This is a genomic window from Bradyrhizobium sp. Leaf396 (genome assembly GCF_001424605.1).
Classification (GTDB): domain Bacteria; phylum Pseudomonadota; class Alphaproteobacteria; order Rhizobiales; family Xanthobacteraceae; genus Bradyrhizobium; species Bradyrhizobium japonicum_C.
Genome location: NZ_LMQJ01000012.1, coordinates 223795 through 280800 on the forward strand (window position 1 = coordinate 223795; position 57006 = coordinate 280800).

At 65.6% G+C, this 57006-nt stretch carries 48 protein-coding genes and 1 other RNA gene (2 of these 49 cut by a window edge); 33 read left to right on the top strand and 16 right to left on the bottom strand.

From position 1 onward, the window contains the following. The 3 genes from ASG57_RS14140 to ASG57_RS14150 all read left to right on the top strand — a co-directional run. On the top strand, window positions 1-946 hold the 3' portion of the coding sequence (locus ASG57_RS14140; protein ID WP_024339525.1) for an HlyD family secretion protein. The gene continues 365 nt to the left of window position 1, outside the view; only the last 946 of its 1311 coding nucleotides appear in the window; its start codon lies off the left edge, out of view; its stop codon occupies window positions 944-946. Between the two features lie 26 nt (window positions 947-972). Further along, window positions 973-2559 (top strand): DHA2 family efflux MFS transporter permease subunit, encoded by a 1587-nt coding sequence (locus ASG57_RS14145; protein WP_024339526.1) that lies wholly within the window; start codon window positions 973-975, stop codon window positions 2557-2559. Between the two features lie 379 nt (window positions 2560-2938). Then, on the top strand, window positions 2939-4738 hold the full coding sequence (locus tag ASG57_RS14150; protein WP_057196567.1) for an ABC transporter ATP-binding protein: 1800 nt from the start codon (window positions 2939-2941) through the stop codon (window positions 4736-4738). An 88-nt stretch (window positions 4739-4826) separates the two neighbouring features. Here ASG57_RS14150 and ASG57_RS14155 read toward each other — a convergent pair whose 3' ends face one another. Further along, a complete protein-coding gene (locus tag ASG57_RS14155) occupies window positions 4827-5570 on the bottom strand; it encodes a sulfite exporter TauE/SafE family protein (RefSeq protein ID WP_024339528.1) in 744 nt (247 codons plus the stop codon). Window positions 5571-5796: 226 nt separating this feature from the next. Here ASG57_RS14155 and ASG57_RS14160 point away from each other — a divergent pair, with 226 nt between their 5' ends. Further along, on the top strand, window positions 5797-6060 hold the full coding sequence (locus tag ASG57_RS14160) for a hypothetical protein (RefSeq protein WP_024339529.1): 264 nt from the start codon (window positions 5797-5799) through the stop codon (window positions 6058-6060). A gap of 1 nt (window position 6061) precedes the next feature. Here ASG57_RS14160 and ASG57_RS14165 read toward each other — a convergent pair whose 3' ends face one another. Then, window positions 6062-7432, bottom strand: coding sequence for an aminotransferase-like domain-containing protein (locus ASG57_RS14165; RefSeq protein WP_057196673.1), 1371 nt, complete (start codon window positions 7430-7432; stop codon window positions 6062-6064). A gap of 79 nt (window positions 7433-7511) precedes the next feature. Here ASG57_RS14165 and ASG57_RS14170 point away from each other — a divergent pair, with 79 nt between their 5' ends. Then, window positions 7512-7940, top strand: a complete 429-nt coding sequence (locus ASG57_RS14170) for a DUF983 domain-containing protein (protein WP_024339531.1) — start codon at window positions 7512-7514, stop codon at window positions 7938-7940. Between the two features lie 57 nt (window positions 7941-7997). Beyond that, window positions 7998-8711 (top strand): alpha/beta fold hydrolase, encoded by a 714-nt coding sequence (locus ASG57_RS14175; protein WP_057196674.1) that lies wholly within the window; start codon window positions 7998-8000, stop codon window positions 8709-8711. 171 nt (window positions 8712-8882) lie between these two features. Here the strand turns inward: ASG57_RS14175 and rnpB are convergent. Then, an RNA gene (gene rnpB / locus ASG57_RS15055) (RNase P RNA component class A) lies at window positions 8883-9299 on the bottom strand. A gap of 102 nt (window positions 9300-9401) precedes the next feature. Then, window positions 9402-10265, bottom strand: a complete 864-nt coding sequence (locus ASG57_RS14180; RefSeq protein WP_024339533.1) for an N-acetylmuramoyl-L-alanine amidase — start codon at window positions 10263-10265, stop codon at window positions 9402-9404. Between the two features lie 437 nt (window positions 10266-10702). Between ASG57_RS14180 and rsmH the strand changes: the two genes are divergently transcribed. From rsmH to recN, 19 genes are all read left to right on the top strand, one after another. Further along, a complete protein-coding gene (rsmH, locus tag ASG57_RS14185) occupies window positions 10703-11692 on the top strand; it encodes a 16S rRNA (cytosine(1402)-N(4))-methyltransferase RsmH (RefSeq protein ID WP_057196568.1) in 990 nt (329 codons plus the stop codon). A gap of 3 nt (window positions 11693-11695) precedes the next feature. Next, entirely contained in the window at window positions 11696-12088 is a 393-nt protein-coding gene (gene ftsL, locus ASG57_RS14190) for a cell division protein FtsL (RefSeq protein WP_024339535.1), read from the top strand. Continuing rightward, window positions 12085-13839, top strand: coding sequence for a peptidoglycan D,D-transpeptidase FtsI family protein (locus tag ASG57_RS14195; protein ID WP_024339536.1), 1755 nt, complete (start codon window positions 12085-12087; stop codon window positions 13837-13839). Before ftsL ends, ASG57_RS14195 begins: the two co-directional genes overlap by 4 nt. Before the next feature lie 83 nt (window positions 13840-13922). After that, window positions 13923-15395: a UDP-N-acetylmuramoyl-L-alanyl-D-glutamate--2,6-diaminopimelate ligase gene (locus ASG57_RS14200; protein ID WP_057196569.1), complete on the top strand. Its 1473-nt coding sequence runs from the start codon at window positions 13923-13925 to the stop codon at window positions 15393-15395. Continuing rightward, entirely contained in the window at window positions 15392-16774 is a 1383-nt protein-coding gene (locus ASG57_RS14205) for a UDP-N-acetylmuramoyl-tripeptide--D-alanyl-D-alanine ligase (RefSeq protein WP_057196570.1), read from the top strand. The genes ASG57_RS14200 and ASG57_RS14205 overlap by 4 nt, the downstream gene beginning before the upstream one ends. A gap of 164 nt (window positions 16775-16938) precedes the next feature. Beyond that, window positions 16939-18042: a phospho-N-acetylmuramoyl-pentapeptide-transferase gene (gene mraY / locus ASG57_RS14210; RefSeq protein WP_024339539.1), complete on the top strand. Its 1104-nt coding sequence runs from the start codon at window positions 16939-16941 to the stop codon at window positions 18040-18042. 112 nt (window positions 18043-18154) lie between these two features. Next, window positions 18155-19555 carry a UDP-N-acetylmuramoyl-L-alanine--D-glutamate ligase gene (gene murD / locus ASG57_RS14215; protein WP_057196571.1) on the top strand — a complete coding sequence of 467 codons (1401 nt, stop codon included), beginning with the start codon at window positions 18155-18157 and terminating at the stop codon, window positions 19553-19555. 119 nt (window positions 19556-19674) lie between these two features. Then, window positions 19675-20826: a putative lipid II flippase FtsW gene (gene ftsW, locus ASG57_RS14220; RefSeq protein WP_024339541.1), complete on the top strand. Its 1152-nt coding sequence runs from the start codon at window positions 19675-19677 to the stop codon at window positions 20824-20826. Between the two features lie 115 nt (window positions 20827-20941). Then, window positions 20942-22042 carry an undecaprenyldiphospho-muramoylpentapeptide beta-N-acetylglucosaminyltransferase gene (murG, locus tag ASG57_RS14225; protein ID WP_024339542.1) on the top strand — a complete coding sequence of 367 codons (1101 nt, stop codon included), beginning with the start codon at window positions 20942-20944 and terminating at the stop codon, window positions 22040-22042. 49 nt (window positions 22043-22091) lie between these two features. Further along, the gene (locus ASG57_RS14230; protein WP_230646543.1) at window positions 22092-22976 is read left to right on the top strand and encodes a class I SAM-dependent methyltransferase; all 885 of its coding nucleotides are present in this window, start codon (window positions 22092-22094) and stop codon (window positions 22974-22976) included. A 216-nt stretch (window positions 22977-23192) separates the two neighbouring features. Beyond that, the gene (gene murC / locus ASG57_RS14235) at window positions 23193-24596 is read left to right on the top strand and encodes a UDP-N-acetylmuramate--L-alanine ligase (RefSeq protein WP_057196572.1); all 1404 of its coding nucleotides are present in this window, start codon (window positions 23193-23195) and stop codon (window positions 24594-24596) included. A gap of 207 nt (window positions 24597-24803) precedes the next feature. Next, the gene (gene murB, locus ASG57_RS14240; RefSeq protein ID WP_057196573.1) at window positions 24804-25721 is read left to right on the top strand and encodes a UDP-N-acetylmuramate dehydrogenase; all 918 of its coding nucleotides are present in this window, start codon (window positions 24804-24806) and stop codon (window positions 25719-25721) included. 143 nt (window positions 25722-25864) lie between these two features. Next, window positions 25865-26851, top strand: a complete 987-nt coding sequence (locus ASG57_RS14245) for a D-alanine--D-alanine ligase family protein (protein WP_057196675.1) — start codon at window positions 25865-25867, stop codon at window positions 26849-26851. Window positions 26852-27201: 350 nt separating this feature from the next. Then, window positions 27202-28230, top strand: coding sequence for a cell division protein FtsQ/DivIB (locus ASG57_RS14250; protein ID WP_057196574.1), 1029 nt, complete (start codon window positions 27202-27204; stop codon window positions 28228-28230). Further along, window positions 28227-29549 (top strand): cell division protein FtsA, encoded by a 1323-nt coding sequence (gene ftsA, locus ASG57_RS14255; protein WP_057196575.1) that lies wholly within the window; start codon window positions 28227-28229, stop codon window positions 29547-29549. Before ASG57_RS14250 ends, ftsA begins: the two co-directional genes overlap by 4 nt. A gap of 90 nt (window positions 29550-29639) precedes the next feature. Then, on the top strand, window positions 29640-31430 hold the full coding sequence (ftsZ, locus tag ASG57_RS14260; protein WP_024339549.1) for a cell division protein FtsZ: 1791 nt from the start codon (window positions 29640-29642) through the stop codon (window positions 31428-31430). A 361-nt stretch (window positions 31431-31791) separates the two neighbouring features. After that, complete coding sequence (gene lpxC, locus ASG57_RS14265; RefSeq protein WP_024339550.1) at window positions 31792-32754, top strand: UDP-3-O-acyl-N-acetylglucosamine deacetylase; 963 nt, start codon at window positions 31792-31794, stop codon at window positions 32752-32754. Between the two features lie 242 nt (window positions 32755-32996). Next, on the top strand, window positions 32997-33881 hold the full coding sequence (locus tag ASG57_RS14270) for an outer membrane protein assembly factor BamD (protein ID WP_057196676.1): 885 nt from the start codon (window positions 32997-32999) through the stop codon (window positions 33879-33881). Between the two features lie 13 nt (window positions 33882-33894). Then, on the top strand, window positions 33895-35568 hold the full coding sequence (recN, locus tag ASG57_RS14275) for a DNA repair protein RecN (RefSeq protein WP_057196576.1): 1674 nt from the start codon (window positions 33895-33897) through the stop codon (window positions 35566-35568). A gap of 92 nt (window positions 35569-35660) precedes the next feature. Here the strand turns inward: recN and ASG57_RS14280 are convergent, their stop codons facing one another. Then, complete coding sequence (locus ASG57_RS14280) at window positions 35661-35948, bottom strand: GIY-YIG nuclease family protein (RefSeq protein WP_057196577.1); 288 nt, start codon at window positions 35946-35948, stop codon at window positions 35661-35663. A gap of 113 nt (window positions 35949-36061) precedes the next feature. On the opposite strand from ASG57_RS14280, the gene ligA reads away from it, so the two are divergent. Further along, complete coding sequence (gene ligA / locus ASG57_RS14285) at window positions 36062-38215, top strand: NAD-dependent DNA ligase LigA (protein ID WP_057196677.1); 2154 nt, start codon at window positions 36062-36064, stop codon at window positions 38213-38215. Window positions 38216-38236: 21 nt separating this feature from the next. On the opposite strand, the gene ASG57_RS14290 is transcribed toward ligA, so the two are convergent. The 4 genes from ASG57_RS14290 to ASG57_RS14305 form a co-directional block, all read right to left on the bottom strand. Continuing rightward, window positions 38237-39595, bottom strand: a complete 1359-nt coding sequence (locus tag ASG57_RS14290) for a radical SAM/SPASM domain-containing protein (RefSeq protein WP_057196578.1) — start codon at window positions 39593-39595, stop codon at window positions 38237-38239. 25 nt (window positions 39596-39620) lie between these two features. Then, the gene (locus ASG57_RS14295; RefSeq protein WP_155248452.1) at window positions 39621-40064 is read right to left on the bottom strand and encodes a hypothetical protein; all 444 of its coding nucleotides are present in this window, start codon (window positions 40062-40064) and stop codon (window positions 39621-39623) included. A 153-nt stretch (window positions 40065-40217) separates the two neighbouring features. Beyond that, complete coding sequence (locus ASG57_RS14300) at window positions 40218-41498, bottom strand: multidrug effflux MFS transporter (protein ID WP_057196579.1); 1281 nt, start codon at window positions 41496-41498, stop codon at window positions 40218-40220. Window positions 41499-41565: 67 nt separating this feature from the next. Beyond that, on the bottom strand, window positions 41566-43392 hold the full coding sequence (locus tag ASG57_RS14305; RefSeq protein ID WP_057196580.1) for an aminopeptidase P family protein: 1827 nt from the start codon (window positions 43390-43392) through the stop codon (window positions 41566-41568). Between the two features lie 183 nt (window positions 43393-43575). Here ASG57_RS14305 and ASG57_RS14310 point away from each other — a divergent pair, with 183 nt between their 5' ends. Further along, a complete protein-coding gene (locus tag ASG57_RS14310) occupies window positions 43576-43764 on the top strand; it encodes a hypothetical protein (RefSeq protein WP_024339559.1) in 189 nt (62 codons plus the stop codon). 114 nt (window positions 43765-43878) lie between these two features. Here the strand turns inward: ASG57_RS14310 and ASG57_RS14315 are convergent, their stop codons facing one another. Further along, the gene (locus ASG57_RS14315) at window positions 43879-44766 is read right to left on the bottom strand and encodes a 50S ribosomal protein L11 methyltransferase (protein WP_057196581.1); all 888 of its coding nucleotides are present in this window, start codon (window positions 44764-44766) and stop codon (window positions 43879-43881) included. A 163-nt stretch (window positions 44767-44929) separates the two neighbouring features. Between ASG57_RS14315 and ASG57_RS14320 the strand changes: the two genes are divergently transcribed. Continuing rightward, window positions 44930-45085, top strand: a complete 156-nt coding sequence (locus ASG57_RS14320; RefSeq protein WP_155248464.1) for a Flp family type IVb pilin — start codon at window positions 44930-44932, stop codon at window positions 45083-45085. Between the two features lie 272 nt (window positions 45086-45357). Here ASG57_RS14320 and ASG57_RS14325 read toward each other — a convergent pair whose 3' ends face one another. Then, window positions 45358-46968, bottom strand: coding sequence for a phytoene desaturase family protein (locus tag ASG57_RS14325; protein WP_057196582.1), 1611 nt, complete (start codon window positions 46966-46968; stop codon window positions 45358-45360). 218 nt (window positions 46969-47186) lie between these two features. On the opposite strand from ASG57_RS14325, the gene ASG57_RS14330 reads away from it, so the two are divergent. Then, on the top strand, window positions 47187-49469 hold the full coding sequence (locus tag ASG57_RS14330; protein ID WP_057196583.1) for a fused MFS/spermidine synthase: 2283 nt from the start codon (window positions 47187-47189) through the stop codon (window positions 49467-49469). Between the two features lie 27 nt (window positions 49470-49496). On the opposite strand, the gene ASG57_RS14335 is transcribed toward ASG57_RS14330, so the two are convergent. Both ASG57_RS14335 and ASG57_RS14340 read right to left on the bottom strand, forming a co-directional pair. Beyond that, window positions 49497-50492, bottom strand: coding sequence for a glycerophosphodiester phosphodiesterase (locus ASG57_RS14335; protein WP_057196584.1), 996 nt, complete (start codon window positions 50490-50492; stop codon window positions 49497-49499). Between the two features lie 38 nt (window positions 50493-50530). Next, window positions 50531-51313, bottom strand: coding sequence for a L,D-transpeptidase (locus ASG57_RS14340; protein WP_035698174.1), 783 nt, complete (start codon window positions 51311-51313; stop codon window positions 50531-50533). Between the two features lie 319 nt (window positions 51314-51632). On the opposite strand from ASG57_RS14340, the gene ASG57_RS14345 reads away from it, so the two are divergent. Continuing rightward, on the top strand, window positions 51633-51953 hold the full coding sequence (locus ASG57_RS14345) for a hypothetical protein (RefSeq protein ID WP_024339566.1): 321 nt from the start codon (window positions 51633-51635) through the stop codon (window positions 51951-51953). A 57-nt stretch (window positions 51954-52010) separates the two neighbouring features. On the opposite strand, the gene ASG57_RS14350 is transcribed toward ASG57_RS14345, so the two are convergent. Together ASG57_RS14350 and ASG57_RS14355 are read right to left on the bottom strand one after the other, a co-directional pair. Then, window positions 52011-52772 carry an ABC transporter permease gene (locus ASG57_RS14350; RefSeq protein ID WP_024339567.1) on the bottom strand — a complete coding sequence of 254 codons (762 nt, stop codon included), beginning with the start codon at window positions 52770-52772 and terminating at the stop codon, window positions 52011-52013. Further along, window positions 52769-53692: an ABC transporter ATP-binding protein gene (locus ASG57_RS14355; RefSeq protein WP_024339568.1), complete on the bottom strand. Its 924-nt coding sequence runs from the start codon at window positions 53690-53692 to the stop codon at window positions 52769-52771. Before ASG57_RS14355 ends, ASG57_RS14350 begins: the two co-directional genes overlap by 4 nt. A 285-nt stretch (window positions 53693-53977) precedes the next feature. Between ASG57_RS14355 and ASG57_RS14360 the strand changes: the two genes are divergently transcribed. The 3 genes from ASG57_RS14360 (at window position 53978) to ASG57_RS14370 (ending at window position 56659) form a co-directional block, all read left to right on the top strand. Beyond that, window positions 53978-54706, top strand: a complete 729-nt coding sequence (locus ASG57_RS14360; RefSeq protein ID WP_057196585.1) for a hypothetical protein — start codon at window positions 53978-53980, stop codon at window positions 54704-54706. Between the two features lie 95 nt (window positions 54707-54801). Further along, window positions 54802-55746: a LysM peptidoglycan-binding domain-containing protein gene (locus ASG57_RS14365; RefSeq protein WP_057196586.1), complete on the top strand. Its 945-nt coding sequence runs from the start codon at window positions 54802-54804 to the stop codon at window positions 55744-55746. Window positions 55747-55834: 88 nt separating this feature from the next. After that, window positions 55835-56659, top strand: coding sequence for an aspartate dehydrogenase (locus ASG57_RS14370; RefSeq protein ID WP_057196587.1), 825 nt, complete (start codon window positions 55835-55837; stop codon window positions 56657-56659). 10 nt (window positions 56660-56669) lie between these two features. On the opposite strand, the gene ASG57_RS14375 is transcribed toward ASG57_RS14370, so the two are convergent. Next, window positions 56670-57006: the end of a PQQ-dependent sugar dehydrogenase gene (locus ASG57_RS14375; RefSeq protein WP_024339572.1), read on the bottom strand. Its footprint extends 968 nt past the window's final position; only the last 337 of its 1305 coding nucleotides appear in the window; the start codon falls outside the window, past its right edge — the gene reads right to left on this strand; its stop codon occupies window positions 56670-56672.

Genomic DNA, 57006 nt, shown 5'->3' on the forward strand with positions numbered 1-57006 from the left:
GCTTGGCGCGCGCGTTTCCGGCCACATTGCCTCGATCCTCCCCGGCGACAACACGTCGGTCCGCGCCGGCGACATCGTCTTCCGCATCGACGACGGCGACTACAAGATCGCGGTCGAAGCCGCCGCGAGCAAGATCGCCACTCAGCAAGCCACCATCGATCGCATCGGCCGCCAGGTCGCCGCGCTCGACAGCCAGGTTGCGCAGGCGAAGGCCCAGCTCGTCTCGGCGCAGGCAGGCCTCAAGCGCGCCGACCTCGACTACGAGCGCCAGCAAGCGCTGAGCAGCAAGGGCTTCGCCTCGCGCGCCACCTTCGAGAGCTCGGAAGCCGGACGCGATCAGGGCGCCGCCGCTGTCAAGGCCGCGCAGGCTGCCTACGACGTCGCCGTCAGCAATGTCGATGTCGCCAAGGCGCAGCAGGCCGAAGCCCAGGCTCAGCTCGCCGAGCTCAAGACCACGCTCGCCAAGGCCGAGCGCGACCTCGGCTTCACCGCGGTGCGCGCGCCGGTCAACGGCACGTTCTCCAATCGCCTCGTCAACACGGGCGATTTCGTCGCGGTCGGCCAGCGCCTCGGCAACATCGTGCCGCTCGACGACGTTTACATCGACGCCAACTTCAAGGAGACGCAGCTCAAGCGCATCCGGCCCGGTCAACCGGTGACGATCAAGGTCGATGCCTACGGCATGCGCAAGTTCTCCGGCGTCGTCGACAGCATCGCCGCGGGCGCGGGCTCGGTGTTCACGCTGCTGCCGCCCGATAACGCCACCGGCAACTTCACCAAGATAGTGCAGCGCGTGCCGGTCCGCATCCGTGTGCCGAAATCGGTGGCGAAGCAGAACCTGCTCCGCGCCGGCATGTCGGTGTATGCGATCGTCGACACCAACAAGGGCGCCGCCGACGCCGACAGTGAGGTCGATCTCGACGATCCCACGGTTCATCCGCAGTAGCCGACCCGAGCCTGCGAGATCGGACGATGGCCGACGCCGCCACCGCTTCATCTGCCGTGATAGCGCATCCCGCCTCGGACCGCATCGCGCCGAAGCGGCTGTTCGCGTTCATCATCATGGTGTTCGGGATGTTCATGTCGATCCTGGACATCCAGATCGTGTCGGCCTCCCTCAGCGAGATTCAGGCCGGATTGTCGGCGAGCTCCAGCGAGGTCTCCTGGGTTCAGACCGCCTATCTGATCGCCGAGGTGATCGCGATCCCGCTCTCGGGTTTCCTGTCGCGGGCCTTCGGCACGCGACTGCTGTTCGCGATCTCGGCGGCCGGCTTCACCGCCGCAAGCCTGCTCTGCGGCCTCGCCACGACGATCGAGGAGATGATCCTCTGGCGCGCGCTCCAGGGCTTTCTCGGCGCCGGCATGATCCCGACCGTATTCGCCTCGGCCTACACCGTGTTCCCGCGCACCAAGTTCCACATCGTCGGGCCCATCATCGGACTGGTCGCGACGCTGGCCCCGACCATCGGCCCGACGGTCGGCGGCTACATCACCGACCTGATGTCGTGGAACTGGCTGTTCTTCATCAATGTCGTGCCCGGTATCGGCATCACCATCGGCGTGCTGGCTCTGGTCGATTTCGACGAGCCGCATTTCGAACTGCTCGACCGCTTCGACTGGTGGGGGCTGTTGTTCATGGCCGGCTTCCTCGGCACGCTGGAATATGTGCTGGAGGAAGGACCGCAATATGAATGGATGCAGGATACCTCGGTCGCGATCTGCGCCTGGATCTGCGGGCTCTCCGCGGTCGCCTTCTTCTGGCGCGTGTTCACGGCGGCCGAGCCGATCGTCAATCTGCGCACCTTCTCCGATCGCAATTTCGCCGTCGGATGCACGCTGCAATTCTGCATCGGCATCGGCCTCTACGGCCTGACCTACATCTATCCGCGCTATCTCGCCGAGGTGCGGGGCTACAGCGCGCTGATGATCGGCGAGACCATGTTCGTCTCCGGCATCACCATGTTCCTGGTCGCACCGCTGGTCGGCCGCCTCATGGCGAAGGTCGACATGCGCTACATGATCGCCTTCGGCCTCATCGTGTTCGCGATCGGCTCCTACCAGATGACGTGGATGACCCGGGATTACGACTTCTACGAGCTGCTGGTGCCTCAGATCCTGCGCGGCATCGGCATGATGTTCGCGATGGTGCCGACCAACAACGTCGCGCTCGGCACGCTGCCGCCCGAGAAAGTGAAGAACGCGAGCGGCCTGTTCAACCTGATGCGCAATCTTGGCGGCGCGGTCGGCCTCGCCGTCATCAACACCGTGCTCAATGATCGTACCGACCTGCACATCGCGCGCCTCCAGGAGCGCGTGACCTGGGGCAATGCCACCGCGACCGAAACCCTGACCATGTTCATGCAGAAGTTCCAGGGGCTCGGCGATTCCGCGCTGATGGCGATGAAGCAGCTCAGCCAGATCGTGCATCGCCAGGCCGTGGTGATGAGCTTCGGCGACGCGTTCCTCATCCTGGCGGTGTTCTATCTCGGCCTCAGCCTGCTGGTCGCGCTGCTGGACAGACCGGCTTCGCCGTTCGGCGCCGGCGGCGACGCGCATTAGGGGCGCGATCCGAGCTTGAGCGTGGCGAAGGCCTGCGTACCCATCTGCAACACTCGTGCGTGATCTCGCGCGAGCCCCGTTGCCAATCGAAAACGGCACATCTATAAAGCGCACCTCATTCATTCGGACCGGGAGGGATTTGCATGATTTCGTCGCATTCGCAGATCGTACGCCCGCGCTCGATGATCGCTCGGCTCGGAATGTACGCGGCCTGCTAGAGGCCTCTTCCGCCAGCTTCGATTGGGCCGAGGTTCAGACCAGGCGTCCCGATCGCTCCGCTCCCCAAGTCAAAGTCAGTTTTGAGTGACGCCGTCCGGGCCCTCGCGGCCGGTCTGCGTCCATCGATGGAGCCGGCCCGCGCGCGCGGCCGGATGATGTCATGACCGCTCTGTCAAAAAAGCCTGCCGCCATTCGCGTGGTGCTGCCCTTCGTATTCCGGCACTGGCTGAAGCAGCCCGGGCGCGGCCTCGTGGTGGCCGGCGGCCTGTTGGGTGCGACCATTGCCGACCTGTTCATGCCGGTATTCTCCGGGCATCTGGTGGATGCGCTGACGCGAGGCCCGTCCGACCCCGATGCGCGGCACGCCGCGCTGGTCGCGTTCGGCGCCATCGTGGCGTTGGGCGCGGCCTCGATGGTGCTGCGGCTCGTCGGTCTTCAAGCCATCGTGCCGTTCACGCTGAAGATCATGTCCGATGTTGCGCAGGACGCGTTCACGCGCGTGCAGCGCTTCTCGACCGACTGGCACGCCAACTCCTTCGCCGGATCCACCGTGCGCAAAATCACCCGCGGCATGTGGGCGCTCGACCTGCTCAACGACACCATTCTGATGGCGCTGGCGCCCTCGCTGCTGGTGCTGGTCGGCTCGATGATCCTGGTCGGCATGCACTGGACCTCGCTCGGCGTCGTGATCGCGGTCGGGGCGATCGTCTACGTCGCGATCACTGTGGTGTTCTCGACCCGCTACATTGCGCCGGCCGCACGCGTCTCCAATGCCTGGGACACCAAGGTGGGTGGTACGCTTGCGGATGCGCTGACCTGCAATGCCGTGGTGAAGTCCTTCGGCGCGGAGCTGCGCGAGGACACGCGGCTCGCCCGCGTCATCAACCGCTGGCGCGTGCGCGTGCGGCGGACCTGGTATCGCTACAATTACACGGCGATGGCGCAGCTGTCCCTGCTGCTGTGCCTGCGCGCGTCCGTGATCGGCGGGTCGGTGCTGCTGTGGATGTCGGGTCACGCCTCGCCCGGCGACGTCACCTATGTGCTGACGAGCTACTACGTCATCCACGCGTACTTGCGCGACGTCGGCATGCACATCAACAACCTCCAGCGCTCGGTCAACGACATGGACGAGCTGGTGGCGATCCATGACGAGCCGATCGGAATTGCCGATGCGCCCGACGCGCGGCCGATCTCGATCGAAGGCGGCGAGATCGCGTTCGACGACGTCACGTTCCACTATGGCGGCCATCGCGCGCCGCTCTATGACGGGCTGTCGTTGACGATCCGCGCCGGCGAGCGGGTCGGGCTCGTCGGCCGCTCCGGCTCCGGCAAGACCACTTTCGTCAAGCTGGTGCAGCGGCTCTACGACGTCACCGGCGGCCGCGTGCTGATCGACGGGCAGGACATCGCGCTGGCCACGCAGCAGTCGCTGCGCAGCCAGATCGCGATCGTGCAGCAGGAGCCGATCCTGTTCCATCGTTCGCTCGCCGAGAACATCGCCTATGGCCGGCCCGGCGCCAGCCTCGAGGCGATCGAGCAGGCGGCGCGGCTAGCCAACGCGCACGACTTCATCCTGCGCCTGCCGAAGGGCTATGGCACGCTGGTCGGCGAGCGCGGCGTGAAGCTGTCGGGCGGCGAACGTCAGCGTGTCGCGCTGGCGCGCGCCTTCCTTGCGGATGCGCCGGTGCTTATCCTGGACGAGGCGACTTCAAGCCTGGATTCGGAATCGGAGGCGCTGATCCAGGAGGCGATGGAGCGGCTGATGAACGGCCGCACCTCGATCGTGATCGCCCATCGCCTGTCGACCGTGAAGAGTCTCGATCGCATCCTGGTGTTCGACCGCGGCGAGATCGTCGAGCAAGGCACGCATGCGATGCTCGCAGCCAGGCCGGGCGGCATCTATCGCGGCCTGTTCGAGCGCCAGGTGGTGGAGCTCGGACGGATCGCGGCAGCGGAATGAGGCCCCGGCGGCGGGGCGAATCTTCCGACGCGCCGCTGCCGGAGGTGGGAATGAGAAAGCGCGATGACGATCCTCATGTCATCGCGCTTTACTGCGTGCCCAGGCTGTTCCAGACGAGACCGAGCCCCGAGAGGAACAACAGGCCAAGCACGACGTCGCCGAAGTGCTTGTCGCTCAGGGCGTGATAGACGCGCGCGCCGGTCCATGTGCCGATCAGGGTGCCCGGAAAGGCGACCAGGGCGAGCCAGACCACTTTCAGTTCGACCAGGCCCGATGCCGTCTGCAGCACCAGCGCGGTGGCGAGCACCGTGAAATTGAAGAGCTGGAAGATGCCGCGTCGTTCGTGCTTGTTCCAGCCGCGGATGTTGGCCCACAGGATCGGCAACGGCCCCGACAGGCCGGCGAGTCCGCCCAGGATGCCGCCGGCAAAGCCGATCGCACCATCCGCGATCCGGCCGCCGAACTTGAAGGCGAGCGGCCGCTTGTTGAGGTACAGCGCGCTCGAAAACAGCAGGAGCAGCACACCGACGCTGAGCTTGAACACTTTCGGATCGGCCGAGGCGACCATCATGGTGCCCAGCGGTACGCCGATCAGGCCCCCGATCAGGAACGGCCAGACCAGCGAGAGATCGAAGCTCTTCCACATCGAGGGCAGCGTCGAGGTCTGCGCAATCACCGAGCAGATCAGCACCAGCGGTACCGCCAGCGAGGGCGGCAGGACGTAGAGCCAGATGCCGAGCGCCATCAGCGCGGTGCCGAACCCGGCAAGTCCCGACACGAAGCCGCCGGCGAGAGCGCCGAACAGCAGCAGGATGTAGGTGAGCGTTTCCAACAGATTAGCCTTGTCGCAAGGGACGATCCCGAGTGGTGATCGCCAGCGCTCGCATAACATGCCTGCTGCCTTGCAGGTCAATCCATGCTGCACGCAAGCGTGATCTGCGGGGTTCGGGCATTCGCGAAAGACGCGCCTACATGACGGCCGTACTTCAATCCTCGGACCACCCGATGCGATCATTCGTCCGGATCGGCCAGTCCTGTAGGCGATATGGAGAACGGCGATGACCCTTACCAGGATTGCCGCTGCAGCCGCGCTGCTCGCGGTGGCGTTGGCGCCGACCTTGGCCCTGGCTCAGTTTTCCGAGCCTGCGGCCTATCAGGCCGCTCATCCTGACCGCGATGTCCTGAATGGCGGCCAGCTCACGCCGGCGGCGCGTGCGGCTCTTGGCCAGCGGGGGATGCCTGCCGATGCGTATGCATCGCAGGCCCATCCGTCATCGATGACACCGGAGGTGCGCTCCGGCCACCGCCGTCATCGTCGATGATCTAGACGATCTGCCTCGTGTCGGCCGGCTTCTGCAGCGCGCCGATCAGGATGCGCAGCGCCTCCGTCAATTCCGATCTGTTCCGTGCCGCGCCCAGCGAGACACGTGCCGCATGCGGCGGTGCCCCGTCGACGGTGAAGGCATCGCCTGCGACGACGGCAAGACCGTTTCGCAGGAGATCTGCCGCGATGTCCAGCCGGCCCTCGGGCAGCCGCAGCCACAGATGATGTGCGGCAGGCTTGGCCAGCAATTGAAAACCCTTCAGCGTGCGTTGCGCGAGCTGCTGACGGCCGATCGCCTCGCTGCGAATGGCGCTGATGATGCGATCGGCAATCCCGCTTTCGATCCAATGCGTCACCAGCGCCACCATCAGCGGCGCAGGCATCTGCACGGTCGCCTGCAAGGACATGCGCATGTCCCGCTGCGCGCCGCTGTCGGGCGTCAGAAGGTAGGCAACGCGCAGCGCGGGCGCGATGCATTTTGATAGTGTGGTCGCAAGGTATGTCCGCTCCGGAATGAGGCTTGCGATCGGCGAGGCCGAGCGGTCGAGCAGGCCGTAGGCGTCGTCCTCGATCAGGATCGTACCGGTGTCGCGAACGATCCTTGCAATGGCACCACGGCGTTCGTCGGAAAGCGTTGCGGTGGTTGGATTGTGCAGCGTCGGAATCAGATAGACGGCCTTCGGCCGGTGCGTGCGGCACGCCTTGGCCAGCGCGTCGGGAAGGATGCCGGCTTCATCCATGGCGACGCCGACCAGCTTGATGCCGAGCCGCGCGGCGGCCGCCTTGACGCCGGGAAAGGTCAGGGCTTCGGTCAGTACGGTTTCGCCGGGCCGCGCGAGCTGGGCGAGCAGGCTGAAGAGGATCGTCTGTGCGCCGGGAAAGATCACGAGCCTGTCGGCCTGCGCGTGCGGAACGCGGGTGCGCAGCCAGCGCGCCGCGACCTCGCGTTCATGGAGGCTGCCGCCGGGCGGTTGATAATTGAGATAGGCGGTCAGGCCCGATTGTGCGCGGATGGCTTCCATGCCCGCGGTGATGCGCTCGTCGAGCTGCGCCTCGAGCGGATGCGGCGGTACGTTCATCGAGAGGTCGATCGAGACCGGATGCGGCAGGTCGACCGAGCGGCGCGCGCTGGTCTCCGAAACGAACGAGCCCTGGCCGACACGGGCTTCCATGATGCCGCGGCGCCGCGCCTCGGTGTAGGCGCGCGTCACCGTGGTGAGGTCGATGCCGAGTGCTTTTGCGAGCGCGCGCTGCGTCGGGAGCTGCTGGCCCCGTACCAGCCGGCCGGCAGCGATGTCGGCCTCCATGGCCTCGACGATGCGCTGGTAGCGCGGACCCGAGAGTTCGGAGATTGTAGGGATCCAGCCCATGCAAATCAGGCCCATATCCTTTGAATGTATGGATACAAGACATTATTGTATGGATCATCGAAAAGGAAGAGGTGTGGTCATGGCGACAGTCTCCCTGGCAAAGGCGATGTGGCGCGGATTCAGCGGCAAATGTCCCAATTGCGGGGAGGGGCACATGTTCGGCCGCTTCCTGAAAGTGGCTCACGCCTGCGATCATTGCGGCGAGGAGCTGTTTCACCAGCGCGCAGACGACTTTCCGGCCTATCTCGTGATGGTCGTGGTCGGCCATCTCGTGGTGCCGGGGATCCTCGCGGTCGAGACCGCCTACGCGCCGCCGGAATGGCTCCAGCTCGCGGTGTGGCTCCCGGTGACGCTGATCGCCTCGCTCGCACTTCTGCAGCCGACCAAGGGCGCCATCGTCGGGTTGCAATGGCAGCTCGGAATGCACGGTTTCGAGGCGGGCAAGCTGCGGCGCGAGGGCGGCGAGCTTGCACCGGTGCTGGTCAAAGCGGATACGCGCGCGGCCTGAGCGGCGTGCGCCCGGCCGCTACACTCCATCGCACAACCAAGAACGATGGAAACGCCGATGGCCGCACGCGCGAAGACCTTCCTGCTCTGTCATGGCGCGTGGTCCGGCGGATGGGCCTGGAAGAAGATGCATCCGCTGGTGGCACAAGCCGGGCACCGCCTGGTGGCGCCGACCTACACCGGGCTCGGCGAGCGCGCCCATCTCGCAAGTCCCGCGATAGACCTGGATACGCACATCCAGGACATCCTCAACGTCATCGCCTTCGAGGATTTGAGCGACATCGTTCTGCTTGGCCACAGCTATGGCGGCATGGTCGCGACCGGCGTCGCTGATCGCATGCGCGAGCGCGTGACTCAGCTGATCTATCTCGACGCCTTCGTGCCGCGCGACGGCCAGTCGCTGTTCGATCTCAACGAAAGCGGGCGCGAGCCGATGCGCAAGGCGGTTGCAGACGGCGACGGCTATCGCATTGCGCCGAACCCGCCGCCTCGGGACACACCGCAAGCCGATCTCGACTGGCTCAACGCGCGCCGTGTCCCGATGCCGATCAAGTGCTTCGAGGCGCGCTTGCGGCTCGAACACGGCGAGCCGGCGATGCCGCGCAGCTACATCTATTGCACGCGCATTCCGCCGGGCGACGTGTTCGGACAGTTTGCGAGGCGGACGAAGAACGAGCACGGCTGGCGCTATTTCGAGCTCGACGCCAGCCATGCGCCGAATGTTACCGCGCCGCAGGCGCTGATGGCGGTATTGGAGAAGATCGTCGCTTAGCCAGCGGCCGTCATTCCGGGGCTCGTGGTGCGCACGACACTGGTATTTTGCGCGCTCGGTGAAAATGGTGAGGGGTCCGATGCGGTTGGCACCGAACCCCTCGCTGCTTCGTCAGCAAGACGCGTTTTCCTCACGCGAACCGGAAGTCCACGTCGCTCGAAAACGCCTTAGAACATCAGCCGGCCTGTAAGCCGGGTTCTGTAGGGCACCGCCCGCTTGCGCGAACGATACGTGACGGCCATTCCTCTGGGACCGTGTTTGCACATGGCCTCGAGCAACCTACCCGGACGGCGGGCCTGACATCGCCCCGCGGCGTTATCGCTTGCGCGAACAGCCCGCTATGCCGTCCCTATTCGGTTTTGCTCCCGGTGGGGTTTGCCATGCCGGCCCCGTTGCCGGAACCGCGGTGCGCTCTTACCGCACCTTTTCACCCTTACTTCCTCGGAGGAGGAAGCGGTTCGTTCTCTGTGGCACTTTCCCTGGGGTCACCCCCGCCGGACGTTATCCGGCACCGCATGTCAAGGGAGCCCGGACTTTCCTCCCCGGCGGCCTTTCGGCACTTGCCGGAGCGGCCGTCCGGCCGACTGACGGAATACGCATGGGGCTTCGTGACAGTCTCGTCAAGTCGAGATCGCGACGCGCCCAGCCGTCGCAAGAGCTCCCGTCATGATGCAGCGTTCGGCGATCCCGTCACTTCGACGCGACACTTGTCGCGTCTTGCGGCAGACTTGCCAGCAGGGCCTGCAACGTCGACAGCGTTGAATGATCCGCGACGCCATCGAGCCGCGCCGGACGGAAATGGCGCTGAAAGGCGGTGACGACTTCCATCGTCGCGGCGTCGTATTTGCCGTTCAGCGGCACGCCATAGCCATATCTGGCCAGCGCCTGCTGCAGGCTCAGCACGGCGTCGCTGATGGTGCCGAGCATCAGAGTTTCGCCCCGGACGATCGGCGCTGGCGTGACCCAGTGGCCGACGCCGGAATTGGCCAGCGAATGCCACGGAAACTTTTCGCCGGGGTCCTTCTTGCGGGCGGGCGCGACGTCGGAATGGCCGAGCACCCGGTGGGCCGGCACCTTGCGGCGGAGCATGATGCCGCGGCACAGCGCGATCACGGCCGCGATCTGGCGCAGCGGAAACTCCGGATAGCCCCAATCATGTCCGCGATTGATGATCTCGACGCCGATCGAGCACGAGTTGATGTCGTCCTCGCCGGCCCAGGAGGAGACGCCTGCGTGCCAGGCGCGCTTGGCCTCGGGTACGCATTGCACGATACGGCCGTCCTCCAGCACGACGTAATGCGCCGACACTTCAGTGCCCGCCGTGCACAGCCGCGCCAGCGCGCCTTCGACATCGGGCATGCCGGTGTAATGCAGCACGATCATATCGGGCTGCCGTCCCTTGTTGCGCTCGCCGTAATTGGGCGACGGAATGATGTCCGAGACGATCGAGGAGTCGGGTTCGAACGTCCGCACGTTCGCCACGGTCTTGGGAACCGGGAGAACGCGGGGACGCTTCGAATCAGATCCAGACGGCGTGGACGAACCGGACGGCATAAACAGCTCAAGTGGATGGAGAGCGGGCAAGCGCTTCTCTTTACTATTCCTTTACCGTCCATCGCGCGCAATCGCGCGGCGCGGTTAACGGATTCATTTTGGCGATGTGTGTGGATGAAGCATCACCCTTTCTTCACCTTTCCACTTGTGACGAGTCGAGCAACGCTTTCTTAACGCTAAGGACCGTTACTGAGGGATGAAGAGCCGACCCGCGTCCGGAGGCGGCCAAAGCGTATTTGGCTCGAAATCCCATGGCTGCCCGACAAATTCTGCTGGGAACACTGGGTTTGCGGCCCGGGACGATCGGGCTCGGTAACCATGCTGGACAAGGGGTTTGTCGTGGAACCGCCGCGACGCGCAATCATTCGAGGCGTTATGGGCTTGTTCCACGCCGATCTCGCTTGGGTGTCAGGCTTGGCGATCCTCAGGTCACGCGCATGAGCTCGACTCCTCATGTTCCCGTTCTTGGCCGTGAGGCCGTCGCGTATCTCGCCCCGCGCGAGGGCGGCGTCTACGTCGACGCCACTTTTGGTGCCGGCGGCTATAGCCGTGCGATTCTGGACGTGCCGGGAACCCGACTCATCGCCATCGATCGCGACCGCACCGCGATTGCCGGTGGTGCCGAGCTGGTCAAGAGTTCCGCCGGAAGGCTGACGCTGGTCGAGGACCGTTTCTCCCACCTTGCCGACGTCTGCGCTTCGCTCGGCTTCGAGACCATCGACGGTGTCGTGATGGATGTCGGCGTGTCCTCGATGCAGCTCGACCAGGCCGGCCGCGGCTTCTCGTTCCGTCTCGACGGTCCGCTCGACATGCGGATGGGGCAGACAGGGCCGACTGCGGCGGACGTCGTCGCGCGCGCCTCCGAAAGCGATCTTGCCGACATCATCTATCTCTTCGGCGAGGAGCGGCATTCGCGCCGCATCGCCCGCGCCATCGTCGCGGACCGTCAGGAGACCCCGTTCACGACCACGCGCGCGCTTGCTGATCTCGTCGGCAGGGTCGTGCGGTCGAAGCCCGGGGACATTCACCCGGCGACGCGGACGTTCCAGGCACTGCGCATCTTCGTCAACGAGGAGCTCGAGGAACTCCAGACGGCGCTCGCCGCGGCCGAGCGCGTCCTCAAGCCCGGTGGTCGCCTCGTCGTCGTCTCGTTCCATTCGCTGGAAGACCGCATCGTCAAGAATTTCCTCGGCGAGCGTTCCAAGACGGGCGGCGGTTCGCGGCATCTGCCGGAAGTTGCCCAGATCGCGCCGAGCTTCCAGCTGCTGACGCGGCGGCCGGTCGTCGCCGGCGAGGACGAGGTGGCGCAAAATCCGCGCGCACGCTCCGCAAAGCTGCGCGCCGCCGAGCGCACTTCGGCGCCGGCGCACGCGACCGACGGGGCATCGTCCTGGCCGAAACTCTCGGACGTGATGAGGGGCGGCTAGCGCATGCGCATCATCCACCTCCTCGTCATCGGCGCGCTGATCTTCGCGGCGGCCCATGTCTACCGGATCAAGATGGACTCCACCGCGCGCACCGAAAAGGTACTGCGTCTGCGTGCGGAGATCCGCGAGGAGCGCGACGCGATCGCGGCACTGCGGGCCGAGTGGGCCAAGCTCGATGCCCCGCATCGCCTGCAGGGCCTGTCCGACCGGCATCTGCACCTCAAGCCGGTCAATGGCACGCAATACGACTCGCTGAAGAATCTGCCGGAGCGCCCGCTACGGATGTTCAGGCCGGGCGAGCCCGATCCGATCGGGGCCATGCTCAACGCCATCGAAGCCGCTAGCGACCCTGACACGGTGACCGGCTCCGTGCCTCAACCCGAGGACAGGCAATGAGCCCTGCAACGCCTGCAAGATCGACCGAGAAGTCGAATGAACCCTGGCGGCAGCGGCTGATCCGCAGCGTGCTGTACGGGCGCAATGTCGATCGCACCGCCAAGGCGCGCGCGCGCGTGGGACTTGCGATGGTCGCCTTCGCCTCGATCTACGCCTTGATCGGAGGCCGGCTCGTGATGTTCGCGATCGGCGCCGACGCCCACGGGGCGCGCCGCGCCGCGGCGCAGGAGGTGGTTGCGACCGCTCGGCCCGACATCGTCGACCGCAACGGTGCCATTCTGGCGACGGACGTCAAGGCGGCGAGCCTCTTCGGCGAGCCGCGTCGCATCATCGACAAGGATGAGGCGATCGAGCTCCTGACCGCGACCATTCCCGACCTCGACGAGGCCGAGGTGCGCGAGCGCCTGAAGACGCGCAAGGGCTTCGTCTGGCTGAAGCGCGAGGTGACGCCGGCGCAGCAGCAGGCCGTCCACAAGCTCGGCATTCCAGGCATCGGCTTCCTGCGTGAGAACAAGCGCGTCTATCCGACCGGCAACGAGGTCGCCCACCTCATCGGTCTCGTGAATATCGACAACCAGGGCATTGCCGGCCTGGAGAAGTGGCTCGACAACCAGGGATTGGCCGATCTCCACCGCGCCGGCTTTGCCACCGACCGCCTGCAGAAGCCGATCGAGCTTTCGGTCGATTTGCGCGTCGAGCACGCGCTGCGCGACGAACTGCTCAAGGCCAAGGACAAGTTCCACGCCAAGGCCGCTTCCGGCCTCGTCTCCAACGTCAAGACGGGAGAAATCGTGGCGATGGTGTCCCTGCCGGATTTCGATCCCAACAATCCGAAGGAAGCGCACGACCCGGATCGCATCAACCGCCTGACCACCGGCGTGTACGAGATGGGCTCCACCTTCAAGGCGTTCACGCTGGCGATGGGCCTCGATTCCGGGAAGATCAATCTGAACTCGATGTGGGATGCGCGCGGGAACCTGCACTACGGCAAGTTCACGATTCACGACAGTCATCCGCTCGGGCGCTTCATCAACACCAAGGAAGTGTTCACCTACTCGTCCAATATCGGCGCGGCGCGCATCGCGCTCAACCAGGGCGTCGAGGCGCACAAGGCGTTCCTCGCCAAGATGGGCCAGACGACGCGGCTGCGTACCGAATTGCCCGAGAGCGCGGCGCCGCTGCTGCCGCGACGCTGGAGCGAGCTGAACACCGTCACCGCCGCGTTCGGCCAGGGGCTCTCGGTGGCACCGCTGCAGGCCGTGATGGGCATCAACGCGCTGGTGAACGGCGGCTATTTGATTCCGCCGACATTCTTGAAGCGCAGCGAAGCCGAAGCCATGGCGATGGCCAAGCGCGTGATCAAGCCGGACACCAGCGACAAGATGCGGTTTCTGATGAGGCTCAATGCCGAAGTCGGCTCTGCGAGAAAGGCAGATGTCAAAGGTTATTACGTTGGCGGCAAGACCGGCACGTCGGAGAAGGTCGTGAACGGGCGCTATGCCAAGAAGCGCGTGCTCAATTCCTTTACCGCCGTCCTGCCCTGCGACGATCCTAAATATCACGTCCTGATCATGCTGGACGAGCCGCAGGCGCTGCCCGAAACGCATGGTTTCATCACCTCGGGCTGGAACGCGGTGCCGACCGGCGGAAAGGTGATCGAGCGGATCGCGCCGCTTCTGGGCATCGAGCCGCGGTTTGAGCTGCCTCCGGCCGAACGCCTTATTCTTGCAGCATCCAGGACAACCCAGTAATCAACCGGGATGGCCATCGCCCCTGCTGAGTCGGAATTCCTCGGGAATCGGCCTTCCGGCAGGGGCATGTCGACTGGAAGACCATGAAGCTGCGCGACCTCTTAGGCCAGGATGTTCTTGGCCATGATGCCGCCATCGAGCCCGCTGTTGCGGGGCTCGAGGTGGGCGGGCTTGCGCTCGACAGCCGCGTGGTCAAGCCGGGTGATCTGTTTTTCGCGCTTGCGGGCAGCAAGACCGACGGCGCGCGCTTCATCGACGCCGCAATTGCCGCTGGCGCGATCGCAATCGTTGGCGATCATGCGCCTGCGGCGACGAAGGTGCCGTTCATCGCGGCGGCCAATCCGCGCCGCGCGCTGGCGCTGGCTGCGGCAAGGTTCTTCCCGGCGCAGCCCGCCACGATTGCCGCGGTGACCGGAACCAGCGGCAAGACCTCGGTCGCAGCGTTCACACGTCAGATCTGGGAGCGGCTGGGGCATGCCTCCGCCAGCATCGGCACCATCGGCCTCGTCTCGTCCAAACGCACCGTCTACGGCTCGCTGACGACGCCCGATCCGATCGGGCTGCACCGGCAGATCGATGAGATCGCGCGCGAGGGCGTCACGCATCTCGCCTTCGAGGCGTCGTCGCACGGGCTCGACCAGTACCGCCTCGACGGCGTCCGCGTCTCCGCCGGCGGTTTCACCAACCTCTCGCGCGACCACATGGATTACCATCCGACCGTTGCGCATTATCTCGCGGCCAAACTCCGCTTGTTCCGCGAGTTGGTGCCGCCGGGTGGCGCCGCGGTGATTTCGGCCGATCATGATTGCTCGACCGAAGCGATCGAGGCGGCGAAGGCGCGCGGCCTGCGCGTGATGGCGGTGGGCCGCAACGGCGATGCGGCAGGCGAGGGCATCCGTCTCACCGAGGCCGTGGTCGAAGGTTTCTCGCAAGAGCTCACGCTCGAGCATCGCGGCAAGCGCTTTGCCGTCCGGCTGCCGCTGGTCGGCGAATTCCAGATCGAGAACGCGCTGGTCTCGGCCGGCCTTGCGATCGGCACCGGCAGCGATGCCGCAAACGTGTTTGCGTGCCTCGAACATCTCGAAGGCGCCAAGGGCCGGCTCGAACGCGTCGGTGAGCGCAACGGCGCGCCGATCTTCGTCGACTACGCGCACAAGCCGGATGCGCTCGCGAAGGCGCTGCAGGCGCTGCGTCCCTATGCCAAGCGCAGGCTGGTCGTCGTGTTCGGCGCCGGCGGGGACCGCGATGCCGGCAAGCGTCCGATCATGGGCGAGATCGCGGCCGAAAACGCCGACGGCGTCATCATCACCGACGACAATCCGCGCAGCGAGAAGCCGGAAGCCATCCGCGCCGCGATCCTCGCCACCGCGAAGGGCGCCCGCGAGATCGGCGACCGCACTGCTGCGATCCGCGCTGCGATCGAGGACTTGCAGGAGGGCGATGCATTGCTGATTGCCGGCAAGGGCCACGAGACCGGACAGATCGTCGGCACGGAGGTTCTGCCCTTCAGTGATCACGAGGCGGTTGCCGCCGCATTAGCGTCGAGGGTTGCATGAGCGCGCCAATATGGACGATTGCCGAAGTCGCGCGGGCGCTTGGCGCTACCGGATCGTTTCCGGACGTGCCCATTGACTTCGTCACGCAGGACAGCCGCCTGGTGAAGCCGGGCAGCCTGTTCGTCGCGCTGAGCGGGACGCCGAGCGGCGGCTTCGTCTCCGCCTTCGCCAGCGCGCGCGATGGCTGGGAGTTCGCCGACAAGGCCGAAGCCGCAGGCGCGGTCGCGATGATCGTGCCGCACGAGATCCCAGGCATCCGCGTTCCGCAGATCGTCGTGGAGGATACGCTGATCGATGGCCTGTGGCGCCTTGCACGTGCCGCACGCGCGCGCTTCAAAGGGCCGGTGATCGGCCTCACCGGCAGCGCCGGCAAGACCAGCACCAAGGAGTTCCTGGCGGCCTATCCGAACGCCTATGCCAGCCCGTCGAGCTTCAACAATTTCTGGGGCGTGCCGCTGACGCTGTGCAACGCCAGGCGAGACGCCAGCCTTTGGGTCGTCGAGATGGGCATGAATCAGCAAGGCGAGATCGCGCGGCTCAGCGAATTGACGCAGCCGACGGTCGCGCTGGTCGTCAACGTCCAGCCGGTGCATCTGGAAAAGCTCGGCTCGCTCGAGGCCATCAGGCGCGAGAAGGTGTCGATCTCGCTCGGCCTGCCCGAGAACGGTGTGCTGGTGCTGCCCGCCGGGCTCAAGGCGCCCGAGTGGAAGGGCAAGGTCGTGCGCTTCGGCGGCGAGCATGCCGAGGTGCACGAGGTCGCGCACGCGCCCCACGGCGAGAGCTGGCAGGTCGTCGCGGCGATCGGCAAGAAGGAGATCGCCTTCAGCCTCACCCCTGGCGCGCCGCACCGGGTCCACAATGCGCTGGCCGCGCTCGCCGCCGTTCATGCTGCGCATCTCGACGTTGCGACGCTGGCGATCAAGCTCGACCGCGTCGGCATCATGACCGGCCGAGGCGTCGAGCAGACCGTCGGTGATATCACCGTGATCGACGATAGCTTCAACGGCAATCCGGCCAGCGTGGCGGCTGCGCTGCAAAGTCTCCAGGCCCGCCACATGGGCGAGGGCCGCCGCGTCGCGGTTCTCGGCGACATGCTGGAGCTGGGCGAGGACGCACCAAGCTACCACACCGGCCTCGCCAAATATCTCGACGGCATCGACGCCGTCTACTGCGTCGGCGCTCTGATGCGCCACCTCTATGATGTGCTCCCGGCCGGCAAGGGCCTCGGCTGGCATGACGATCCCGCCACGCTGAAGCCCAGCGAGGTCGCGAGCCTGCTGAAGGCAGGCGACGTCGTGGTTGTCAAGGGCAGCAAGAAGATGTTCTGGGTCAACAAGTTTGTGCCGGGGCTGGTGGCCGCCTTGCAGGCAAAGGCGTAAACTGCTTGGAAGGCGCCGTTCGAATCCCACCCTTGCGGCACCAAGCCGTGCGTTATCCCCGAGATCGCGCCCGCCCGATGATGAAGACCAGCGAATGCGCGCGAGGCGCGAGGCTTACAAGAAGGCCAAGGCCGCGTGTGCAAAGGCGCCATAGGACCGTCTGAATGTTTTACTGGCTGATCGAGCTCTCCAACACATTTCCGGGCTTCGGTGCCGTTCGCACCTTCCTGAACGTCTTCCGCTACATCACCTTCCGCACCGGCGGCGCCGTCGTCACCGGCGCGCTGTTCGTATTCTTGTTCGGGCCCTGGATCATCGATCATCTGCGCATCCGCCAGGGCAAGGGCCAGCCGATCCGCACCGACGGTCCGCAATCGCATCTCGCCAAGAAGGGCACGCCCACCATGGGCGGGCTGATGATCCTGTCCGGCCTCACGGTCGGCACCGTGCTGTGGGCCAATCCGCTCAACCCCTATGTCTGGATCGTGCTGGCGGTGACGCTCGGCTTCGGCTTCGTCGGCTTCTACGACGATTACCTCAAGGTGACCAAGCAGACCACGACCGGATTCGGCAGCAAGCTCCGCCTGCTGATCGAGGCGGTGATCGCGCTGGTCGCCTGCTACGCCCTGGTGCGGCTGAACCGAGATCCCGCCTCGACAGCGCTGACGATTCCGTTCCTCAAGGACACCGTGCTGCATTTCGGCTGGTTCTTCGTGGTGTTCGGCGCCTTCGTCATCGTCGGTGCCGGCAATGCGGTGAATCTCACCGACGGTCTGGACGGCCTCGCCATCGTGCCCGTGATGATCGCGACCGCGAGCTTTGCGATGATCGCCTATCTCGCCGGCAACGCGGTGTTCGCCGATTATCTGCAGATCAAATATGTCGCCGGTACCGGCGAGCTCGCGGTGCTGTGCGGCGCGCTACTCGGCGCCGGGCTCGGCTTCCTCTGGTTCAACGCGCCGCCAGCCTCGATCTTCATGGGCGACACCGGCTCGCTCGCGCTCGGCGGCATGCTCGGCGCCATCGCGGTCGCGGTGAAGCACGAGATCGTGCTCGCGGTGATCGGCGGCCTGTTCGTGCTGGAGGCGGTCTCCGTCATCGTCCAGGTCGTGTCGTTCAAGCTCACCGGCAAACGCATCTTCCGCATGGCGCCGATCCATCACCACTTCGAGCAGCTCGGCTGGACCGAGCCGCAGATCGTGATCCGCTTCTGGATCATCTCTGTGATGCTGGCACTTGCCGGCTTGTCGACGCTGAAGCTGCGGTGAAGATAGTGGCTGCCCAGGATCGTCATTCCGGACGACGCGAAGGGGCGATCGGGAATCCCGAGGTTCCGGGTTCGCGCTGCGCGCGCCCCGGAACGACGGAGGTGAATTCATCATGATCCCCGTTACATCCTTCGCCGGCAAGACCGTCGCGGTGTTCGGCCTCGGCGGGTCCGGCATGGCGTCCTGTCATGCGCTGAAAGCGGGTGGAGCCGAGGTGATCGCCGCCGACGACAATGCGGAGAACATCGCCAAGGCCGTGCAGGCCGGTTTCATCACCGCCGATCTGCGCAGCGTCTCGTGGGCGAATTTTGCCGCGCTGGTGCTCGCACCGGGCGTGCCGCTCACCCATCCGGTGCCGCACTGGAGCGTGCTGAAGGCGCGCGAGGCGGGCTGCGAGGTGATCGGCGACATCGAGTTGTTCTGCCGCGAACGGCGGCGGCATGCACCAGACGCGCCGTTCGTCGCGATCACCGGCACCAACGGCAAGTCGACCACGACGGCGCTGATCGCGCATCTGACGAAAGTCGCCGGCTACGACACCCAGATGGGCGGCAATATCGGCACCGCGATCCTGTCGCTGGAGCCGCCGCGCATGGGCCGCGTCCACGTCATCGAGATGTCGTCGTACCAGATCGACCTCACGCCCTCGCTCGACCCCTCCGTCGGCATCCTGCTCAACGTCAGCGAAGACCATATCGACCGCCACGGCACGATTGAACATTACGCCGCGGTGAAGGAGCGCCTCGTCGCCGGTGTGAAGGCCGGCGGAACAGCCATCGTCGGCGTCGATGACGGCTTTTGCCGCGACATCGCCGACCGGCTCGACCGGGCCGGCAAGAATGTCGTGCGCATCTCCGTCAAGAACCCGCTGGCGAGCGGAATCTATGTCGAGCATGGGAATATCGTTCTAGCCTCGGGCGGGGCCAGCAGCGAGGTCGCGGCGCTCGGCGGCATCGGCTCGCTGCGCGGCCTGCACAACGCGCAGAACGCCGCCTGTGCCGCCGCCGCCGCGCTTGCCATGGGCATCAGCCTCGATGTGCTGCAGGGCGGCCTCCGCAGCTTTCCCGGCCTTGCGCACCGCATGGAGCAGGTCGGCCGCCGCGGCAACGTGCTGTTCGTCAACGATTCCAAGGGCACCAACGCAGACGCCACCGCGCATGCGCTGTCGTCCTTCGCCGACATCTTCTGGATCGCCGGCGGCAAGCCCAAGGCGGGCGGCATCACCACTCTGACGGGCTTCTTCCCGCGCATCCGCAAGGCCTATCTGATCGGCGAGGCCGCGCAGGAGTTTTCGGGCACGCTGGGCAGCGAGGTGCCGCACGAGATCAGCCAGACCCTCGATGTCGCGGTCGAGCATGCCGCGCGCGATGCGGAGGCCGCGGGTCTCACAGACGCGGTCGTGCTGCTGTCCCCCGCCTGCGCCTCCTTCGACCAGTACCGCAACTTCGAGATCCGCGGCACCAAGTTCCGCGAGCTGGTGCAGGCGCTGCCGGGTGTTAAGCCGGTGGTGTAGGGCTGCATTGTCCCACCAGTTCGCTCTCCCTTCCATCTCCAAACATCCGCACTTCCTTAACCCTCCGGTAACCAACCTCGGCGACCAATGGACGGACCTCTGTCCGAAAGCGGCCGCCCATGCTCTCCCGTGAAGAACGCACCCCCTTTTCCGAGTGGTGGTGGACCGTCGACAAGCCGCTGATGGGCGCTATCCTGGGGCTGATGCTGACCGGGGTGATCCTGTCGCTGGCGGCGAGCCCGCCGGTTGCGACCCGCATCGGGCTCGATCCCTTCCATTTCTTCAGCCGTCACGTGCTGTTCCTGGTGCCGTCCTGCATCGTGCTGCTCGGGGTGTCCTTCCTCTCGCCGCGCGCGATCCGCCGCTCGGCCCTGATCATCTTCGCGGCGAGCATCGTCCTCATCGTGCTCACGCTCGCGATCGGCCCGGAGGTGAAGGGCTCGCGGCGCTGGATCACGCTGCTCGGCGTCAATATCCAGGCCTCCGAAATCGCCAAGCCGTCCTTCGTCGTCATCGCCGCCTGGCTGTTCGCGGAATCGACCAGGCGGCCGGAGATGCCGGCGACCTCGATGGCGGTAGTGCTGCTCCTGATGCTGGTCGCGCTGCTGGTGATGGAGCCGGATTTCGGCCAGACCATGCTGGTCCTGATGGTATGGGGCTCGCTGTTCTTCATCGCTGGCATGCGCATGATCTGGGTGTTCGGCCTCGCAGGCCTCGGCGCGGCCGGGCTGTTCAGCGCCTATCTCTTCGTCCCTCACGTCGCCGGCCGCATCAGGCGCTTCATGAACCCGGCCTCCGGCGACACGTTCCAGGTCGATACGGCCATGGAGGCGTTCTACAACGGCGGCTGGTTCGGACTTGGACCCGGCGAAGGCGTCGCCAAGCGCAGCCTGCCGGACAGCCATACCGACTTCGTGTTCGCGGTCGCGGCGGAGGAGTTCGGCATCATCCTGTGCCTTGCCATGCTGGCGCTGTTCGCCTTCGTCGTCATGCGTACGCTGTCGCGCGCCTATGCCAATGAGGACATGTTCTCACGCTTCGCCGCGTCCGGCCTCGCAATCCTGTTCGGCGTGCAGGCGGCGATCAACATGTCGGTCAACCTCCAGCTCATCCCCGCCAAGGGCATGACGCTGCCGTTCATCTCCTATGGCGGCTCCTCGATGGTGTCGCTGGCTTACGGCGTCGGCATGATGCTGGCGCTGACGCGGCAGCGCCCGCGCACCGAGGTCGAGGCGAGCGGTCACGCCGAAGCGATGCGGAGTTACGCCTGACTCGTCATTGCGTAGAGCGAAACGACGACGCAATTCAGCCTGTCGCCACGGAGGGACACTGGATTGTTTCGCTTCGCTCGCAATGACGGCCGAGACAATGTAGAACTCCCTGATCATGGACACGTCCCCCCTGATTCTTCTCGCCGCGGGCGGCACCGGCGGCCATCTGTTTCCGGCCGAGGCACTCGGGGTCGAGTTGATCCGGCGCGGCTTTCACGTCCGTCTCGTCACCGACGAGCGCGCGCTGCGCTACAGCGGCCTGTTCAGCAAGGACATGATCGACGTCGTCAGAAGCGAGACCGCGCGCGGCCGCAATCCGTTTCAGCTCGCTTTTGCCGGTCTCACGCTCGCGGCCGGCACGCTCTCTGCCTATGCCCTGATCAAGCGATTGAAACCGGTTGCTGTCGTCGGCTTCGGCGGCTATCCGACGCTGCCGCCGCTCGTCGCGGCGAAATTCGCCGGCGTGCCCAGCATCATCCACGACGCCAACGCCGTGCTCGGCCGCGCCAACCGGTTCCTGTCGAGCCACGTCCGCGCCATCGCGACGTCATTGCCCGGCGTGCTCGACCGTGATCCGGCACTGTCGGCGAAAACCACGATGGTCGGCACGCCGATGCGTCCCGCGATCCTAGCTGCGGCCGCCGTGCCCTACGTCGCGCCTGAAGCGAACGGTCCGCTGCGCCTGCTCGTCGTCGGCGGCAGCCAGGGCGCGCGTATCATGGCCGACATCGTGCCGGGCGCGATCGAGCGGCTCGAGCCCGCCTTATGGAGCCGCCTCGTCCTCACCCAGCAGGTGCGCGAAGAGGACATGAGCCGCGTGCGTGCGGTCTACGACAAGCTCAAGATCAAGGCCGAGCTCGCGCCATTCTTCACCGACCTTCCGGCACGGCTCGCCTCCAACCATCTCGTCGTGTCGCGCTCCGGCGCCGGCACCGTCGCCGAGCTTGCGGCGATCGGCCGGCCCTCCATCCTGGTGCCGCTGCCGGGTTCGATCGACCAGGACCAGTTCGCCAATGCCGGCGTGCTGGCCAAGGTCGACGGTGCGATCCGCATCCCGCAGACCGAATTCACCTCCGACCGGCTGGCGTCCGAAATCTCCGCCTTCGCCGCAGAGCCCGCGCGCCTTGCCGCCATGGCCGCGGCCGCCAAGGGGGCGGGGCGGCTCGACGCCGCCGAAAGGCTCGCCGACCTCGTGGTGAAGACCGCCGGAATTTAGGCCGCGCGCCGTACAAGATCACGGACAGCTCTTTCGGCTCGATGGTCGCGTGCGGCCGGGCCGATCACGCTGCTTACTCCCTTACAAGGCGGAGGATTTGCCCGTGGCAGGCCTGCTGATTCATTCCCTCTCGGAGTTCTCCGACCTTATCCTCGAGGCGCTCGCGCTGGCGGATGCACGAGAGATCGTCGAGATCGGTTCGGAATACGGCGGGATGTCGCCCTTCCTCGCCGAGCATTGCCGCGCGCGCGGTGGGCGGCTCACCACCATCGATCCGTCGCCGAAGCGCGAATTCATGGAGTGGCTGAAGATCAGCCCGGACGTTCGCCATCTCGCAAAAGCGAGCCTGGAGGCGCTCGTCGATGTCGACGAGGCCGATGCCTGGGTCGTCGATGGCGATCACAACTGGTACACGGTCTACAACGAGCTCGGCCACATCGATGCGATCAGCCGTCGCGCCGGCAGGCCGCTGCTGGTGTTCTTGCACGACATCGGCTGGCCGTGGGCGCGGCGCGACCTCTACTACGCGCCCGAGAAAATCCCCGGGGAATATCGCCATGCCCATAGCTTCGAGGCCGGCGTAGTTCTGGGCCAGGACCGGCTGGTCGACGGGCGCGGATTCCGCGGCATGGGTCAGTTCGCGATCGCCAAGGTTTCGGGCGGCCCGCGCAATGGCGTGATGACGGCGATCGACGACTTTCTCGCCGAGGCGCTCAGGGATGGAAGAGAGTTCGGCTTTGCCGAGATCCCGGCGGTGTTCGGGCTCGGCGTGATCTTCGATCTCGACGCGCCCTGGAGCGCGGCGCTCGCCGATCTCTTGTTGCCGTATCACCAGAACAGGCTCGTGAGCGCGCTCGAGGCCAATCGCCTTCGCAACTATCTTCGCGTGCTGGAGTTCCAGGACGAAGCGGCCGCGCGCATCGGCGCCATCTGACATCCAGAGTGACCCGTTCCCGTCCCCGGATCGGGCGGCGGGCCGTGCAGTCCGGGAAACCGGCCAAAATGGGGCATTCCAGCCTGAAATTGCCGGGCTTGGCGACAGCACCGGGCTTGTCCCGGTGCGTCCGGTCTTGCAAGAAGTGGAGGAGATTCGCCGCCGGCCGGTTCAGGCTTGAATGCCGGGCGGGCAAGGATAGACAGAGATACAGCCATGAGACTGCCGCGCGAGATCGGACCCATTCACTTCGTCGGGATCGGCGGGATCGGCATGAGCGGCATCGCCGAGGTGCTGGTCAATCTCGGCTATGTCGTGCAGGGCTCGGATGCGTCCGACAATTACAATCTCGACCGCTTGCGCAAGAAGGGGGCGACGGTTTCGGTCGGCCACAAGGCCGAGAATATCGGCGGTGCCGAGGTCGTGGTCGTGTCGTCGGCGATCAAGCGCGACAATCCGGAATTGGTGGCCGCGCGGCAGAAGCGCATTCCCGTGGTGCGCCGCGCCGAGATGCTGGCCGAGCTGATGCGGATGAAGAGCTGCGTCGCCATCGCCGGCACCCACGGCAAGACCACGACGACCACGATGGTCGCCACGCTGCTCGACGCAGGCGGGCTCGATCCCACCGTCATCAACGGCGGCATCATCAACGCCTATGGCTCCAATGCGCGCCTTGGGGCCGGCGACTGGATGGTGGTCGAAGCCGACGAGAGCGACGGCACGTTCCTGAAGCTGCCGACGGATGTGGCGATCGTCACCAATGTCGACCCCGAGCATCTCGATCATTTCAAGACCTTCGAGGCCGTGCAGGACGCGTTCCGGCACTTCGTCGAGAACCTGCCGTTCTACGGCTTTGCCGTGATGTGCATCGATCATCCCGTGGTGCAGAGCCTCGTCGGCAAGATCGAGGACCGCCGCATCATCACCTACGGCGAAAACCCGCAGGCCGATGCGCGCCTGGTCGATCTCACCGCGGGCGGCGGCGGCTCGAAATTCAACGTCGTGATCCGTGACCGCAAGAGCGGGGCTGTGCATGAGATCGCCGACCTCGCGCTGCCGATGCCGGGACGGCACAACGCCTCGAATGCGACGGCTGCAATTGCGGTCGCGCACGAGCTCGGCGTCTCCGACGATGCGATCCGCAAGGCGCTCGCGGGCTTCGGCGGCGTCAAGCGCCGCTTCACCAAGACCGGCGAGTGGAACGGCGTCACAATCATCGACGATTACGGGCATCATCCCGTCGAGATCGCGGCGGTGCTGAAGGCGGCACGCGATTCCTACACCGGCAAGGTGATCGCCGTGGTGCAGCCGCATCGCTACACGCGCCTGCAATCGCTGTTCGAGGAGTTCTGCACCTGTTTCAGCGATGCAGACGCGGTGGTCGTTGCCGAGGTCTACGCCGCAGGCGAAGCGCCGATCGAGGGCATCGATCGCGACCATTTCGTCGCGGGCCTGCACGCCCACGGCCACCGCGAGGTGATCCCGTTGCCGGCGGCCTCGGAGCTCGCGGGGATCGTCAAGGGGCTTGCGAAGCCCGGCGATCTCGTCGTGTGCCTTGGGGCCGGCAACATCACGCAATGGGCGTATGCATTGCCCGGTGAATTGAAGGCGCTGGGGTAGGGCGGTGATTGTGATTTCGCTGTTCGCCATGAAGCACACTGCGCTCCCTTCCCCCTTGTGGAGGAGGGTGGGCGAGAGGGGTAGCCACGAACTCCGACCTCGCTTGGCGCTACCCCTCTTCCTGACTCTCCCCCACAAGGGGGAAGGGAATAGAAGCAATGCGCCTGCCCTACACGCGCTGGATTTTCGCGGAGGCGGCGCAATCGCATGAGCTTCCCCGACATCACCCCCTCGCTGAAAGCCGCGATGCCAAATTTGCGCGGCCGCTTGCTCGCCAACCAGCCGCTGGCCGATCTCACCTGGTTTCGTGTCGGGGGGCCGGCGCAGGTGCTGTTCACGCCGGCGGACGAGGACGATCTCGCCTATTTCCTCGCGCATCTCGCTCCCGACATTCCGGTCCATGTCGTCGGCGTCGGCTCCAACCTGATCGTGCGCGACGGCGGCATTGCGGGCGTCGTGATCCGCCTGTCGCCGCGCGCCTTCGGAGAGGCGAGTGCGAGCGGAGACGTCGTCACCGCCGGCGCGGCAGCGCTCGACAAGCGCGTGGCGGAAGTGGCGGCGTCCGCGAATATCGGCGGGCTCGAGTTCTATTTCGGCATTCCCGGGACCATCGGCGGCGCATTGCGCATGAATGCGGGCGCCAATGGCGGCGAGACCAAGGACGTGCTGATCGAGGCGAGGGGCGTGGGGCGCGACGGCACGAAGCATGTCTTCTCCAACGTCGACATGAAGTTCGTCTACCGCAACAGCGGCGTCGATCCCTCCATCATCTTCACCTCCGCCCGTTTTCGCGGCGAGCTCAGGGATGCGGAAGCAATCCGCGCGCGCATGGCGGAGGTGCAGACGCATCGCGAGACGGCGCAGCCGATCCGGGAGAAGACCGGCGGCTCGACCTTCAAGAATCCGCCGGGACACTCCGCATGGAAACTGATCGACGCCGCCGGGTGCCGCGGCTTGCGCGTCGGCGGCGCGCAGGTCTCCGAGATGCACTGCAATTTCCTGATCAACACGGGCGAGGCCACGGCGCACGACATCGAGACGCTGGGCGAGACGGTGCGCGAGCGCGTGAAGGCGAATTCCGGAATTGAGCTGCAATGGGAAATCAAGCGGATCGGGGTTTCATGATCACCGTCATTCCGGGGCTCGCGAAGCGAGAGCCCGGAATCGATCAGGCGGCCGTGGATGTATGGATTCTCAGGTATGCAGTTGCGCACCGTAGTTCGCGACCTCGTCGCGCCCCGGAATGACGAACGAGAAAGATTATGACCATGCGCATCACCATCCTGTTCGGCGGCTCCAACCGGGAGCGTCTGGTTTCGGTCGCCTCAGCCCAGGCGCTGCATCAGGCGTTGCCCGAGGCCGACCTTTGGTGGTGGGACGTCGAGGACAAGGTGCATGTCGTGCATTCGAAGCAGCTGCTCGAACATGCCCGTCCATTCGAGGACGAGTTCAAGCCGGGCACATCAGGCATCCCGCTGGAACAGGCGCTCGATAGGGCCAAGTCGGAAGGGCGCGTACTGGTGCTCGGCCTGCACGGCGGGCGTGCGGAGAACGGCGAATTGCAGGTGATGTGCGAGGCGCGCGGCGTGCCCTTCACGGGCTCGGGTTCGGCATCTTCGCATCTCGCCTTCGACAAGATCGCGGCCAAGCGGTTTGCCGCGCTCGGCGGCGTGACGCCGCCGGCGAACATTGCGCTCGCGAACATCGACGAGGCGTTCGCCGAATACGGAAGATTGATCGCGAAGCCGGCGCGCGACGGATCGAGCTACGGCCTGATCTTCGTCAACGCCAAGCAGGATCTTGTCGCCGTGCGCAATGCAGCCAAGCACGAAGAGTATGTCATCGAGCCCTACATCGCCGGCGTGGAGGCGACCTGCGGCGTGCTGGAGCGGCCCGATGGGTCGATCATCTCGCTGCCGCCGATCGAGATCATTCCGGGCGAGGGCAGCTTCGACTATGCGGCGAAATATCTCCTGAAGTCGACCCAGGAGATCTGCCCGGGCCGCTTCGCACCCGAGATCACCGCCGCGCTGAAGGAGCAGGCGATGCTGGCCCATCGTGCGATGTCCTGCGCCGGCTATTCCCGGTCGGACTTCATCGTCTCGAACAAGGGGCTCGTCTATCTCGAAACGAACACGCTGCCCGGGCTGACCAAGTCTTCGCTCTACCCCAAGGCGCTGAAAGCCGAAGGTATCGAATTCGTCGACTTCCTGCGCGGCCTGGTCGAGCTCGCCGGGCAGCGCGTGCGGAAATAGTCGGGACTGGTTAACGGCCGGAGGGGCGAAACCGCCCGGTTTGGCGACCAAAACCGGTAAAATGCCGGACATCGCGGCGCAAATGCCTCACATCGCGGGGCAAAATGCGCAGTTCGTTAACGAACTTTACCTTTTGTTTACCAGGACGTCCGAAGGTTAACGCTGGCGGCGCATATGGCGCTTTGGCTGCCGGCGCGTGAGCTGTCGCGGGTGATGTCACCTCCAGCGTACGCTTTGAAGGGGAGAGGTTTTCTTCTGCTGAAGACCAGCACCCGGCCCGGCATGTCCGAGACGTCATGTTCGCCAGGATCCGCGCGATGTCGCGGGCAAACTGTTGACGAGCTCGTGCAATGGATGGAGCAGGAAGCCTCACCCGGTCGCTTTTCAGATCGCTGAGGCCCCAAGCTGACCTGAAGGCGGCCGCGATCGGAGCGGTCGTGCTGTTGCGCGAGTGGGTGCAGGACAAGCGCGCCGCGGCGCGCACTGCCGCCGAGGACAAAGCGAAATCCAGGAGCCGCGCCAAGGCGGTCGTCGAGCGCGAGCCGCCGCCGCGAATGGTTGCGCTGGTCGAGCGCTATCTGCCGCACCGGGTCGGCCTCAGCATGACCGTGCTGCTCCTGATCGGAAGCTGCGGCTTCGGCATCGTCAAGGGCGGCCATCTCCAGGACTTCACCACCGCGGTCGGCGACGCGCGCAACGCGCTGGCCAATTCCGCCGGCTTCCGCATCACCTCCGTCGTGATCAACGGCCGCAAGCAGCTCACCCAGGACGAGATCCTTGCGATCGGCGGCATCAGCGGCCGTTCCTCGCTGCTGTTTCTCGATGCCGACGCGGTGCGCGACAAGCTCAAGGCCAATCCCTGGATCGCTGATGCGACCGTGCTGAAGCTCTATCCGGGCCGGCTCATGATCGAGCTCACCGAGCGCAAGGCATTCGCGCTGTGGCAGGAGGCCGGCCGCCTCTCCGTCATCGCCGATGACGGCGCCGTGCTCGAGCCCTACGTCTCGCGCCGCTTCCTGACGTTGCCCCTCGTGGTCGGCAAGGGCGCCGAAACGCAGGCCCGCGATTTCCTGGCGCTGCTGGCGCGCTATCCGCAAGTCAATTCGATCACCAAAGCCGCGATCTTCGTTGGCGAGCGGCGCTGGAATCTGCGGCTCAAGGATGGCCTGGACATTCGCCTGCCGGAGCAGGACGTCGGCAACGCGCTTGCGATGCTCTCGAAGCTCGACCGGGAAGACAGGCTGTTCTCCCGCGACATCGTCGCCGTCGACATGCGCCTGCCCGATCGGCTGGTGGTGCAGCTGTCCGAGGACGCCGCCAAGGCGCGCGAGGAGCTGTTCAAGGACAAGAAGAAAAAGAAGGCCGGGGATTCCGCATGACCGGTCTCGATCGCACCCAGACGCCGAAGACGCGCCCGATGCCGCACAAGCGCGGCGGCCTCGTCGCATGTCTCGACATCGGCACCAGCAAGATTGCCTGCATGATCGCACGGCTGAAGCCGTCGCCGCCGAGCGATGCGCTGCGCGGCCGCACCCACGCGGTGGAATTGATCGGCTACAGCCAGATCCAGTCGCGCGGCATGAAGGCCGGCGCGGTGATCGATCTCAATGAATGCGAGCAGGCAGTGCGCCAGGCCGTCGGGCTCGCGGAGAAGATGGCCAAGGTGCGGGTCGACTCGGTGCTGCTCTCGGTCTCGGGCGGCCGGCTCTCCGGCCAGCTGGTCGAAGCCGCCGCCGACATCCGTGGCGGCGCGGTGACCCCGGCCGACGTCAGCCGCGTCACCTCAACCGGCATGCGCCACGCCACCGGCGAAGGCCGCACGGTGCTGCATGCGCTGCCGGTCGGCTACACGCTCGACGGCGTCAAGGGCATCCGCGATCCCCGCGGCATGGTCGCGCATCAGTTCGGCGTCGACATGAACGTGGTCACCTGCGACGCCACGGTGGCGCGCAACCTGATGCTGGCGGTGGAGCGCTGCCACATCAATGTCGAAGCCATGGCGGCGAGTCCCTATGTGGCCGGCCTGTCGGTGCTGACCGACGACGAGGCCGATCTCGGTGCTGCGGTCGTCGAGATGGGCGCGGGCACCACCACGATTGCCGTTTATTCAGGCGGGCGCTTCGTGCACGCGGCCGGCTTTGCGGTCGGCGGGCAACACATCACGATGGATCTCGCGCGCGGACTCTCGGCGACCATTGCCGATGCCGAGCGAATCAAGACGTTATATGGGACCGTCATCACCGGCGGATCGGACTCGCGTGAGCTGATGTCTGTGCCGACAGCCGGTGACGAGCAGGATCTGCCGCAGATCGTCTCCCGCGCCACCATCGCCAACATCGTCAAGCACCGTGCCGAGGAAGTCTTCGAAATGGTTCGGGACAAGCTGAAGGATTCGCCCTTCGCCGCGGAGCCCAAGGGCCGCGTCGTGCTCTCGGGCGGCGCCTCCCAGTTGACCGGCCTCGTCGAGCTCGGCACCCAGATTCTCGGCCGGCCCGTCCGGGTCGGCCGTCCGCTCGGTTTCGGCCGGCTGCCCAACGAGGCGAAGAACGCTGCGTTCGCGGTGCCGGCCGGGCTCCTCGTCTACCCGCAATATGTTCACCTCGAACATGTCGAACCGCGGCATACGCGGCAGCAGGCCAAGACAGGGACCGGCGGATATTTCGGAAAGGTCGGACGATGGCTACGCGAGGGCTTCTAATGACTGCTTTCCGCAATCTTCGTTTTTCACCAACTCCCGCGGCCGCCGGCCGGGGCGAACCCACGCGCGCGTGATCGAGAGGCAGCAACCATGACCATCAGCATCAATGTTCCTGATATTCACGAACTGAAGCCCCGGATCACCGTGTTCGGCGTCGGCGGCGCCGGCGGCAACGCCGTCAACAACATGATCACGGCGGGCCTCCAGGGTGTCGACTTCGTGGTCGCCAACACCGACGCGCAGGCGCTGACGATGTCGAAGGCGCAGCGCATCGTGCAGATGGGCACGGCGGTCACGCAAGGCCTCGGCGCCGGCTCGCAGCCGAACGTCGGCGCCGCGGCGGCGGAAGAGGTGATCGACGAGCTGCGCGATCATCTCTCGGGCGCCAACATGGTGTTCGTCACCGCCGGCATGGGCGGCGGCACTGGCACGGGTGCTGCGCCCGTGATCGCCAAGACCGCGCGCGACATGGGCATCCTCACCGTCGGCGTCGTCACCAAGCCTTTCCATTTCGAAGGCGGCCGCCGCATGCGCACGGCTGAAGCCGGCATCGCCGAGCTGCACAAGGTCGTGGATACGCTCCTGATCATCCCGAACCAGAACCTGTTCAGGGTCGCCAACGAGAAGACCACCTTCGCCGATGCCTTCGCAATGGCCGACCAGGTGCTCTATTCGGGCGTTGCCTGCATCACCGACCTGATGGTCAAGGAAGGCCTGATCAACCTCGACTTCGCCGACGTGAGGGCGGTGATGAGGGAGATGGGCAAGGCGATGATGGGCACCGGCGAAGCCTCCGGCGACAAGCGCGCGCTGACTGCCGCGGAAGCCGCGATCGCCAACCCGCTGATCGACGACAGCTCGATGAAGGGCGCCAAGGGCCTCCTTATCTCCATCACCGGCGGCAAGGATCTCACTCTGTTCGAGGTCGACGAGGCCGCGACCCGCATCCGCGAGGAAGTCGACCAGGACGCCAACATCATCGTGGGTGCGACCTTCGACGAAGCGCTCGACGGCCTGATCCGCGTCTCGGTGGTCGCCACCGGCATCGAGCAGGCCGCGATCGCCCGCAACAGCCAGGCGACCTCCGCTCCGGTCGCGAACCCGGCACCGCAGGTGCAGCAGGCTGCCGCACCGGCCGCCGCTGCCGAGAGCCGTCTCGCCGACCTGACCGCCCGGCTCCGGGCCGACAACCAGCGTCTGGCCGAGCGCGCCCAGAAGCTGGAAGCGCAGCCCCCGGCTGCCGCGCCGGCTCCGGCCCCTGGTCCGGCCCGTCCGAACGTCGAGCGCGCTGCGCTCGCCGCCATCGCCGCTGCCGTTGCCGAGGTCCCGCAGAACCCTGCGCCGCAAACCTATGGCGATGTCACCGTGCGGCCGATCGCGCAGAAGCCGACCCTTTTCCCCGAGCCTGAGATGGCCCCGGTTGCGATGCAGGAGCCGATGACGCCCGAGAACTTCATCCCCCCGCAGGCCGAGCGTCCGCCGGTCCGTACGCCGCGGATGCCGCGCATCGAGGAGCTGCCGATGCCGGCCCAGGCCGAGATTCGTCAGGCCCGCGGCGAAGTCGAAGATGAGACTCCCCAGAAGAGCCGCCTGTCGCTGCTGCAGCGCCTCGCCAATGTCGGCCTCGGCCGCCGCGACGAGGAAAGCGAGCCGCCGGTGGCTGCTCGCACCGCTGGTCCTGCCATGCCGCCGCTGCCCGAACGCCGGCCGCAGAAGACCGTGGCGCAGCAGATCGCATCCAACGAGCCGGTGTCCGAGTACGCTCGCCGTCCCGCGCCGCAGGGTCTCGATATGCACGGCCGCCCCGCACCTGTTGCGCCGGCACCACAGGGTGACGACCATCTTGATATCCCGGCCTTCCTGCGGCGGCAGGCGACCTGAGGATTGTTACAATAAGGCAGACGAAAAAAGGTCCCGGCAGCAAGCTTGCCGGGGCCTTTCCTTTTGCACCGGGGTCATCCGGGTTCTGCAACCAAGCAACTGATTTTAAATCATTAATTATGCATTCGGTGGTTCAATAAAGCTGCCGGCAGCGGCCCAAAACCTCGGCGCAATTTGGTTAAGCCTTGGCGCGAATACGGCAGGTTTGGGGTAACAATCGGTAAAAAAGCGTGAGTTGGCGCTGTTTGGGGCAGTGACTATGGTTTGGCGTGACTTGGGGATACGGATTCGCGGGGCGTCGGCAGTGGCCGGCCAGGTGGGTCTCGTATAAGTCGCGATGGTCGTAGTGGGGCGGTTCCTGATGAAATTCAACCGGCAAACAACGCTTCGTGCGCAAGCCTCGGTGGCAGGCGTGGGCGTTCATTCCGGTCTCCCAGTCACTCTCACGCTTGGGCCGGCGCCTGTCGACGCGGGTTTCATTTTTGTCCGGACGGGACTTGAGGGAAGTGACCGCGAAGTCCAGGCGACGGCGGAGCAGGTGATTGCGACCGACTTCGCCACCGTCCTCGGTGATCGCAACGGTCCGCTGGTATCCACCGCCGAGCACGTCCTTGCTGCACTGCGAGGCATGGGCGTCGACAACGCCACCATCGAGGTCGATGGGCCCGAAGTACCGATCATGGATGGCAGCGCCGCTGCCTTCATCGCGGCGATCGATCAAGCCGGCATCGTTACCCAGCCGGCGCAGCGCCGCCTCATTCAGGTCTTGAAGCCGATCTCAGTCAAGATTGGCGACTCCTTCGGCGAGATCAGGCCTCACGCCAGCGGGTTCCGCGTCGAGGTCGAGATCGACTTCAGCAATCCCGTCATCGGCCAGCAGAGCTACGCCTTCGACCTCAATCCGGAAGGTTTCCGCCGCGAAGTCGGCAGGGCCCGGACTTTCGGTCTGATGTGCGATGTCGCGCGGCTCTGGAGCGCGGGCTATGCCCTCGGCGCCTCGTTCGACAACACCGTCGTGTTCGACGACGAGCGGCTGCTCAATGCCGAGGGCCTGCGCTACGCCGATGAATGCGCCCGCCACAAGGTGCTGGACGTGATCGGCGATCTCTCGCTGGCTGGCCTGCCGCTGCTCGGCGCCTACCGCTCGGTTCGTGGCGGCCACAAGCTCAATCACGCCGTCCTGACCGCGCTGCTCGCCGACCGTACCGCCTGGCGGGTGGTCGAGGGCGAGGCTGCCCGCCGCACCGCCCGTCCCGTCGGCGAAGTCGGTCGCGGGATCGTCGGCGGTCGGATCGCTGCGGCGTTCGGACCGGATGTCTCCTAGAGAGACGGTCTCCCTGGGCGTTCGGTTGGCAGCCCCCGGGAAACTCCTGGTAACCGTGATCGGCTAGGATTGCGGCGCGTTCGCCTTAATCCGGGCGAAATGCCTGCCTATCCGGTTAGTTAGCGATCGTTTTTCGGATGGATCGGCGTGGTCGCATGGCAGGCACCACGGTCACATTTCGCGCCCATGGCGGAGTTCATGGGCTGGCGGGCACCGCATCACAGGGCGTCAAGGCAGAACTCATGTCGGCACAGCGTATGACGCGCGGATATCTCTCGGTCGGAGCCGGTCGACTGGTCCAGGCGGCCATCCTCTTCATGCTGGCGCTGCCGCTGGCCGGCTGCGGCACCGGCTCTCTCTGGGACAAGTTCACCGCCAAGGACGACACCTTCGTCGAGGAGCCCGCCGACAAGATCTATAATGAGGGCCTGTACCTCATGAACGAGAAGAAGGACATGAAGGCGGCGAACAAGAAGTTCGAAGAGGTCGACCGCCAGCATCCCTATTCCGACTGGGCCCGCAAATCGCTGCTGATGTCGGCCTACGCGTCCTACCAAGGCGGTGACTATGACGGCTGTATCGGTGCCGCCACCCGCTACGTCACGCTGCATCCCGGCAGCCCGGACGCCGCCTATGCGCAGTACCTGATCGCTGCCTCCCACTACGACCAGATCCCGGACATCAGCCGCGACCAGGCGCGCACCGAGAAAGCGATCGCCGCCCTGGAAGAGGTGGTGCGCAAATATCCGACCTCCGAATATGCGACCTCGGCCAAGGCCAAGATCGAGGGCGCGCGCGACCAGCTCGCCGGCAAGGAAATGAATGTCGGCCGCTACTACGCCCAGAAGCGCGACTACACGGCCGCGATCAACCGCTACAAGACTGTCGTCACGCAATACCAGACCACCCGCCATGTCGAGGAGGCGCTGTTCCGGCTGACCGAGGCCTATATGGCGATCGGCATCGTCGGCGAGGCGCAGACCGCGGCGGCCGTGCTTGGACACAATTTTCCTGACAGCCGCTGGTACAAGGACGCCTATAATCTTGTAAAATCCGGCGGTCTCGAGCCGAGCGAGAATCAGGGGTCCTGGATCAGCCGGACCTTCAAGAAGATGGGTCTCGGCTAGGAAATTTGGTTCCATGCTGGCGCGTCTGTCGATCCGTGACATCGTCCTGATCGAACGGCTCGATATCGAATTCGCCTCCGGCCTCGCGGTTCTGACCGGCGAGACCGGTGCGGGCAAGTCCATCCTGCTCGATGCCTTTGCGCTGGCGCTCGGCGGCCGCGGCGACGCCGGCCTCGTGCGCCACGGCGCGGAGCAGGGGCAGGTCACCGCCGTGTTCGATGTCCCCAAGAATCACCCCGCAGCAAAGATCCTGGCCGAGAACGGCCTCGACGATACCGGCGAGATGATCTTGCGCCGGGTGCAACTCGCCGACGGCCGCACCCGCGCCTTCATCAACGACCAGTCGATCAGCGTGCAGACGCTGAAGGCGGTCGGCGCCGCGCTGGTCGAGATCCACGGCCAGCATGACGAGCGCGCGCTGGTCGATGCGGCCACTCACCGCCGCCTGCTCGATGCCTTCGCCGGCCTCGAGAAGGACGTTGCCGCGGTCGAATCGCTTTGGGAGGCGCGCCGCACCGCCAACACCGCTTTGGAGGAGCATCGCGCCGCCATGGAGCATGCCGCGCGCGAGGCCGATTATCTGCGCCACGCCTCCGACGAGCTGAAGCAGCTGGCGCCCAAGGACGGCGAGGAGACGGCGCTGGCCTCGCGCCGCACCACCATGATGCAGGGCGAGAAGATCGCCTCCGATCTGCGCGAGGCGCAGGAGGCGGTCGGCGGCAATCATTCGCCGGTTGCGGCGCTGTCGGCCGCGGTGCGGCGGCTGGAGCGGCGCGGGATCAACTCGCCGGCGCTGGTCGAGCCAGCGGTCAAGGCGATCGACGCTGCGATCAACGCGCTGGAGGAGGCCGACCAGCATCTCCAGGCGGCGCTCGCCGCAACCGATTTCGATCCGGCGGAGCTCGAACGCATCGAGGAGCGGCTGTTCGCCTTGCGAGCGGCCTCGCGCAAATATTCGACGCCGGTCGACGGCCTTGCCGCGCTTGCCGCCAAATACGCCGCCGATGTCGTGCTGATCGATGCCGGCGCCTCGCGTTTGAAGAAGCTGGAGCAGGTCGCGATCGAGGCAGACAGCCGCTATGCGGCCGCCGCCAAGAAGCTGTCGCTGGTGCGGCAGAAATCGGCGGAGAAACTCAACAAGGCCGTCAATGCCGAGCTCGCGCCGCTCAAGCTCGAACGCGCCAAATTCATGACCCAGGTGGAGACCGACGAGGCCGCCCCAGGGCCGCAAGGCTTCGATCGCGTCGAGTTCTGGGTGCAGACCAATCCGGGCACCAAGCCGGGGCCGCTGATGAAGGTCGCCTCCGGCGGCGAGCTGTCGCGCTTCCTGCTCGCGCTCAAGGTCGTGCTGTCCGACCGCGGCTCGGCACCGACCCTTGTCTTCGACGAGATCGACACCGGCGTCGGCGGTGCCGTCGCCGACGCGATCGGCGGCCGCCTGGCGCGGCTTGCCGGCAAGGTACAGGTGATGGCCGTGACCCATGCCCCGCAGGTCGCCGCCCGCGCCGACCAGCACCTGCTCATCTCCAAGGACGCCCTCGACAAGGGCAAGCGCGTCGCCACCCGCGTCAACGCGCTGGCCGCCGACCACCGCCGCGAGGAGATCGCCCGCATGCTGGCCGGCGCCGAGATCACGGCTGAGGCGCGGGCGGCGGCGGAGCGGCTGCTCAAGGCGGCGACGGCCTAGTTTTCACCCGTCATTCCGGGGCGATGCGAAGCATCGAACCCGGAATCTCGAGATTCCGGGCTCGGGTCTCGAAGCCGCTCCGGAATGGCTTCTTAGTTGCAGATCGATTCGTACACATCATTCCAGTTTGGATTGTCCTTCTCGATCAGCCGAATTTTCCAGGCCCGCTTCCACTTCTTGAGTTCTCTCTCGCGTGAGATTGCTGAGATCGGATCATCGTAGACCTCGAACCAAACGAGCTGCGTGATGTTGTATTTTGCTGTGAAGCCCGGCACGGCCTTGATTCGATGCTCGTAAACGCGGCGTGCAAGGTCATTGGTGATGCCGATGTAGATTGCCCCGTCTCGCCGGCTTGCTAGAATATAGACGTAGTAAGCCATGAGCCCCTCCCTACGATCATTCCAGGGCGCACGAAGTGCGAACCCGGAATCTCGAGGTTCCGGGTCTGGTCCTTCGGACCATCCCGGAACGACGCGCTAGAACCTTTAGTATGATGGCCAGAGCAGCAAAATCCAAAGCAGCACCGCCGCGCGATGTCGCCGATCTCACCAAGGCGCAGGCCAAGGTCGAGCACATGCGGCTCGCGCTCGAGATCGAGGGGCACAACGAGCGCTACTATCAAGAGGACGCGCCCACCGTCACCGACGCCGAGTACGACGCGCTGCGGCAGCGCTTCAATGCGATCGAGAAGCGCTTTCCCGAATTCGTCACCGCGGACTCCCCCTCGCAGAAGGTCGGCGCGGCGCCATCAGGCCGCTTCAGGAAAGTCCGGCATGCCGTGCCCATGCTGTCGCTCGACAACGCCTTTGCGGAAGAGGACGTGCGCGACTTCGTCGGCCGTATCGTTCGCTTCCTGAAGCTCGATGACGACAAGATCAACTTCTCGGCCGAACCGAAGATCGATGGCCTGTCGATGTCGCTGCGCTACGAGGGCGGCGAGCTCGTTACCGCCGCGACGCGCGGCGACGGCGCGGTCGGCGAGGACGTCACCGCCAACATCCGCACGCTCGAAGACGTGCCGCAGAAGCTGAAGGGCCGCAACGTCCCCGACATCTGCGAGGTGCGGGGCGAGGTCTACATGACCAAGAAGGCCTTCCTCGCGCTCAACGAGCGGCAGAAGGCGGAGGGCGGCACCATCTTCGCCAACCCGCGCAACTCGGCCGCAGGCTCCTTGCGGCAAAAGGACCCGACCATCACCGCCTCGCGCCCGCTCGGCTTTTTCGCCTATGCGTGGGGCGAGATGAGTGCGATGCCGGAAGATACGCAGAGCGGCATGATCCACTGGTTCGAGCGCTGCGGCTTCAGGACCAATCCGCTGACCAAGCTGTGCCATTCCGTCGAGGGGCTGCTGGCCTTTCATCATGCGATCGAGGAGCAGCGCGCCCGGCTCGACTACGACATCGACGGTGTCGTCTACAAGGTCGATCGCATCGACTGGCAGGAGCGGCTCGGCTTCGTCTCGCGCACGCCGCGTTGGGGCATCGCGCACAAATTCCCCGCCGAGCGCGCCATGACGGTGCTGCGCGACATCGAGATCCAGGTCGGCCGCACCGGCTCGTTCACGCCGGTCGGCAAGCTCGAGCCGGTCGGCGTCGGCGGCGTCATCGTGCAGAACGTCACGCTGCACAACGAGGACTACATCAAGGGCATCGGCAACAAGGGCGAGGTGTTGCGCGAAGGCCGCGACATCCGGATCGGCGACACCGTGGTGATCCAGCGCGCCGGCGACGTCATCCCGCAGGTGGTCGACGTCGTCCTCGACAAGCGGCCGAAGACCGCCAAGGAATTCCACTTCCCGAAGAAGTGCCCGTGTCCCCTCCACACCGACGTCGTGCGTGAGGAGACGGCAACGGGCGAGGAGGGCTCGCGCGCCCGCTGCACCGGCGAGTTCGCCTGTCCCTATCAGAAGATCGAGCACCTCAAGCTGTTCGTCTCGCGGCGAGCCTTCGACATCGACGGCCTGGGTGAAAAGCAGCTCCAATATTTCTTCGATGAAGGCTGGGTGAAGGAGCCCGCCGACATCTTCACCCTGGAGAAGCGCAACGCCAAGCTCAAGCTCGAGGAGGTCGAAGGCTACGGCGCAACCTCGGTGCGCAACCTGTTCGGCGCGATCGAGAGCCGGCGCAGGATCGCGCTGGAGCGCTTCATCTACGCGCTCGGCATGCGCCATGTCGGCGAGACCACGGCGCTGGCCCTGGCACGCGGCTACGGCTCGTGGGATGCCTTCCACGATGCCTGCCTCAAGGTCGCCAAGGGCGACGAGGAGGCGATCGCGGAGATGGACGCGCTCGACCAGATCGGCGACACCGTGATCAAGAGCATCGCCGATTATTTCGGCGAGAGCCACAACCGCGGCATCGTCGAGCGGCTGACCAGGGAGGTCGAGATCGTCGACGCCGAGAAGCCGAAGAGCAATTCGGCGGTCGCCGGCAAGACCGTGGTGTTCACGGGATCGCTGGAGAAGATGACGCGGGACGAAGCCAAGGCCACGGCAGAACGTCTGGGGGCAAAGGTGTCGGGCTCGGTCTCGAAGAAGACGGATCTCGTCGTCGCCGGCCCCGGAGCGGGCTCCAAGCTGGCGGACGCCAACAAGCACGGCGTCAAGGTGCTGACCGAAGACGAGTGGCTGAAGCTGATCGGGGAGTGACGGTCGGCGCCCTGAAACGCTTCAGACGATCTCGGTGCGTCGCGCTGGCGGTTGCCTCGCCTTTTCGGCGAGCGCAATGGACTGCTCGAGATCGTACAACCGCAATTGGTCGGCGAGATTGAAGCGCGCCGAAATACAGTCGCCTCTGTCGTTCAGTTTCGCCGCCTCCCAGGGACAGCCCGTCATGCACAGCGGCGCGACGTGACAGCTCCGGCATGCGGGCTTGGCCGACGGTTCATACCCTGCCCATTGCTGCTTGACATCGCCGGGGTGCGGCTCCGTCGCCGGACTATAGCGGCCGGGCGCCTGATGCACGTCCCGGTGGGCCTCATTCCAGCAGTTGAAGATGCCGCCGCCCGGGCCAAGCACGAAACTGTTGCTGCTGTCCGCCGAGCAGAGCGCCCCGAGTTTGGGTTGCGGCAACGAAGACCCGATTGCGAATCCCTTGCGGAACTTGAGAAACTTGAATCGCGTCTCGATGGCCGCGAACTCCTCCTTGGTAAGGAGATCCGTCGCGCCGACCTCGTCAGTGTAGCGCCAGACATGGCCGAGATAGACGCCGACGTTGCGCAATCCACGCTCGATGAGCGCATCCAGCAGATCTTCCACTCCGTCGATATTGCGACGATCGACATTCACGCGCACCAGGATCGGGATATGCCGGGCCGCGGCAACCAGATTCTCCAGGATTCGATCGAACGTGCCGTTGCCGGCAAGGGTCGGTCGACGAGCATCGTGGTGCTTCCTTGCGCCATCGAGCGTGACCTGCGCATCCCCGAATCCCGGGATGCTTGCCAGGAAGGCAGCGCGCGGCTCCGTCAGGAGGTAGCCATTCGTGATGATGCTGTGCCCGAACGTGCAGTCGCGCTCCACCGCGAGCGCGTGAAGTCGGGGCGCCAGTTTTTCGATCACGTCGAACGCACCAAGCGGCTCGCCACCGAACCAGGTGACGCTGAGCGACGTCCCGGCCTCCAGCCGGGCTTCCACGAACGTCAGCAGATCGTCGATTCGTTCGTCGTCCATGCGGGTGTTCGAATGGCTCTGGAAGCAATAGCTGCATCCGAAGTTGCATGTGATGGTCGGCGCGATGGTGAGGCCAAGGCCGCGCGAGGCGGCCTTGCCGCGATGGTAGCGGTTGCTGATCTCGGCCTGTTCGTCGCATTCGTCCGGAATGACGAAGCCGTTCTCGATCAAGGTCTTCTGAAATGGCCTGACGGGGTCGGGTGGGCACCCCGTGGCGTCGATCGACCGAAGCAGAGTGGCGTAGTCGTCGAGCCGTTCGTCATCCAGCGACAGGAATGCACCAGTCAGCGCGTTGAACGCGAGATGCTTGCCCGGAACGAAAGATGAGGTCAGACAATTGTAGGCCGAGATCTTCATCGCTGTGCCGCCCCGGCAGGAATCGTCAGGTCGCGCGATCGGGTGCTGAGAGCGAACGGGACGACAGTTGCGACCAGGATCCGTCCGGCAGGCTGGACATTGCTTCGACCAAGGCGCCGTGCGTCGATGCCCGCGATTCCCAATGGTGGTAGTTGTTGCAGGAGACTTTTTCGCAACTCACACTTTGACACGTATGGTTGGCGCAGACTTTCGTCGAGCACGATTCAGTCGGACAGGCGCTGGACTTGGTGGGGCACGTGACGCCGCTGCAGCTTCCCGGCTTGAAGCCGGAGCAATCGTGCGGGTCGCAGCCGCCGCTGGCGTACAGGACGTTACCGATCCGGGCTTCTTCGTTGACGGCGGGGACGGAGATATCGAGACCGATTTGCTTCATCGCCTCGAGCATGTTGGCTACGTCTTGAGGATCGATTGCGCTTTTGCTGTCGTAGCCGGCGCGGCGTTCGGTCATGACGTCCTCCCTGCGTGAACCCCCGTCAGGCTCGGCGAAGGTCGGCCAGCTTGCATTGATCCTCGTCAACCGCGGCGAGCGTCGACCGACGATCATGCGTAATGGTTGCGGTAGCGGGATGTTGGATCGAAGCTGCCGGAGCCGGCGTCCCCCTCAAATCATGCCGCGCTCTTCCTCCTCCGCCTGCTCGATCAGCTTCTCGCTCACCACCATGTCGCGGCGGGGAACGACGAAGATCATCACGCAGGCGCAGAGCAGCGAGATCGCCAGAACTGCCGAGGTGAGCGGCAGCGTCGTTGCGGAGTGGCCGCCGAGATAGGCGCCGAATTGCGACATCAGCGCGCCGATGCCCTGCTGCAGGAATCCCATCGCACCCGAGGCGGTGCCGGCCGCTTCCGGGCGGATGCTGATCGCGCCGGCCGCGGAGTTCGCCATCACGAAGGCATTTCCGACCATCACGATCATCTGCGTGCCGAACAGCCAGGCGGGCGCTTCGTTCCAGCCGATGAAGCTCCAGAGCAGATTCAAGAGGCTGCCACAGAGTTGGAGCCCAAGCCCCAGCCAGATCAGCCTCTCCAGCGAATGCCGCGGCGCAAAGCGCACGCAGAGCAGATTGCCGACGAGATAGGCAAGTCCGGTGGTCGCGAACCAGGCGCCATATTCGGCGCTGCTCCGGTCCATCTGAGTCACGACGATATAGGGGCCGCCGCCGGCGAAGGTAAAGATGATCTGAGACGCCAGCACCTGGCACATCACATAGCCGACGAAGGCGCGGCTCTTGATCAGGACGCCGACGTCGCCACGGAAGCCGCTGCCGGCAGCGCGGCTGCGGCGGGTCTCGGGCAGCGCCACCGCGATCCCGACGGCGACGACGATCGCGGCGATGGTGATGGCGTAGAAGATCGCGCGCCAGCCGAAGGCGGTCTCGATCAGGCCGCCGGTGAGCGGCGAGACCATCTGCCCGATCATCAGCGCTGCGACCACGAGGCTGATCATCGAGGCGACGCGATCCCGCTCGTAGATGTCGCGGATGATGGCGCGGCTCACCACCATGCCGGCGGCGCCGCCCAGCGCCTGGAAGAAGCGTGCGGCGATCAATTGAGGCAGGTCTTGCGCGAAGATGCACGCGACGCTGGCCGCCACCATCAGCGCCAGGCCTCCGAGCAGCACCGGCCGCCGGCCGAACCGGTCGGACAGCGGCCCCATGATCAACTGCGACAGCGCGATGCCGACCATGTAGAGCGACACAGTCATCTGCGCGATCGAGATGTCGCTGCCGAAATTCGTCGCCAACACCGGCAGCGCCGGAACCAGCATGTAGAGCGAGATCGGCGCGATCCCGGTCATGACGACCAGCAGCAACAGCACCACGCGCGACGTCGCCACACTCCTGTCGGGCGCCGCTTCCGGCGGCTTGCTGGTCATGCCGTGCATGACCGGACACTAGCCGCATCGCCAAGGCTGCGAACATCGACGTTTCGGAATGCGGCTATGCGCGAGGCTACGTCAGCTCCGCCGTGGCCTGATCGAGCCAGGCCTTCGTCGCCCCGTCCAGCGCCGGCCGCACCTCGGCCCGGACGCGTGCGTGGTAGCCATTGAGCCAGTCGAGCTCATCGCGGCTCAGCATTGCCACATCGATCAGACGGCGATCGATCGGCGCCAGGGTCAGCGTCTCGAACGCGTTCATCGGCTTCTCGGCGCCCTCGATGTCGGCGGCAACGACCAGCTCGAGATTCTCGATGCGAATGCCGAAGCCGTCGGTCTTGTAATAGCCGGGCTCGTTGGAGAGGATCATGCCGCGTTTCAGCGGCGTGGTGCCCAGTTTCGAGATCCGCGCCGGTCCTTCATGCACCGAGAGATAGCTGCCGACGCCGTGGCCGGTGCCGTGCTCGAAATCGAGGCCGACAGCCCAGAGATATTGCCGCGCCAGCGTGTCGAGCTGCGCGCCCGTGGTGCCGTCCGGGAAGACCGCGCGCGCAATCGCGATATGGCCGCGCAGCACGCGGGTGAAGCGGTCGCGCATCTCGTCCGTGGGCTCGCCGACCGCCATGGTGCGCGTGACGTCGGTCGTGCCGTCTTCGTATTGCGCGCCGGAATCGATCAGCAGCAGGTCGCCGGACGCGATCCGCCGGTTGCTCTTGCGGGTGACGCGGTAGTGCACGATCGCGCCGTTCGGGCCGGTGCCGGAGATGGTCGGAAACGATACGTCCTTGAGCGCGCCGGTATCGCGGCGGAACGTTTCCAGTGCCTCGACGGCGTCGATCTCCGTGAGCTTGCCGCTTGGGGCCTCGCGATCAATCCATGCGAGGAAGCGCGCCAGCGCCACGGCGTCGCGCACGTGAGCCGTCTTGGTTCCCTTGATCTCGGTCGCGTTCTTGACAGCCTTGAGAAGAGCAACCGGATCGCTGCCGCGCAGCGGCTTGCCGCCGGCGCCCGCGATCAACCGGCTCAGCGCGTCGGCCGCGGTGGCGTTGTCGAGCGCGATCGATCCACCGCCCTTGGCCAGCGCCATCAGCGTCGGCGCCATCGCGTCCGGCTCGCGCACGTCGGCGGATTGCTCGAGATGGTCGCGCGTCAGGTTGGAGAGCTTGCGGTGGTCGATGAAGATGGTGGGACGGCCGTCCTTCGGCACCAGTGCGTAGGACAGCGGCAGCGGCGTATGGGCGACGTCGGCGCCGCGGATGTTGAACGTCCAGGCCACCGCGTGGCTGTCCGACAGCACCAGCGCATCGGCGCCGAGCCTGGCGATCTCGCCCCTGATCTGCGTCAGCTTCTCCGCTTCGGTGACGCCGGCATGTTCAATCCCGTGTATGGCGACGGGGGCGAGAGGCGGCTGCGGCCGGTCCGGCCAGATCGCGTCGATGGGATTGCTGTCGACGGCGACCAGCTCGGCGCCGGCCTTGGCGCACGCAGCGGCCAGGCGCTCGGCTGCCGCAAAAGTGTGCAGCCACGGATCAAATCCAAGGCGGTCACCGGCCTTCATACGCGCCGCGACCCAGCTTTCCGGCGGCGGGTCGATCAAAGATTCGACAGTCCAGGCCGTTGCATCGACCTGCTTGGCGGCCTGAAGCGTGTAGCGGCCGTCGACGAACACTACAGCTTCCTGCGGCAGCACCACCGCTAGCCCGGCCGAGCCTGTAAAGCCGGTCAGCCAGGCGAGCCGCTCTTCAGACGGCGGCACGTATTCGTTCTGCTGCTGATCTGCACGCGGAACGACGAAGCCGGTCAGCTTGCGCCGGGCGAGCTCTTCGCGTAGCGCGGCGAGCCGGGCCGTCAATGCGACGCCCGCCTCCGGCTCCTCGAATGTCTGGAAGTGTGCTTCGAACATGTGGACACTCTAGGATCATGGGGATCGATCCGCAATCTCGTCGCATTTGCGTCGCATCTGGCATGGACTGTGCTTGAAATAGTTCCATTCGAAGAGTGGAGTAAAGGATGCGGCAGTTGCGCTTCGTCCGAATAACAGGGACATTTGAGCAAGTGGTTCATCTCAACGGCGAGGGGACACACGATGCCAGCGTTTTCGTTTGAGAAGATTTCACCGCCGTTGCGCGGCGCCCCGGCTGCGGCGGCACCGCGGAAGCCACGCGGCCTCATCAGCCAGATGATCGACCGTGTCGCCGAGCGCCGCGCAAGGCGCGCCTTGCAGGACGAGCGTGCAAAGCGCCGCGACGAGACGCCGGAGCAAGGCGGCGGCTGAGACTTCGTCGGGAGGTTCGCCGAAGGTGTGACCCGGCAACGTCCACCCGTATGAAAAGCAAGGTGGTGGTTACGCGGGGCGATTGCGCTTCGCGCAATCGCAGGGCTGATCCACCTAAGACACCTTCCTCAGCAACAGGCTGCTCCACTCCTCAATCCGCAGATGCCTCAACGGGACGAGGCCGCGCGCGCGGTAGGCTGCGATCACGGCGGGAGCCTGGTGCGTCAGCAGGCCGGAGAGGATGACGCGGGCGCCGGGCGAGAGGTGCCGCACCATCGGGCTCGCCAATTGCCGCAGCGGATTGGCAAGGATGTTGGCGAGCACCAGGTCGAACGGACCGGCCCGCGCAAAATCCGGCGCCGCAAACCCGGTGGCGCGGATCACCCGCACAAGGCTGCCAACTTCGTTCAGCGCCGCGTTCTCGGCCGCGACCCGTACCGAGGGGGGATCGATGTCGGAGGCCAGCACGGCACGATGCAGCGCCTTGGCCGCGGCGATCGCCAGCACGCCGGTTCCGGTGCCAAGGTCCAGCACGTTCCGCGGCCTGGAACTCTTCAGGACATGGTCAAGCAGAAGTAAACAGCCGCGCGTCGTGCCGTGGTGGCCGGTGCCGAAGGCGAGGGCCGCTTCGATCTCGATGGCAAGCTTGTTCGGCGCCACGCGATCGCGGTCATGGCTCCCGTGCACGACGAAGCGCCCGGCCGGGACCGGGACGAGATCTTCCAGGCTGGCCTTGACCCAGTCCCTGGCCTCGATCGTGTCCAAGGCGAGCGTCGCGGCGATTGCATTTCCTGCTGAATTTTCAACGAGTTCGCGCAGCCGCGCCTGATCCGGCGGCTCGGCGAAATGGAGCGTGACGTCCCATTGTCCGTCCGGCCGTTCGAAGGCGGCAACCGCCGCATCGCCGTCGAAAAACACCTCGGTGAGCACGTCGACGACGCGCTTCGCGTCGGCCTCGCTGCCGATCGAAAAGCTGGCGCGATGGGTAGGAGAAGACTGCATTCAGGGTTCCGTTGAGCTCAATTTTTGGAACTTTTTGTACCGATTTTCCCGACAAGTTGCGGTTCCCGGGTTAACTCGACTGAAGGTCGCTGCCCGTACATTCTCGGGTGTTGAATCCAGCTAGCACAGCCTGGAATTGAAACGGAGGCGAGTCTTGAAGCGCATGGTTCAAAAGTTCTGGTCGGACGAGTCCGGTGCAACCGCGATCGAATACGGCCTGATTGCCGCAGGTATCGCTCTGGCGATCATCACCGTGGTGAACAGCCTGGGCACCACCATGAACGAGAAGTTCACTTCGATTAGCACCTCCTTGAAGTAATTTCCGCCTGCGTTTCCCAGCGGGGGCAGTTTTTCTTCTGAGGCTATTCCTGATCAACCGCCCGCCAGGGGAAATCCCCTGGCGGGCGAGTTCTTTCCCGGCGGGTTTCTGCCGATTCCCACAGCTTGTCCGCCCCGTTGCCGGCATTCTGTCCACCGGCTTTTCCCGCAATTTTCCACTGGCCTTCCCCAGGATCGGCGCTGACCGGATTGCCGGGCGTCCTCTGCCCGACCACAGCCTTTCAACAGCCAGCCCACAAGCAATCCACAGGCCTATCCACGGCGTCCGAACAGCGACCGGTGATCTCGCAGGATCGCCCGCGCCGCGTTATGGCCGGGCGCGCCGGTGACGCCGCCGCCGGGATGGGCGCCGGAGCCGCAATGGTAGAGGCCCTTCAACGGCCCGCGATAGTCGGCGTGGCCCAGCATCGGTCGCGCCGAGAACAGCTGGTTCAACGTCAGCGCGCCGTGGAAGATGTCGCCTCCGAGCAGGCCAAACTGCCGTTCGAGATCGAGCGGGGACAGGATCTGGCGACCCAGCACGCTCGCCGCAAAACCCGGCGCGTATTTGTCCACCGTCGCGATCATGAGGTCGGCGACCTCTTCGCGACGGTCGTCCCAGGACGTTCCATCCGGCAGCTGCGGCGCGACGTGCTGGCAGAACAGGCTCGCGACGTGCTTGCCTTCGGGCGCCAGCGTATCGTCGAGCGTGGACGGGATCAGCATCTCGACCACGGGCTCACGGCTCCAGCCTTGCGCACGGGCATCGAGCCAGGCGCGGTCCATGTAGCCTAGGCTCGGCGCCAGGATGATGCCGGAAGAGAGATGATCGCCTTCGCCCGGCAACGCCGTAAAGGAAGGCAGGTGGTCCAGCGCCACGTTCATGCGGAAGGTGCCGGAGCCGTTCTTCCAGTGCCGGATGCGAGCAAGGAAGTCCGCAGGCAGCGCGTTGGTCGCGACTAGGTGCGTGTAGAGCAGCTTTGGATTGACGTTGGCGGCGACATATTTGGCGCGGATGGCGGAGCCGTTCTCCAGCACGACGCCGACGGCGCGGTCGCGCTCGACGATGACCTCGCGGACGCCGGCATCGGTGTCGATCACAGCGCCGCACTCGCGTGCCGCGCGCGCCATCGCCTGGGCGATCGCGCCCATGCCGCCGATGGCGTGGCCCCAGACGCCCTTCTTGCCGTTCACCTCGCCGAAGGCGTGATGCAGCATGACGTAGGCCGAACCGGCGGCATAGGGGCTGGCATAGTTGCCGACGATGGCATCGAAGCCGAACAGCGCCTTCACGAGATCATGTTCGAAACGCTCGTCCAGCATTTCGCCGGCCGAACGGGTGAAGAGATCCAGCAGGCTCCGGCTCTGTTCCAGCGTCAGGCCGCGCAGGATATTGGCCGTCTTCAACGCGTTCACGGACTCGCGGATCGCACTCGTGCCGAAACCCTCGGGCAGGTTCGGCGGCGCGCGCAGCACGAACTGCCTGAGCACGTCGGCGATGCCTTCCAGCTCGCGCGAGAAGCCGTCGAGGGCCTCTGCATCATGTGCGCTGAGCCGCGCGACCGAAGCCTTCGTCCGCCCCTCGCCGGTGATGAGATAGCTGCCGTCGGGCGCCGGAAGGAAATTCTGGGCGCGCCGCTCGACGATGCGCAGGCCGTGCTCGGCAAGCCTGAGGTCGCGGATCACCTGCGGATTGAGCAGGCTCACGGTGTAGGCCGCAACCGAATTGCGGTATCCCGGATGAAACTCCTCCGTGACGGCGGCGCCGCCGACCACTTTGCGGCGCTCGACCACGCGCACCCGCAGGCCCGCCTTGGCGAGATAGGCCGCGCAGGTGAGGCCGTTATGGCCCGCGCCGATGATGACGACGTCGGTTTCTGTCATGAAGGATGCAAGAGCCAGTGGACTGTCGTTCCGGAGTTCGCGAAGCGAGAACCCGGAATCTCGGGGTTCCGGGTTCGATGCTACGCACCGTCCGGAACGACCCTCTAATATCAAGCATCTCCGGCTGCAACATCGCGCCACACTTTATTGCCCGTTGCGGTACGGTGTGCTCCATTGCGCGCGGTCCGGCGCCCGCCGGGGTTCGAGCCGGAGCTTCCATGGATTCCATCGTGCAACCCGCCGCCACGGAGCTGCCGTCCTCGTCGCGCAACCGGCTGTTGCTGGCGGTCTACACGGCCGCGATCTTCGTCAGCGCGCTGCTGCTGTTTTCGGTGCAGCCGCTGTTCACGAAGATGGTGCTGCCGCGGCTCGGCGGCTCGCCGGCGGTGTGGTCGGTGGCGATGGTGTTCTTCCAGTCGCTGCTGCTCGCGGGCTATGCCTATGCGCATCTGCTGATGCAGGTCAGAAACCGCGTCGTTCCTGTGGCGGTGCATCTGGTGCTGCTGATCGCGGCTTTCGTCATGCTGCCGCTCGGCATCGCATCCGCCTATGGCGAGCCGCCCGCTACGGGCTATGCGTTCTGGCTGCTCGGCCTGTTCGTGGTCTCGATCGGGTTGCCGTTCTTCGCGCTCGCCGCCAACAATCCGCTGCTGCAGGCCTGGTTCGTCCGCACCGGCCACCCCGCCGCGCACGACCCCTATTTCCTCTATGCCTCCTCCAACATCGGCAGCTTCCTCGCGCTGCTGTCCTATCCCTTCCTGCTGGAGCCGATGTTCACGTTGCAGATGCAGAACCGGTTCTGGACCGCGGGTTACGGCCTCCTGATCCTGCTGATCGGTGCCTGCGGCGTGCTGCTCTTGCGTTCCCCGAAGCTGGCATTGGCGGTGGATGCGCGGGCCGAGGACGTGGACGCGCCGGCGCCCAGCCTTTCGACGCGACTGCGCTGGATCTTCCTCGCGGCGGTACCCTCCGGCCTGCTCATCGCGGTGACCGCGCACATCTCCACCGACGTCGCCGCGGCGCCGCTGCTCTGGGTGCTGCCGCTGTCACTGTATCTGCTGACATGGGTCGTCGTGTTCCAGTCGCGGCCGTTGTTGCCGCACAAATGGATGCTGATGCTCCAGCCGGTCGCGATCGCCGGCGTGGTGCTTCTGCTGGCCTATGGCGGCGAGCAGAATCTGCTGCTGACGCTCGGCGGGCACCAACTCTGCTTCTTCGTGATCGCGATGGCCTGCCATGGCGAACTGGCACGGACCAGGCCGGCGGCCAGATATCTCACCGGCTTCTATGTCGCGCTGTCGTTTGGCGGCATGGTCGGCGGCTTGTTTGCCGGGCTCGTTGCGCCCTACACCTTCTCGTGGATCGCCGAATACCCGATCCTGATCGCGCTCGCCGCGCTGTGCCGTCCGTCCGCGAACGAACGCCTTGCGGGCATCGCCAGATGGTACTGGCTGGCGCTCGCCGTGCTCGCGGTGGCGCTCGTGGCTCCCTCCTATACGACAGGCGACCTCACGACCTGGTTCGAAGATCATCGCGTCTGGGTCGCCGGAGCCATCGGCGTTCTGGCCGCGCTGCTCGCGCTGGTCCTCAACGCCGACCGCTGGAAGATCTTCGCCACCGTCGCGCTCGCGCTGGTGTTGATCCGCGTTTATCCCGCAGACGAAGGCCGCGTCACGACGGTGCGCAGCTTCTTCGGCGTGCACAAGATCGTGGTGACGCCCGGCGGCTATTTCCATGTGCTGATGCACGGCACCACCATCCACGGTGCCGAGCGCTTCCGCAACAATGACGGCACGCCGGTCGTCGGCCGGCCCGAGCCGATCACCTATTATCACCAAGACGGCGGCATCGGTCAGGCCGTCAGCGCGATCCGCGAGCGCAAGGGCGCGCCGCTCAAGGTCGCCGCGATCGGCGTCGGCTCGGGCACGCTCGCCTGCGCGGCCGAGCCGGGAGAGAGCTGGACCTTCTTCGAGATCGACCAGTCCATGGTCGATGCGGCGCGCGACCCCAGGAATTTCCGCTACATACCGAGCTGCATGCCGGACATGAAGCCCGTGATCGGCGATGCGCGGCTCACCTTCGCCAAGGAGCCGGACGGCGCCTACGACCTCGTCATCGTCGATGCCTATTCATCCGACGCGATCCCCATTCACCTCGCGACCGAGGAGGCGATGAAGATCTACAAGGACAAGCTCGCACCGCATGGGGCGGTGGTGATGCACGTCTCCAACCGGCATCTCGATCTCGAGACCGTCGTGGTCGGCATTGCCGACGCCAATGACCTCAAGAGCTGGGTCTTCAACGAGGATTCGGGTCGCGATTCCGACTACATCTTCTCGACCGACGTCGTCATCTCCGCCCGCGAGGAGGCCGACATCGGCAAGCTCGCGTCCTCCAAGCAATGGGAACAGACCGAAGCCGACGACAGGGCTCGGGTCTGGACGGATGACTATTCCAACATCCTGGGCGCGTTGTATCGGCGTTGGAAGAACGGGGAGTAGGGGCGTTCCGGACGCAGGAGCGCGTTTCTACGGCTCCACAGGCGTCCCCGCCGGCAGCGCAATGCCCCTCGCGCCGGCGACTTGGCGCAACAGGTCCGGGCTGTCCGAGATGATCCCGTCGACGCCGAGCTCGATCATGCGCGTCATGTCCTCGCGCTTGTTCACCGTCCAGACCACGACGCGCAATCCGAGTTCGTGCGCCTCTGAGATCAGCGCGGCGGTGACATCGCCGAAATGAGGCGACCAGATCGCGCCGCCCGCAGCCTTGATCGTCCGTGGGAGCGAGCCGCCGTGATCGGACGGATTGAAGTCCGCCGTCCAGTTCGTCGCCCTGTCGCGTGTCACGGTCTGGCTCGAGCCGCGCTGGATCGTCAGGTATGCGGTCGGGATGTTCGGCGCCTGCTGCTGGACGACAAGCAGGGTTCGCCAGTCGAACGACTGGATCATGACGCGCTCGGAGAATCCCTCGCTCTCGATCACGCCAAGCAGCTTCGCGACGAAATCTTGCGGACCAAGCGTTTCATCCGGACGGTTCGGATCGATCTTGGTCTCGATGTTGAAGCGCACCTTTGTGTTGCCGGACTTGCGCACCAGCGCGAACAGCTCGCGCAAGGTGGGAATGCGCGTCCCCGGCACGGCCCGCTGGCTCGGGAATTGTTTAGCGTAGGCACTGTCCGGCCGAATCTGGCCGACGTCATAGGTCCTGACCTCGTCGAGCCGCAATTTCACGAAGGGCGTCCCGGGCGGAGTGATGTAGGTCCCGTCGGGCCTCCGTGAGAGATCGGGATTGAGCCCGCGCTCATGCGAGACGATGACCTCGCCATCGGCAGTCACGCCGACGTCGAGCTCCAGCGTGTCCACGCCCATCGACAATGCGTTGGCGAAGGCGGGCAGGGAATTTTCCGGCAACAGCGCCCGACCGCCGCGATGCGCCTCGATGTCGAAGGTCGCATCAGATCCCATGGCCGGTCCCGCCATCAACACCCAGAGCGCAATCAGAATGGTCGTGGCACGCGACGGCATGGTGCCTCGGCCCGCAACGGCGGTTGATGGCGGTCGCGTCAATTCTGATAGTAATAGCCGCGCGGCTGATAGTACTGCCGGGGCTGAGGTTGATAATAGTAACCTTGCTGGCCGTAGCCCTGATCGTAATAGGGTCGCGGCTGCTGCTGATAGACTTGCGCGTCATAGAGCGGCCGGCCGGCCGAGCGCGGCGCCGGATATCGCGCGCCGGTGTCGCTGCCGTCTGCCGGATAGATGTAATTATCGTCCTGCGGCATGTAGCGGCGCGCGGGCTGCGCCGGCGGCGTCAGATTCACGGGATCGCCGGTGGTTGCGTACTGCTCTTCAGCGGGTTGCGGTGCGCGGGCCATTGTCGTGGCATTGCGGCCACGCGGATTGCGCGCCATCGCCACCTGCGCCGAGCCCGTCAACGTCACCGTGGTGTTGAGCACACCCTGCTGCTGAACCAGCGCATAGAGCGCCGAGGCATTCTGGCGCGACAGCCTAACGCAGCCATGGGAGGCCGGCGAGCCGAGCCGCCCGACCGAGTCGGTGCCATGGATGGCGTGCCCGACCTTGGTGAAGAAGATCGCGTGCGGCATCGGGGCGTCGTCGAATTCCTTGGAGTAGTGATCCTCTTCCATACGAAAGGCGCGGAACGATCCGTTCGGCGTCTCGCGCGAGGGGACGCCGGTTGAGACCGGCCAGCGATAACGCGCGACGCCGTCGACCGCGACGATCATCTGCTGATTGTCCTTGTCGACGGTGATCTCGACCTTGGCCTGCGCGGTGCCCGTGCCCAAAACCAGCACTGTGGAGAAAGCGATGAAAAAGGTACGCATCTGGAAACGCATCGAGTCCTGGCCTCCGGCCTGTTCACGCTAGGCGCCGCGGCTCTCCGTCGCCGGCGTGCAATATGCCTGCAATCCGGCTTTCGTTCCAGCGACCTGGCCGCCCATCGTTAACGCGACGCCTGATGTAAGCAAGCCCGCCTTGTGGCGTGAGAGTGCGGCGGCGCTGACATTTTCGCGATCCGGGCCTGCGCTCACGACGCCGACAATTCGTCACAAAAGCCGCAACCATTCCACCGCGTCGAACGTTGATCGTGTTCACCCTGCACCGGCGCATGCCGCCAAGCACCTCACAGACCCTGGAATGAACATGAACAAAGCCCATGTCGCCGCGCTGCCGGCCGGTTCGCCCGTCCGCCTGCTGTTCGCAGCCGTCGCTCTCGTGCTCGCGCTGTTGTCGCTGCCGCAGGCGGGCCATGCCCAGGGCATCGTGCGCGGCGCCCGGGAGGGCGCCTATGAGGGTAATCGCATTGGGGGTCCCGTGGGCGGCGCAGTCGGTGGCGTCGTCGGGGCAGGCGTCGGCGGCGCAGTCGGCGCAGTCGAGGGGGTGCTCGGTATTCCCCACCGTCATTCCCGCCGCGGCTGTCGTGGATATTACGACCGACATCACCGCTTCCATTGTTATCGGTGAGTCCACCGCGCTCATTCCGGACTCACGACTTTGTCGCATCCGGAATGTGGGCGCAGGTCAGTTTTTCAGCCGGTACCCGGTGCGGAAAATCCACCAGATCACGACGAGGCAGATCACCAGGAACGCCAGCGTCATGCCAACGCTGACGGCGATGCTGACGTCGGCGATCTCGTAGAAGCTCCAGCGGAAGCCGGAGATCAGGTAGACGACCGGGTTGAGCAGCGCGATACTGCGCCAGGCTGGCGGCAGCATGTCGATGGAATAGAAGCTGCCGCCGAGGAAGGTCAGCGGCGTCACCACCAGCATCGGGATCATCTGAAGTTTCTCGAAGCCGTCGGCCCAGATGCCGATGATGAAGCCGAACAGGCTGAACGTCACGGCGGTGAGCACCAGGAACGCGAGCATCCAGACCGGATGGTGGATGTGCAGCGGCACGAACAGCCCCGCCGTTGCCAGGATGATCAGGCCCAGAATGATCGACTTGGTCGCGGCTGCGCCGACATAGCCGATCACGATCTCGAAATAGGAGATCGGCGCCGACAGGATCTCGTAGATCGTGCCGGTGAATTTGGGGAAGTAGATGCCGAACGAGGCATTGGCGATGCTCTGCGTCAGCACCGAGAGCATGATCAGGCCCGGCACGATGAAGGTGCCGTAGCTGACGCCCTCGACCTGGCTGATGCGCGAGCCAATGGCGGCGCCGAACACCACGAAATAGAGCGAGGTCGAGACCACGGGCGAGACGATGCTTTGCAGCAGCGTGCGCCAGGTGCGCGCCATTTCGAACAGGTAGATGGCGCGGATGGCGCGATGATTCATGACGTCCTCACGAGGTCGACGAAGATGTCCTCGAGCGACGATTGCGTCGTGTCGAGGTCGTTGAAGCGGATGCCGGCGGTGCGCAGATCGCCGAGCAGGCTGGTGATGCCGGTGCGCTCGCCCTGGGTGTCGTAATCGTAGACCAGCGTGGCGCCCTCATCGCAGAGCTCGAGCTCGTAATGCGCGAGGCTTTCGGGCAACGAGGTGACCTTGTTCTGCAGATGCAGCGTCAGCCGCTTCCTGCCGAGCTTCTGCATCAAGGTCGTCTTGTCCTCGACCAGCACGATCTCGCCCTTGTTGATGACGCCGATGCGGTCGGCCATCTCCTCGGCTTCCTCGATGTAGTGCGTGGTGAGGATGATGGTGACGCCGGACTGCTGAAGGCCGCGGACCACCTCCCACATGCCTTTGCGCAGCTCGACGTCGACGCCGGCCGTGGGCTCGTCCAGGAACAGGATCTGCGGCTCGTGCGACAGTGCCTTGGCGATCATCACGCGGCGCTTCATGCCGCCGGAGAGCGTGATGATCTTGTTGTCCTTCTTGTCCCACAGCGAGAGATCCTTCAGCACCTTCTCGATATGGGCGGGGTTCTTCGGCTTGCCGAACAGGCCCCGGGAGAAGCTCACCGTCGCCCACACGCTTTCGAAGGCGTCAGTGTGCAATTCCTGCGGCACGAGGCCGATCAGCGAACGTGCCTTGCGGTAGGAGGTCTGGATGTCCTCGCCGCCGACCAGAACCCGGCCTTCACTTGGATTGGCGATGCCGCAGATGATCGAGATCAGCGTGGTCTTGCCGGCACCATTGGGGCCGAGCAGCGCAAAAATCTCGCCACGCTTGATGTCGAGGTTGACGTTCTTGAGCGCCTTGAAGCCGGACCCATAGGTCTTCGACAGATTGGCGACGGAAATGATGGAAGGCATGATGGCCGCAAGGCTGAATGGCTGGGGAAGGGGGAGGGCCGGACCTGTCCGGATGGGCAGATCAGCGGAGCCCTGAAATAGGAACGCGCTTGCCGCCCCGCAATTCCCCGGAGAAAAATGGTCCGAAAACAGGCCGTTCAGTGGCATGATCCGGGCAAGTGTTGCGCGATGGTCACGGCGTGCTGCTAAGATGGTCGTTCACGCGGCTCTTTGTTGCGTCTGCGAGCGGGCCGTGGCTACGATTCCGGCCAATCGCGAAGCGTATCGTCTCCAGGGAAAACATCGATGAGTCCGAACGGCCGTCACACCGCTGGCGCCAGCCAATCGTCCACCCTTCGCATGTGGGCGATGGGCCTGCTCCTGCTGTCAGCTGTTGCCATCAGCCCGACCGCCGCCAAGGCGGCGCCGAGCCAGGCCGCGGTCGCGACCACGCACGTCTATTTGCTCCGCGGCGTGCTCAACATCTTCTCGCTCGGGCTCGACACCATCGGTGCCCGGCTCCAGGCGCGGGGCGTTCCGGTGACCGTCGCCAACTTCGTCTCCTGGTCCTCGCTCGCCGATGAAGCCGCCGCCGCCTACCGGGCCGGCCGGCTCAAAACCATCATCCTCGTCGGGCATTCCTCGGGTGCCACCGCGCTGCCGGACATGATCGCCAAGCTCAATCAGCTCGGCGTCCCCGTGAAGCTCGCGATCGGCCTCGATTCCGTCTTCAAGACCAAGCTCTCGACCGGCGCCGACCGCTACATCAACATCTATATCGGCGATGGTCCCGGCGAGCCGGTGCGGGCCGCAGCGGGTTTTCGCGGCAAGCTCGACAACGTCGATGTGCGTGGCACCGGCGTCGGCCATATCTCGATCGACAAGAACGAAGCGATCCAGCGTCGCGTCATCGCCGAGATCGATGCCGCGATCATGCGCTCGCGCGCGCCCGCGGCGCCGGCCGCCCCGGTCGCCGACCAGGGCACGCCGCGGCAGGCGCGCTCGGCAGCAGCGGCGGCTCCGGCGAGGAACTGAGCTGGCGGGCAGTTTCGCGCCGCAAAATCTGCCAATTCCGCGGTCATGAAGACACGGGGGAGGCCTTTGCCTCCCGTGGTGGGACTGCTGGACTGATGATTGATTTGAGGCGGCTCCTCGTGCTGGCAGCGGTTGGGCTGCTCGCCCTCGGCACCGGCGCGACCGGTGCCTCACAGGCCAGAACGAAGCCGGCCGCGGCCACGCCTGTTGCGCCGCCGCCTCCGCCGTTCGAGCCGTTGCCGCCGCCGAAGGTCTACCTCTTCCGCGGTGCCATGGGTCCGATCTTCTCGACCGGGATGGACCGGCTCGGCGAGAAGCTGACGCAGGCCGGCTTCTCCGCCGACGTCTATGAATTCACCTTGTGCCGGTTCATCGGCAACCGCGTCATCGCCAGCTACAAGGAAAAGGCGGCGCCGATCGTCTTGATCGGCCACTCCATGGGCGGGCTGTGCTCGATCGTCATCTCCGAGATGGCGGCCGAGGAGAACGTCCCGATCAGCCTCGTCATTGCCATCGACCCCGCGCATGCGACCGGCGACGTGCCGCTCAACGTCGAGCGCTTCATCAACATCTTCCTGTCCGACAGCGTGCTCGGCGGCGGCGATGTCGTCGCCGTGCCCGGCTTTCGCGGCCATTACGCGAGCTACGACCTCAAGGAAAATGCGCGCGTCAGCCACATCAACATCGAGAAGTCGGACGACATCCATCGTCAGATCGTCGAGATGGTGACGCAGCTGCCGCGCATACCGCCGCAGACCCAGGCCGATGCCGTGCCGCTGCGCTACCTGGTCCCGGCGGACACGCTGGTCGAATTGTGGGCCTCCGGCGTCCGGGTGCCGGTGCGGCGCGGCGACACCATGGAAAGCATCGCCGCTGCCAATCGTGTGCCGCTGTGGACGCTCGCGCAGAGCAATTCACTGCCCGAGAACGCGCCGCTGACCCCGGGCCAGACCATCATCGTCCCGCGCCATCTCACGCCGCCCGAGCCGGCCGCCGCGATGGCGGCTCCTCCCGTGGCTCCGGCGACATCGCGGAAGTAACAGCTCTTCGCGCTCCCCGCGTGCGGCCGCGCTGGCCTATGCGGAAAACGGTGCGCTATGATGCCGGCCAGCGAGGAAGCGGGACGCGATGACTGGACAGAGAGCGGCGGGCGAACTGAAAGTTGCCATTGCAGGACTGGGCTCGATCGGCACCAAGATCGCGGCTGCTCTGGATCGGGGTATCGAGGGACTGACGCTGTCCGCAGTCGCCGTACGCGATCCCGCCAAGCATCACGCTTTCATCGGCGGCCTGCGGCGCCCGCCGCAGATCATGCCGATCGACCAGCTCGGCGGTGCCGCCGACATCGTGATCGAATGCGCGCCGAGCCGGCATCTGCGCGAGATCGTCGAGCCCGCCGTGAAGCGGGGCAAGACCGCACTCGTCGTCAGCGTCGGCGGGCTGCTCGACAATTTCGATCTGGTCGATCTCGCCCGCGCCAATGGCGGGCGCATCCTCGTGCCGACCGGCGCGCTGATCGGGCTCGATGCGGTGAACGCCGCTGCAATCGGCACCATTCATTCCGTGAAGATGGTGACGCGCAAGCCGATCGACGGCCTGAAGGGCGCGCCGTTCATCGTCGAGAACAACATCGACATCGACAAGCTGCGCGAGCCGCTGAAGCTGTTCGAGGGTACGGCGCGCGAGGCCGCGAAGGGCTTTCCGGCCAATCTCAACGTCGCGGTCGCGCTGTCGCTCGCCGGCGTCGGGCCCGATCGCACGGAGGTGCAGATCTGGGCCGACCCGACTGTGACGCGCAACGTTCACCGCATCGAGGTCGAGGCGGATTCGGCCCGCTTCTCGATGTCGATCGAGAACATCCCGTCCGAGAATCCCAAGACCGGGATCATCACCGCGCTGTCCGTGATCGCGCTGCTGCGCAAGCAGCGCGCCACGCTCTGCGTCGGGACGTAAGTCTTACGGCTTACGCGCCCGTCACGCGCCAGATCACGTTGCCGACGTCGTCGGCCATCAGCAGCGACGTCTTGTCGGGGCCGATCGCGACGCCCACCGGACGTCCATAGGATTCCTTCTCGTCCGGCGACAGGAAGCCCGACAGGATGTCGCGACCGGGGCCGGACGGCTTGCCGTTTTCGAATGGGATGAACACCAGCCTGTAGCCGGACAGCTTGCTGCGATTCCACGAGCCGTGCTGGCCGATCACCATGCCGTCTCCGAAGCCGGGCAGGGTGCCGGCGGGCATCCAGCACAGGCCGAGCGAAGCGGTGTGGCCGCCGAGCGCATAGTCCGGCTGAAGCGCC

What these genes read in the sequence shown, in the direction of transcription:
- ASG57_RS14145 (WP_024339526.1), top strand. Translation starts at nt 973, where the DNA reads ATGGCCGACGCCGCCACCGCTTCATCTGCCGTGATAGCGCATCCCGCC.
- ASG57_RS14150 (WP_057196567.1), top strand. Translation starts at nt 2,939, where the DNA reads ATGACCGCTCTGTCAAAAAAGCCTGCCGCCATTCGCGTGGTGCTGCCC.
- ASG57_RS14160 (WP_024339529.1), top strand. Translation starts at nt 5,797, where the DNA reads ATGACCCTTACCAGGATTGCCGCTGCAGCCGCGCTGCTCGCGGTGGCG.
- ASG57_RS14165 (WP_057196673.1), bottom strand. Translation starts at nt 7,432, where the DNA reads ATGGGCTGGATCCCTACAATCTCCGAACTCTCGGGTCCGCGCTACCAG.
- ASG57_RS14170 (WP_024339531.1), top strand. Translation starts at nt 7,512, where the DNA reads ATGGCGACAGTCTCCCTGGCAAAGGCGATGTGGCGCGGATTCAGCGGC.
- ASG57_RS14175 (WP_057196674.1), top strand. Translation starts at nt 7,998, where the DNA reads ATGGCCGCACGCGCGAAGACCTTCCTGCTCTGTCATGGCGCGTGGTCC.
- ASG57_RS14180 (WP_024339533.1), bottom strand. Translation starts at nt 10,265, where the DNA reads ATGCCGTCCGGTTCGTCCACGCCGTCTGGATCTGATTCGAAGCGTCCC.
- rsmH (WP_057196568.1), top strand. Translation starts at nt 10,703, where the DNA reads ATGAGCTCGACTCCTCATGTTCCCGTTCTTGGCCGTGAGGCCGTCGCG.
- ftsL (WP_024339535.1), top strand. Translation starts at nt 11,696, where the DNA reads ATGCGCATCATCCACCTCCTCGTCATCGGCGCGCTGATCTTCGCGGCG.
- ASG57_RS14195 (WP_024339536.1), top strand. Translation starts at nt 12,085, where the DNA reads ATGAGCCCTGCAACGCCTGCAAGATCGACCGAGAAGTCGAATGAACCC.
- ASG57_RS14200 (WP_057196569.1), top strand. Translation starts at nt 13,923, where the DNA reads ATGAAGCTGCGCGACCTCTTAGGCCAGGATGTTCTTGGCCATGATGCC.
- ASG57_RS14205 (WP_057196570.1), top strand. Translation starts at nt 15,392, where the DNA reads ATGAGCGCGCCAATATGGACGATTGCCGAAGTCGCGCGGGCGCTTGGC.
- mraY (WP_024339539.1), top strand. Translation starts at nt 16,939, where the DNA reads ATGTTTTACTGGCTGATCGAGCTCTCCAACACATTTCCGGGCTTCGGT.
- murD (WP_057196571.1), top strand. Translation starts at nt 18,155, where the DNA reads ATGATCCCCGTTACATCCTTCGCCGGCAAGACCGTCGCGGTGTTCGGC.
- ftsW (WP_024339541.1), top strand. Translation starts at nt 19,675, where the DNA reads ATGCTCTCCCGTGAAGAACGCACCCCCTTTTCCGAGTGGTGGTGGACC.
- murG (WP_024339542.1), top strand. Translation starts at nt 20,942, where the DNA reads ATGGACACGTCCCCCCTGATTCTTCTCGCCGCGGGCGGCACCGGCGGC.
- murC (WP_057196572.1), top strand. Translation starts at nt 23,193, where the DNA reads ATGAGACTGCCGCGCGAGATCGGACCCATTCACTTCGTCGGGATCGGC.
- murB (WP_057196573.1), top strand. Translation starts at nt 24,804, where the DNA reads ATGAGCTTCCCCGACATCACCCCCTCGCTGAAAGCCGCGATGCCAAAT.
- ASG57_RS14245 (WP_057196675.1), top strand. Translation starts at nt 25,865, where the DNA reads ATGCGCATCACCATCCTGTTCGGCGGCTCCAACCGGGAGCGTCTGGTT.
- ASG57_RS14250 (WP_057196574.1), top strand. Translation starts at nt 27,202, where the DNA reads ATGGATGGAGCAGGAAGCCTCACCCGGTCGCTTTTCAGATCGCTGAGG.
- ftsA (WP_057196575.1), top strand. Translation starts at nt 28,227, where the DNA reads ATGACCGGTCTCGATCGCACCCAGACGCCGAAGACGCGCCCGATGCCG.
- ftsZ (WP_024339549.1), top strand. Translation starts at nt 29,640, where the DNA reads ATGACCATCAGCATCAATGTTCCTGATATTCACGAACTGAAGCCCCGG.
- lpxC (WP_024339550.1), top strand. Translation starts at nt 31,792, where the DNA reads ATGAAATTCAACCGGCAAACAACGCTTCGTGCGCAAGCCTCGGTGGCA.
- ASG57_RS14270 (WP_057196676.1), top strand. Translation starts at nt 32,997, where the DNA reads ATGTCGGCACAGCGTATGACGCGCGGATATCTCTCGGTCGGAGCCGGT.
- recN (WP_057196576.1), top strand. Translation starts at nt 33,895, where the DNA reads ATGCTGGCGCGTCTGTCGATCCGTGACATCGTCCTGATCGAACGGCTC.
- ASG57_RS14280 (WP_057196577.1), bottom strand. Translation starts at nt 35,948, where the DNA reads ATGGCTTACTACGTCTATATTCTAGCAAGCCGGCGAGACGGGGCAATC.
- ligA (WP_057196677.1), top strand. Translation starts at nt 36,062, where the DNA reads ATGGCCAGAGCAGCAAAATCCAAAGCAGCACCGCCGCGCGATGTCGCC.
- ASG57_RS14290 (WP_057196578.1), bottom strand. Translation starts at nt 39,595, where the DNA reads ATGAAGATCTCGGCCTACAATTGTCTGACCTCATCTTTCGTTCCGGGC.
- ASG57_RS14295 (WP_155248452.1), bottom strand. Translation starts at nt 40,064, where the DNA reads ATGACCGAACGCCGCGCCGGCTACGACAGCAAAAGCGCAATCGATCCT.
- ASG57_RS14300 (WP_057196579.1), bottom strand. Translation starts at nt 41,498, where the DNA reads ATGCACGGCATGACCAGCAAGCCGCCGGAAGCGGCGCCCGACAGGAGT.
- ASG57_RS14305 (WP_057196580.1), bottom strand. Translation starts at nt 43,392, where the DNA reads ATGTTCGAAGCACACTTCCAGACATTCGAGGAGCCGGAGGCGGGCGTC.
- ASG57_RS14310 (WP_024339559.1), top strand. Translation starts at nt 43,576, where the DNA reads ATGCCAGCGTTTTCGTTTGAGAAGATTTCACCGCCGTTGCGCGGCGCC.
- ASG57_RS14315 (WP_057196581.1), bottom strand. Translation starts at nt 44,766, where the DNA reads ATGCAGTCTTCTCCTACCCATCGCGCCAGCTTTTCGATCGGCAGCGAG.
- ASG57_RS14320 (WP_155248464.1), top strand. Translation starts at nt 44,930, where the DNA reads ATGGTTCAAAAGTTCTGGTCGGACGAGTCCGGTGCAACCGCGATCGAA.
- ASG57_RS14325 (WP_057196582.1), bottom strand. Translation starts at nt 46,968, where the DNA reads ATGACAGAAACCGACGTCGTCATCATCGGCGCGGGCCATAACGGCCTC.
- ASG57_RS14330 (WP_057196583.1), top strand. Translation starts at nt 47,187, where the DNA reads ATGGATTCCATCGTGCAACCCGCCGCCACGGAGCTGCCGTCCTCGTCG.
- ASG57_RS14335 (WP_057196584.1), bottom strand. Translation starts at nt 50,492, where the DNA reads ATGCCGTCGCGTGCCACGACCATTCTGATTGCGCTCTGGGTGTTGATG.
- ASG57_RS14340 (WP_035698174.1), bottom strand. Translation starts at nt 51,313, where the DNA reads ATGCGTACCTTTTTCATCGCTTTCTCCACAGTGCTGGTTTTGGGCACG.
- ASG57_RS14345 (WP_024339566.1), top strand. Translation starts at nt 51,633, where the DNA reads ATGAACAAAGCCCATGTCGCCGCGCTGCCGGCCGGTTCGCCCGTCCGC.
- ASG57_RS14350 (WP_024339567.1), bottom strand. Translation starts at nt 52,772, where the DNA reads ATGAATCATCGCGCCATCCGCGCCATCTACCTGTTCGAAATGGCGCGC.
- ASG57_RS14355 (WP_024339568.1), bottom strand. Translation starts at nt 53,692, where the DNA reads ATGCCTTCCATCATTTCCGTCGCCAATCTGTCGAAGACCTATGGGTCC.
- ASG57_RS14360 (WP_057196585.1), top strand. Translation starts at nt 53,978, where the DNA reads ATGAGTCCGAACGGCCGTCACACCGCTGGCGCCAGCCAATCGTCCACC.
- ASG57_RS14365 (WP_057196586.1), top strand. Translation starts at nt 54,802, where the DNA reads ATGATTGATTTGAGGCGGCTCCTCGTGCTGGCAGCGGTTGGGCTGCTC.
- ASG57_RS14370 (WP_057196587.1), top strand. Translation starts at nt 55,835, where the DNA reads ATGACTGGACAGAGAGCGGCGGGCGAACTGAAAGTTGCCATTGCAGGA.